Below are 56,204 nucleotides of genomic sequence, written 5' to 3' on the forward strand. Positions count from 1 at the left end.
TCTGCCGCTCGCGCATGAGCTTCTGCGCCCCCTCCGGATCGTTCCAGAGGTTCGGATCCTCGACCCGCGCGTTGAATTCCTCGAGCCGGTGCGGCGCGGTGTCCCAATCCAGCCGCTGGCGCAGCAGATCAAGCGATTTCTCGATCTTGTCGATGGTGTTCTGGGTATCGGCGCGCATGAAAGCTCTCTCGGATCGTGCTGTGATCCGAAGGACATAAACCAGCGCCCCCCCGCCTTCAAGCGGCGCGACCCGCTCCCGCGCCCCGCCCGGGGCTTCTTCGGTTCGGAAAATATCCCGGGGGAGTCGCCGCGCAGGCGGCGACGGGGGCAGCGCCCCCTGTCCTTCGTCGATCATCGCGCCCCGCCCCGGCGTCGGGCTCAGTAGAGCCCGCCCGAGGACAGCGTGCCGAAGCTCGCCTTCGGCCCGACCACGGCCTTGCGCCCGGTCGAGGTGGTGACCTCGCGCGCGCGGCTCGAACCGTCCGGCTGGATCAGTTCGAAATTGCCGGTCATCGCCCAGCCGCCATCAAGCTGGATGCCGAACATCGGCTCCTCGCCGCGGCGGAAACACTCGGCCACCACGTTGGCGCCCGATGCCCCCTCGCCCAGGCGCGCGCCCGAGAAGCGGTCGATGTTGATGAATTCGCAGGCCTCCGGCACGCGGAACTTGCCGCTGCCGTATTTCTTCACCGCCTTGGTCATGAAGCGCTGGAACACCGGCCCGCACATGGACGCGCCATAGGCATGCCGCCCCAGCGGGCGCGGCGTGTCGTAGCCGATGTAGCAGCCGGCGACGATGTTCGAGGTGAAGCCGATGAACCACACGTCCTTGGCGTCGTTGGTCGTGCCGGTCTTGCCCGCGGTGGGCACGGGCAGATCGACCACGCCGGCCGCGGTGCCGCGCTTGACCACGCCTTCCATCATCGAGGTCAGCTGGTAGGCCGTCACCGCATCCATGATCCGGTCGCGGTTGCTGCGGATGGTCGGCCCCTTGCCCGGCGGCAGGTTCGGGTCCGCGCAATCGGAGCAGATCCGCTCGTTGCCCTTCTCGGCCTCGTGGTTGTAGACGGTGCGCCCGTAGCGGTCCTGCACCCGGTCGACCAGCGTCGGCTCGACCCGCTCGCCGCCGTTGGCGAACATCGCATAGGCCGAGATCATCTTGTAGAGCGTCGTCTCGTCAGCCCCGAGCGCATTGGCAAGAACGCGCCCCATATGGTCGTAAACACCGAACTTTTCGGCATAGCGCCCCACCGTGTCCATGCCGATCTCCTGCGCGAGGCGGATCGTCATCAGGTTGCGGGACTGTTCGATGCCGGTGCGCAGCGGAGTCGGTCCGTAGTACTTTTCCGACGAGTTCTTGGGCCGCCACACGCCCTGCGGCGTGTCGATCTCGATCGGGGCGTCGATGATGATGGTCGAGGGTGCATAGCCCGAATCCAGCGCCGCCGCGTAAACGAAGGGCTTGAAGGACGATCCCGGCTGGCGCATCGCCTGCGTCGCCCGGTTGAACACCGAATCCTGGTAGGAAAAGCCGCCCTGCATGGCGATCACCCGCCCGGTATGCACGTCCATCGCCATGAAGGCGCCCTGCACCTTCGGCACCTGGCGCAGCGTCCAGCGCAGGAAGGCGCCGTTGCCGTCGTCGGTCATCTCGCGCACGAAGACCACGTCCCCGCGCTTGAAATTCGCGGCAAAGTCGCCCTTGATCCAGGAAATGTCCTTGCGCGGCACGGAGTTGCCCCGCGGATCGTCGGTCGCGATGCCCTCGATCCCCAGCCGCATCGACTGGTCGCCGATTTCGAGCACGACGGCGGGGAACCATTCGCTTTCGAGCAGGATGTCGCGCGCCACGGGCGCGTCGGCCAGCGCCGCGCGCCAGTCGGCTTCGGAGCCGAGCCTGTCCTCGGAAATCGTCTTGCCGGTGCCGGTCCAGCGGCCGAGTCCGCGGTCGTATTGCTCGAGCGACAGCCGCAGGCTGCGCGCCGCCTCGACCTGCATCTCGGGGTCGATGGTCGCCCGCACCGAGAGGCCGCCGGAAAAGAATTCCTCCTCGCCGAAATTCCGGGTCAGCTGGCGGCGGATCTCGTCAGTGAAATAGTCGCGCGGCGGCAGGCTTTTCTGATAGGGCTCGTAATCGCCGTTCTGGACCGATTTCAGCGGCTGCGCGACCTCGGAGTCAAAGGTCGCCTGGTCGATATAGCCGTTCTCGAGCATCTCGCGCAGCACGAAGTCGCGGCGCTGGGTCAGGCGGTCCTTGCGGCGCACCGGGTGGAAATCCGACGGCGCCTTGGGCAGAGAGGCCAGCATCGCCGCCTCGTGCGGGGCCAGTTCCGACAGCGACTTGTTGAAATAGACCTGCGCCGCGGCGGTCACGCCATAGGCGTTCTGCCCGAGGAAGATCTCGTTCAGATAGAGTTCGAGGATCTTGTCCTTGGACAGCGTCTGTTCGAGCCGGTTGGCGAGGATGATTTCCTTGATCTTGCGTTCGATCTTGCGGTCGCCCGACAGCAGGAAGTTCTTCATCACCTGCTGGGTGATGGTCGAGGCGCCGCGCACGTCGCGCCCGCGGGTGCGCACGGCTTCGACCCCGGCGGCGATGATGCCGCGGATGTCGTAGCCCTGGTGGTGGTAGAAATTCTTGTCCTCGGCCGAGATGAACGCCTCCTTCACCAGGTCGGGGATCTGGTCGGCGGGCGTGAACAGCCGCCGTTCCTGGGCGAATTCGTCGATCACCCGCCCCTCGCGCGAATAGATGCGGCTGATGGTCGGCGGCGTGTACTGGGCCAGGCTCTCGTGGCTGGGCAGATCGCGGCCGTAGATCCAGAAGACGGCACCGATGCTGAGCGCGACCATCATCGCTCCCAGCGTGATGACGCTGAAGATGGCCCCGAAGAAAGAAAGGATGAACCGAGTCACGCGCTATGCCCCATGAGAGTGTGGTCCCCCTTATACCGCGTCCCGCCCACGGTCAAAACACAAGACCGCAAGCGGGCGGGCGCTTGCCGGTGGCGACCGGAGCGGGGCGTCATTGCCGCCGGAGGCGCTCCAGCGCGCCGTCCTCGATTTCCCAGGCCTCGATCCCGTCGCGGATTCCCGCCGCCATGCCCGCCCGCCAGGCCGGGTCCTGAAGGTGGGCGAGATCGGCTTCGGTCGACAGAAATCCGACCTCGATCAGCACCGACGGGATGTCGGCGGCCTTGAGAACCGAAAAGCCCGCGCTGCGCAGCGGATGCTTGTGCACGGTGCCGACGGCATTGCGGATGCCCGCGACAAGGTGCTCGGCCAGGGCGCGGCTGCGGGGGGCGTTGTCGAGCCGGGCAAGATCCAGCAGCACGTCGGCCACGCGGTCGTCGGCACCGCTGAGGTCGAGCCCGGCGAGGATGTCGTCGCGGTCGTGCCGTTCGGCCAGAGCCTCGGAGGCGGCATCCGAGGCGTCCGGCGCCAGGGTGTAGACCGTGGCGCCGTGGGCGATGCCCTCCTCGATGGCATCCGCATGAAGGGAGACGAAAAGATCCGCCCCCGCCTCGTGCGCCAGGGCGACGCGGCCCTCGAGCGAGACGAAATCGTCGCTGTCGCGGGTCAGCACGACGTCGAAGCCCGCGCGGCGCAGCACGTCGCGCAGGTCGCGCGCAAAGGTCAGCATGAGGTCGGCCTCGTCATGGCCGTCACGCTCGGCGCCGGGGTCGATGCCGCCGTGACCGGGATCGAGCACGATGCGCGGGCGCGGGTTGGCGGCGCTCCTCGGCGGCGCGATCAGCTTGGCCGGCGGCGGGTCCCAGCGCGGATCGTGCGGGACGCCGGATTGCGCCGCCATCTCCGCCGCCCCCGCCGGGGCGAGGCGCAGGCCGAGTACGGCGCGCCCGGTGGCATCGTCGACCGTCATCCCGGCGCGGGTTATGGTCATCGGCCCGGCCAGCAGGGCAACGAAGCGCGACCAGCCGCGCCGGTAGCGGCCCATGTTCAGGCGCTCCACGGCCTCGGAGCCGTCCATCGCCGCGGCGTCGGCCCCGGTCCAGTCGACCTCGCGGAAGTCGAGCACGAGGCGGGGCGGATCGACCAGGGTGAAGGCGCGCCAGGGCACCCCCTGGCTGAGGTCGAGCGTCAGGTCCGCCGCGCCGCGCCGTGCGTCGACGATGCCGCCACCCTCGTAACGCGCCCGCCCGCCCAGATCCTGCGCAGCGCCGGCCGTCGCGAGGCACAGCGCCGCAACGCATGGGAAAAACCTGATCATCTGCCTGTCTGCTTGTCTCGTTTTGCCGAAGCCTATCACGGGCGACCCGGATTCGCACCCCGCGCGACGGCCGCGCATTGTCGACGTATGGCCGGGCGCCCTACCCCCGCGTTTCCATGAAGCGCCGGAGACGGTCGAGCCCTTCCTCGATATCCGCTTCCGAGGCGGCATAGGAAAAGCGCAGCGTCCCGCCACCGCGCTCGGGGTCGAAATCCAGGCCCGGGGTCACCGCCACCCCGGCCTTGTCGAGGATCTCGGCCGCGAAGGCGCGGCTGTCCTGCGTCAGCTCCGACACGTCGGCATAGACGTAGAACGCCCCGTCCGGCGGCGCGATGCGGTCGAAGCCGGCGGCGCGAAGCCCGTCGAGCATCCGCGCCCGGTTGCGCGCGTAGGCGGCGCGGTTGGCTTCGAGTTCGTCGCCCGCGTCCATCGCCGCCAGCGCCGCCACCTGCGACGCATGCGGGGCGCAGATGAACATGTTCTGCGCCAGCCGTTCGAACTGGCGGATCTGCGCCTCGGGCACCACCAGCCAGCCGACACGCCAGCCCGTCATCGAGAAATACTTGGAGAAGGAGTTGATCACGACGGCCTCGTCGGTCACCTCGAGCGCGGTCACCGCGCGGCGGTCGTAGTCGATGCCGTGATAGATCTCGTCCGAGAGGAACGCCGCGCCCCGGTCGCGGGCCATCGCGGCAAGCGCGCCGAGTTCCCCGTGGTCGAGCATCGTGCCCGTGGGATTGGCCGGAGAGGCGACCAGCAACCCGTCGAAGGCGTGGCCGGCAAGATCCTCCGGCGTCGGCTGGTAACGGTTCGCGGCGGCGGTGCTCACTTCGAGCGGGACGAGATCGAGCGCCCGCAGGATCTGCCGGTACGACGGATAGCCCGGTGCCCCGAGCGCCACGGTCTGGCCCGCGTCGAACAGCGCCGTGAAGGCGAGGATGAACCCGCCCGAGGACCCGGGCGTCACCACCACGCGGGCGGGATCGACCTCGACCCCGTACCAGTCCTTGTAGAGCCGGGCGATGCGGCGGCGCAGTTCGGGGATGCCGAGCGCCACGGTATAGCCGAGCGATCCGGCCTCCATCGCCTTTGCCAGCGCCTTGCGGGCGGCGGCGGGCGCCGGGGTTCCGGGCTGGCCCACCTCCATGTGGATGATGTGGCGTCCGGCCTCCTCGGCGGCGCGCGCGGCCTCCATCACGTCCATCACAATGAAGGGATCTACCGCACCGCGTCTTGAGTTTCGCATGTCCCTCTCCCAAACTGGCCCGACCCCGAAGTACGAGCGAACCGAGGGAGGGTCAATGTTCGCAACCCGGCTGCTGGCCGCCCTTGCGGTGATCTGCTTCACCGCCGCAGCCCCCGTGCGCGCGGCGACGCTGCTGCGCGATGCGGACATGGAACAGACGCTGAGCGCGCTGGCCGCGCCGGTGCTGCGCGCTGCGGGGCTCAGTCCGAACGGGATCCGTATCCTGGTGATCGACGACGATTCCCTCAATGCCTTCATCGCCGACACCCAGCACATCTTCGTGCATTCCGGGCTGATCCTGAAACTGGGCAGCGCCAAGGAGTTGCAGGCCGTTCTTGCGCATGAGGCCGCGCATATCGCGGGCGGCCACATCTCGCGCAGGCTCGGCAACATGCGGGCGGCGCGCACGGCCTCGGCGCTCGGCCTCGTGCTTGCCGCGGCGGCGGGGGCGGCGACCGGCAGCGGCGATGCCATGGCCGGGATCATGCTCGGCACGCAAAGCTCGATCATGGGGAATTTCTTCGGCCACACCCGTGCCGAGGAAAGCGCCGCCGACATCTCTTCGGTGCGCTACATGGTGCGCGCGGGCATCGACCCGCGCGGCGCGATCCAGGTGCAGGAGATCTTTCGCGGGCAGGAAGCGCTGTCGGCCCGGCGCCAGGACGCCTACATGCAGACCCACCCCGCCTCGCGCGACCGGCTGCGCGCGCTGCAGGGGCTGGTCGCCGCCGCCAAGGTGCCGGAGACCGACGATCCCGCCGCCGACTACCTCTTTGCGCGGCTGAGCGGCAAGCTCTCGGCCTTCAAGCGCGCGCCGTCCTGGACTTTCCGGCGGGCCGACACGAGCTATTCCCGCGACATCGCCAAGATGCGCGAGGCGGTGGCCTGGCACCGCCAGTCAGACCTGAGAAAGGCGCTCGCAGCGATCGACGCGGCCATCGCCCTGCGCCCGAACGATGCGTATTACCACGACCTCAAGGGCGAGATCCTGCTCGAATCCCGGCAGGCCGCCGCCGCGGTCAAGGTCTACGACCAAGCCCGCCGCCTGGCTCCGTCCAACGCGCAGATCCTCGGCGGTCTCGGGCGGGCGCAGATGGCCGCCGGACAGTACAAGGCCGCGCTGGCCACGCTGGAGACGGCGCGCGGGCGCGACTGGGCGGATTCGCGCGTGCTGCGCGATCTTTCCGTCGCCTATGCCAAGACCGGCAATGCCGGCATGGCCTCGGAGGCGACGGCGCAGCGCTATGCGCTCGAAGGACGCTTGAAGGATGCCGGGATTCACGCCAAACGTGCGGTCGACCTTCTGCCCCGCGGGTCCGCCCCCTGGCGGCGCGCGCAGGATGTGCTGGCCGCCTCGGAACGCGCCGCACGCAAACGCTGACCCCCGCCGCGCACCGCCGCGGCTCAGGAAAAGGATACCCCTCCGATGCCGATCCGTCTGCCCCGCCGCATGGCCGCCCTTGCCCTGGCTTCGACCCTGTCTCTCGGGACCGCCGCCGGCGCCGAGGGCGTCGACCTGTCGACCATGACCCCGGAGCAGCGCGAGCTGTTCCGCGCCGAGGTCCGCGCCTACCTTCTCGACAATCCCGAGGTCATCATGGAAGCGGTGAACGCGCTGGAGTCCCGTCAGGCCGAGCAGCAGGCGCAGGGCGACGTCCAGCTTGTTCAGGACCATGCAGAGGCGCTGTTCGATGACGGCTATTCCTACGTCGGCGGCAATCCCGACGGCGATATCACCATCGTCGAGTTCTCGGACTACCGCTGCGGCTACTGCCGCAAGGCCCATCCCGAGATCAGCGAGCTGATCGAGAGCGACGGCAACATCCGCATCATCCTCAAGGAATTCCCGATCCTCGGCGAGGCCTCGACCACCTCGTCGCGCTTTGCCCTCGCCACCCTGCTGGAGGCGGGCCCGGAGGCCTACAAGACCATGCACGATGCGCTCATCACGCTGCAGCAGGACCCGACCGAGCCGGTGCTGCGCCGCCTCGCCACGACCCTCGGGCTCGATGCCGACGCGATCCTCGCCCGCATGGGCGACGAGGAGATCACCCGCCGCATCGACGACACCCGCGCGCTTGCCCGCGACATGCAGATCAACGGCACGCCGAGCTTTGTCTTCGGGGACCAGATGCTGCGGGGCTACGTGCCGCTCGACGCGATGCGGCAGGTGGTGGAGGAACTGCGCTCGGAGGGCTGAGGCCCCGCGCTCAGCGCCGTTCCTGCGCGCCCTCTTCGGCGGCGGCGGCAGGAAGATGAACCTCGATGCGGGTGCCCGCGCCCGCATCGGAATGCAGCAGGATCGTGCCGCCGGACTGTTCGACGATCCCGCGCACCATGGCCAGGCCCAGGCCCGACCCGCCGCCGACCGGGCGCGTGGTGAAATAGGGTTCGAACACCATCGCCTGCACCTCCTTCGGGATTCCGGGCCCTTCGTCGGAGATTTCGAAACAGACCCCCGGCGGGTCGAACAGCAGGCTCCGCCCCGCCCGCATCGAGATCGCCCCGCCCTCGGGCATCGACATCACGGCGTTGCTGACCAGTTCCAGAAGGGCGGCGTCCAGCTTGCTCTCGTCCACGTGGATCACCGGCAGCGAGGCATCGACCTGGAACCACAGCCGGTAGCGGTCGTCGAACATGTAGCCGGCGACATCCTTCAGATTGGCGACCACCGTGGCGGGGCTGACCCGCGCCGGGTTGAGCCGCGCCTTGCTGCTGAGCGCCAGCAAACGCCCGGTCAGCTCCGCCCCGCGCCGCGCCGCCTGTTCGGCCTGGTTCATCAGCGCCTCGCGCTCCGAGGGGGTGTCGGTCAGGCGGGCCAGTTCCACGTTGCCCAGAACCGCCGTCAGCAGGTTGTTGAAATCATGCGCGACGCCCCCGGTGAACCGCGACAGGGCGGTACGCTGCGCCTGTCGCGAGCGCGCCTCGGTCGACGCGTCGAGTTCGGCATGGGTGCGGGTCACCTCGCGCAGAACCAGCAGGTAATAGGCAAAGGAGGCCAGCAGGAGGAAGGTCAGCATCAGCGTGTCGGGGCTCAGCGCATCCTGCCACCATAGCCAGCCGATCCGTCCCGCCAGACCGATGCACAGCAGGATCAGGTCGGTGAACAGGAACAGCTTCAGATGCGCCCGGAAGGCCATGGTGTTGAGCCCGGCGATGATGAGCAGGAGCAGGGAATAGACGTCGAAGATCGGCCTGTCGGCCACCCAGAGCCACATCCCCGCCATCAGGTAGCTGGCACCGGCAAGACTGACGGAGCACAGCGCCGGAACCGCGTCCTTCCAGGTTCCGCGGTCGGGCAGACGCGCCATGGTGCGGCCGTGCAGCGCACCCGCCGCGACCTTCAGCGCGAAGAACGCCAGCAGCTGCCAGTAGCCGTAGAGGAAGAAGAACAGCCCGGCCCCGGTGCCCAGAAGAGCGATCCGCAGCGGCCATCCCCGGATGTACTGCCGTTCGGCCGCCTTGACGCCGGTGAAATCGAGACGAGCATCCGGACCGGCAGGACTGCCGCCGCGGAGGGTCCGCCCGTCTTTCACGGGATCATTCCGCCGCTTGCGGTGTCTGTGAGGCACGCGCTTCGATCTCGGCGGCCTTCTTTTCGACTTCCTCGACGATGTGCTCGATCATCCGCTCGTTGGACATCTTGTGGCTGGCCTTGCCCGCAAGATAGACCATGCCGTGCCCTGCCCCGCCGCCGGTGAAGCCGACATCGGTCATCAGCGCCTCGCCGGGGCCGTTGACCACGCAGCCGATGATGCTGAGGCTCATCGGCGTCTTGATGTGCTCCAGCCGCGTTTCCAGCGCCTCGACCGTCTTGATGACGTCGAAGCCTTGGCGCGCGCAGGACGGGCAGGAGATCACGTTGACGCCGCGATGGCGCAGGCCGAGCGATTTCAGGATTTCGAACCCGACCTTCACCTCCTCGACCGGATCGGCCGAGAGACTCACGCGCAGCGTGTCGCCGATGCCCATCCACAGCAGGTTGCCGAGGCCGATCGCGCTCTTGATCGTGCCGGAGGTCAGCCCCCCCGCCTCGGTGATGCCGAGATGGATCGGCTTGTCCGTGACCTCGGCCAGCCCCTGGTAGGCGGCGGCCGAGAGGAACACGTCGGACGCCTTCACGCTGATCTTGAACTCGTGGAAATCGTTGTCTTCGAGGATGCGGATGTGGTCGAGCGCGCTCTCCACCATCGCCTCGGGGCACGGCTCTCCGTACTTTTCCAGAAGGTGCTTTTCGAGACTGCCGCCGTTGACGCCGATCCGCATGGAACAACCGTGGTCGCGCGCGGCGGCGATCACCTCGCGCACGCGCTCGGGGCTGCCGATGTTGCCGGGATTGATGCGCAGGCAGGCGGCGCCGGCCTCGGCGCTCTCGATGCCGCGCTTGTAGTGGAAGTGGATGTCGGCGACGATCGGGACCGGGCTTTCGCGCACGATCTCCTTCAGCGCCTTGGACGACGCCTCGTCGGGGACCGAAACGCGCACGATGTCGGCCCCGGCATCGGCAGCGCGCTGGATCTGCGCCACGGTGCCGGAAACATCGGTGGTGAGCGTGTTGGTCATGGTCTGGACCGAAATCGGAGCACCGCCGCCCACGGGCACGTTCCCCACCATGATCTGACGCGATTTCCGGCGCTCGATGCTGCGCCACGGCCTGATGGGGTTGTGGCTCATGCGAACAATCCTTTCCTGCGTCTCATCATCATGCTCCCCCGGAAATGTCGCCATTCCGACCGGAGGTAAAGGTCACACTCGAACTTGTGATAATGTGGGGTGCCCGAACGGGTGTGACAACGGGGAATTTTGTGGCCGAAGCTACTCCGAAAGTCCCGTACCGCTGTTCAATTCCGCAACCACCCGTTCCAGATCCGCGTCACGTGCCGCATCCGCGACCTGGTAGCTTTGCGTCAGGTTCGACACCGAGAGCGCCAGGTTCTTGGTGACCGATCCGCGCGGTCCGACCGGGCCGTAGGTCTGGCCGTTCACGGCAAAGTAGATCGCGCCGGATTCGCCCACGCGCAGGGTCGAGGGGTCTTCGGTCGCGGGCACAGTCCAGGTGTCGCCCGCGTTCATGATCGTCTCGTAGATCACCGAGCCGTCGGCGGAGCGGACGCGCACCCAGGCCGGGCGCACGGCGATCATCGTCACGCCGGGCGCGCCGTCTTCGAGCACCTTGGGCATGGCGGGCGTCGCCGCAGAGGCCACCAGCGTGGCACCCGACGCCTGTCCCAGGTCGGCCATGACCCGGCGCAGATCCTCGTCGCGGCCCGCTTCGACCGGCTTGTAGGCGGCGTTCAGCACTTCGGAGACCAGCGGCAGATCCGAGGTCACCTTGCCGCTCGGGCCGACCGGGCCGAAGACCTTGCCGTTCATCGAGAAATAGACCGCGCCGGATTCCCCGACGTTCAGCTTGGGTTCCAGTTCGCCGCGCGGCACGGCCCAGGTGTCGCCGGGGTTCATCACGCGCTCGTAAAGGATGCCGCCATCCGTGCCGCGGATGCGCACCCAGGCGGGGCGGACGGCGATCACGGTCAGGCCCTGCGCGGACAGCCCCGACACGCGGGATTGCCCGGCAAGCGAAGGAAGCCCTGCGACGGCGCCGTCGAGACCGGCGATCACGCTTTCCGAACCGTCCGGCGCGGCGCCGAGCTTCGGCATGCGGGTGTTCTCGGCACGGGCAAAGGCGCCCACCGTGGCCGGGTCCAGCGAGGAGATCGGCGCATCCCGCGCCACCAGCACCGGCACGTCGAGCGCCTGCGGGCGATAGAGACGGTCGAGCGCGTCGCCGGAGGCGGGGGGCGAGAACGGCCCGGCCCCGTTGGCCGAGGCGACGGCCTCTTCGCCCTCGGGCAGAACGGCAGTCCCGGCCCCGTCGAGCGGGTCGAGTTCGCTCAGCACCACCGGGGTCTGATCCACCGGGGCAAGCTGCACGCGCTGCACTTCGCGCAGCACGGCGTAGCCGCCGTAACCGATTCCGCCGATCAGCGTCATCAGCACCAGCAGGGACCCGATGGCCCCCGGCTCGATCCGGGACAGGAAGGATTCGCCCTTGGGGGCGAAGGGCATGCGCGGCTGCTCGAACGGATCGCGTGCGGCCGGGCGCTGCGGCATGTCGTCGAAACTGGGCTTGCGGATGGTCGAGGCCTTGGCCGACATGCCGTGCGCGACGGAAAAGCCGCTTTCCTTGCAGAATTCGGCAAAGCATTCGTCGGGGTCCATGCCGAGATAGCGCGCATAGGACCGCACGTAGCCCGCGATGAATCCGGGTGTGTCGAAGGCGGAAGGATCGCAGTTCTCGATCGCGGCGATATAGCTGGCCTTGATGCGCAACTCGCGTTGCACGTCGAGCAGGGATTTGCCCATCGTCGCGCGCTCGCCGCGCATTACGTCGCCAAGACGCAGCGCGAAGTCGTCGAACCCGCGGGGGCCCTCGTCTTCCACGCCTTCATCCTTGCGAGGGTGCTTCCGCCCGATCATGCGCTATACCCTGTTACCGCTATCCCAAATGGTGCCTGCCCAATCACGCTTCCGCGATTCGCGTTGCGTGCTTTATTGATACAACGTTAGCACATCACAACCGTATTTACAGGGATTCCGCAGGGATAGGCGTGGTATCGCGCAAGCTCCGGGACGGCTTCGCGCGCCGTCATTCCTTAAAGAACGCCCCTGAAACGGTTCAAAGCGTTCACCTATTCGCGATCATCCTCCCGCGCCTGCGACACCGGCGCACGGGGCGCATTGCAACGAAAAACGGCTCCGGACGCCGTGCGCCGGAGCCGTTTTCCCTCACCCTGCCGTGAGGTCAGGCCGAAAGTTCCTGCCGGTTGAGCGCGCAATGCGACCACAGTTCGTCCAGCGCACGGATGAGCGCATCCATCTCGCGCGGGCCGTGGACCGGCGACGGGGTGAAGCGCAGACGCTCCGTCCCGCGGGGCACGGTGGGAAAGTTGATCGGCTGAACGTAAATGCCGTAACCGTCCAGCAGCATGTCCGACAGCTTCTTGGTGTGCTTGGGATCGCCGACGATCAGCGGCACGATGTGCGAGCCGTGGTCGATGATCGGCAGGCCCATCGCCTTGAGGCGGGTCTTGAGGATCTTCGCCTGCGTCTGGTGCCGCTCGCGCAGCGCGCGGTCGGTCTTGAGATGCGCGATGGAGGCCGCCGCCCCCGCCGCCACCGCCGGCGGAATCGAGGTGGTGAAGATGAACCCCGGCGCATAGGACCGCACCGCGTCGCACATCCTGAACGAGGCGGCGATATACCCGCCGAAGACACCGAAGGCCTTGCCCAGCGTGCCGTTGATGATGTCGATGCGGTGCATCAGGCGGTCACGCTCGGCCACGCCGCCGCCGCGGGGGCCGTACATGCCGACGGCGTGCACCTCGTCGAGATAGGTCAGCGCGTTGAATTCGTCCGCAAGATCGCAGATCGCCTCGATCGGGCCGAAATCGCCGTCCATCGAATAGACGGATTCGAAGGCGATCAGCTTGGGCGCGGCGGGATCGTCGGCTTCGAGCAGCTCGCGCAGATGCGCGAGGTCGTTGTGGCGGAAGATCCGCTTGGCGCCGCCGTTGCGCTTGATCCCCTCGATCATCGAGGCGTGGTTCAGCGCGTCGGAATAGATGATGAGGCCGGGGAACAGCTTGGGCAGGGTCGACAGCGTCGCGTCATTGGCGATGTAGGCCGAGGAAAAGACCAGCGCCGATTCCTTGCCGTGAAGATCCGCGATCTCGGCCTCGAGCCGCTTGTGGTAGACCGTGGTGCCGGAGATGTTGCGCGTTCCGCCCGACCCGGCGCCGGTGGCGTCGATGGCTTCGTGCATCGCAGCGAGGACGACCGGATGCTGCCCCATGCCGAGGTAATCGTTGCCGCACCAGACGGTGATCGGCTGTTCGTTGCCGTCGGGCTTGCGCCATGTCGCATGGGGAAACTGGCCGTTCTTGCGTTCGATGTCGATGAACGTGCGGTAGCGGCCTTCCTCGTGGAGGCGGTCAAGGGCCTGGTCGAGCGTCGCGGTGTAGTCCACCGTGGTCTCCTTCTTCGTCTCGGGCCGCGTCGTTGCGCGGCAGGAAGGGGGTGTAACCACCCGCATTCAAGTTCGTGAATGGATAGCGGCCACAAGTCTGCATGTCCACCGTTTAGAAAGAGACTAAGAGTCGCGGCCTTGATTTGCATCAAGCCTTTTGTCGCGGTCGGATCAATTCCGACGAAAGTCCGGTTTCCCATACTGTCCGGACGACGTGCATCGGCGCACTCTGTCCCCGTGACGCGCCGTGCCGTCTCCCCCCCGACCATTCTGTCGGCGGGTGTTTACCCGGATCATTTCACCCATGCCCTTCGCCCTCGCCGCCCTGCCCGCCGCCCCCCTTCTCATCCTTGCCACCGCCTTTGGCTACGCGCTTGCCACCATCGGCATGAAGACCGCGGCGGACGGCCATCACATTCCCGGTATCGTACTGGGAATAATCGGATTTTTCATCGCCGGCCTGTCCGAGATCGTGCTGATGCGGCGGCTGGACCTGTCGCTCATCTACATCCTGATCGTGGCGGCCGAGACCATGCTCGTGCTCGGCTATGCGATGGTCATCGGCGAGGGCTTCGGCCTGCGCCAGATGGCCGGCGCGGCGCTGATGCTGGCAGGCCTGGCGGCGGTCACCTCCTAGGGCGGCCGGCACTGGACAGCGGCGGTCCGGCTGCTACGCTCCGGCACAATTCCCTGTGAAGGAGATCATCACAATGTCGCTGGACCCCGTCCTTTCCCGCATCGACTCGGAGTTGCCGCAGGCCACCGGACGCCTGCTCGAACTGCTGCGAATCCCCTCGATCTCGACCGATCCGGCCTACAAGGGCAAATGCCAGACCGCCGCCGACTGGCTGGTGGCGGACCTCGCCTCGATCGGAATCGAGGCGTCCAAGCGCCAGACCCCCGGTCATCCGATGGTGGTCGGCCACGTGGACGGCCCCGGCCCGCACCTTCTGTTCTACGGCCACTACGACGTGCAGCCGGTCGATCCGCTGGAGCTTTGGGACAACGACCCCTTCGATCCGCAGATCGAGGAGACGCCCGCGGGAAAGGTGATCCGCGGCCGCGGGTCCTCGGACGACAAGGGGCAGCTGATGACCTTCGTCGAAGCCTGCCGCGCCTGGAAGGCGGTGCACGGCGCCCTGCCCTGCAGGATCACCTTCTTCTTCGAGGGCGAGGAGGAATCCGGCTCCCCCTCGCTCGTGCCCTTCATGAAGGAGAACGCGGAGGAGCTCAAAGCCGACATCGCGCTGATCTGCGACACCGGGCTGTTCCAGTCGCGCACCCCCGCGATCATCACCATGCTGCGCGGGTTGCTGGGCGAGCAGATCACCATCACCGGCCCCGACAAGGATCTGCACTCGGGCATGTACGGCGGCGTCGCGCGCAACCCGGTGCGGGTGCTGACCAGGATCCTCGGCGGGCTGCATGACGATAGCGGCGTGGTGCAGGTGCCCGGCTTCTACGACGGCGTTCCCGACCTGCCGGCCGACATCGCGGAGCAGTGGAGCGCGCTCGATTTCGACTGGCAGCGCTTTCTCGGCGACGTCGGCCTCTCGGTCCCCGCGGGCGAGGCCGGGCGCACCCCGCTCGAGATGATCTGGTCCCGCCCCACCGCCGAGATCAACGGCATCTGGGGCGGCTATACCGGCGACGGCTTCAAGACCGTGCTGCCCTCCAGGGCCTCGGCCAAGGTCAGCTTCCGCCTCGTCGGCCAGCAGGACCCGCATGCGCTGCGCGACAGCTTCCGCGCCTGGGTCACCGCGCAGTTGCCCGAAGATTGCACCGTCGACTTCCACGCCCACGGCGCCTCGCCCGCGAGCGAGATGTCGACCACCCACCCCGCCTTCGAAGCCGCCCGCGTCGCGCTGTCCGAGGAATGGGACACCGACGCCGCTTATGCGGGCTGCGGCGGCTCGATCCCGATCGCAGGCTACTTCAAGACCTATCTCGACATGGATGCGATGCTGGTGGGCTGGGCCAAGGACGACGACCAGATCCATTCCCCGAACGAGAAGTACGACCTCGAGAGCTTCCACAAGGGCATCCGCAGCTGGGCCCGCATCCTCGACGCCGTCACGAAGTGACGCCGGCGGCGACCGGAGGGGGCCCCTGCGGGGCGGCCCTTCCGGTCCCGCGGGGCCTCGGCGCGAGGGCCGGGGAAAGGTTTACGCTGGGTAAGATTTCAGGCGAAGATGCGGCGCGCGAACCGCTGACGCAGAGGCAAGTGGCGGGGATTTAAGTAAAAATATAGCCCTCTGACACCATGAAAACGTTTGTATGCCCCATTGGCCGCCACAATCTGCCACAATCCTCCCCTACACGTTAACCCGAGCACAAGAACCGTAAACGAGCAGGAGAGGAGAGGGACCATGAGGAAATACGCTTTCCGCAAGATGACCCAGGACGATTTTGCAGCACGGGTGAGGCGCCTGGATTCCGGTTACGGACGGACCGTGATCGGGCGGACCGAAGCCCCGGTGAACGAGCGTCCCTTCCTGTCCATCCTCGGCGGCTTCGTGCTGGCCTACGTGGTGATCTCGGTCGCGCGGAACCGCGAATTCCTCGAAGACAGCCTGCACCAGGGCAACCTGCCGGCGCAGTATCACCAGGTGATCTTCGGCGTGCTGGCCGCGCTGCTGGCGATTTCCGCGGTGATGGTGCTCTATCACCTGTTCCGCTGGACGACCAAGCGCGGCGCGAAAAAGCGCAACTCGGGCAGCCTGCTGGCCGGTGCCATGGCGGCGGGCGTGCTGATCTACACCCCCGCCAGCGTCTTCGAGGCCGGGTTCAACATGCTCGACCCGAACTCCCGCCAGATCATCCTCGCCGCGACCTCCTCGGTGCAGGAGACGCTGCCCGGCGTTGACTTCGGTTCGGTCGCCTTCGTATCCTCCCAGGGGAACTAGGCCGGGAGGGGCACCGTGGCAATTGCAGAGGTCAACGGACAGCAGATCGCGTATGAAGCGGCAGGCGACGGCCCGCCGCTTTTGTTGTTGCACGGCTACCCGCAATGCCGCGCCATGTGGCGGCCCATCGCACCGCGCCTCGCGCCGCATTTCACCGTGATCACCGCCGACCTTCGCGGCTACGGCGACAGTTCCAAGCCGGACGGCGTGGAGGCGATGAGCTTTCGCAACATGGCCGACGACATGGTCGCGCTGATGGCCGATCTCGGGTTCGACCGCTTCCGCGTCGTCGGTCACGACCGGGGCGCCCGCACGGCGCACCGCATGGCGCTGGATCACCCCGACCGGGTCGAGGCGCTGTCGCTGCTCGACATCGTGCCGACCCACCACCTCTTTGCCGACCTGACCAAGGAGGTGGCAAAGGCCTATTACCACTGGTTCTTCCTCGCCCAGCCCGCGCCCTTTCCGGAAACCATGATCGGCCACGATCCCGAGACGTATTTCATGCGCTGCCTCGTGGGTTTCGGCAAAGCCGAGCTGTCCGATTTCGACCCCGAGCTTCTGGACATCTACCGCGCCTCCTGGGCGATGCCGGGGGCCATCGCGGCGGGCTGCAACGACTACCGCGCCGCGATCGAGGTCGATTTCCACCACGATGCCGCCGATCTGGGACGCCGGGTTTCCTGCCCGGCGCAGGTGCTCTACGGCGCCGACGGCGCGATGGCGCAGTTGATGGACGTTCCGGCGACCTGGGCCGACCGGCTGGCGGACATGACCGCCGCGGCCATCCCCGGCGGGCACTTCTTTCCCGACCAGTCGCCCGCCGAAACCGCCGAGGCGCTGCTCGCCTTCCACGCGGGCCGCGCCTAGAACAGCCCGTCGAAGCGTTCCGGCAGTCGGTAGAGGTGGTCGTACTCCGGGCGCTCGAACTGCCAGTAGCCGGTTTCTCCGCGCCTCTGCCAACTGCGCTGCATCCGCTTGCGCAGCCAGGACAGATCGAAGCCCTCCTGCATCTGCATCGCGGCGAAAGCCTCGAACACGGCGCGGTCCTCGCCCCGCGCCCCGGCGAACCAGTGCCGCCCGATGGCGGCCTCGCGGACATCGGCGCCGACCTCTTCGGCGACGCGGTTGCGCTGGTTCATGGTGGCGACGTAGTTGGGGAAATCGCAGAACTTCAGGTGGAAGAGGTAGAGCGGATCCGGGGTGAACAGCTTGCTCGCCTGGGTGAAATGCCCGCCCCGCGCGATCTTGGTCCCGAGCGATATCACGCAGGGCTTGGAATAATGCGGCGCAAGGCGCACGTGGCGGCGCGGGCCGAGGATGACCCCGTCCGCCGGTTCGGTTTCGAGGTCGATGCGGTGCACCACCTCGAGGCCCACCGGCGTCAGCACGCGGCGCAGCGGCTGGTCGCGCAGCCAGTCGAGCAGGCTGCCCCCCTCGGCCGGATCGAGCGCGACCAGCTCGTCCACGTCGCCGACGATGACGTGGGAATAATAGCTGCGCAGCCCGTTCACGATGCCGTTCAGCAGCCGCCAGCGCTTCATGTCGAAGTTGGGATGCGGATCGCCCGGAATGCCGATGACGTTGCAGCCCTCTGCCTGCGCCGCCACCGCCGCGCCGCGCCCGTGATTGACCACGTAGCAGTTCTCGCGCCCCAGCAGGGTGCCGTAATGGCGCAGCCAGGCGGCCAGGAAAAACGCGTCGTCCCGCACCATGGTGACGGCGGCTGCCACGCTCTGCATCTGTCGGCCCCTTCGTTTTTTGCCAGCATAACGCCCGGACCGCGCGATGAGAATCGCCAATCTCGGCGCGCGCGGCTAACGTGGCAGGCAAAACACGAGGTGGCGGGCGGATGGTCGCACAGGAGTTCCAGGAAACCGGCTGGCAGTTCGCGCTGACCGGCCACGGCATCACCCGCTACCAGGTGATGGGAGAGCGGTCGTCGGGGACGAATTTCGTCAAACGCCTGATCGGCAAGAACACCGCGCTCGCCCCGACCGAGGAACTGGGCTGGAAGCACGGCTTCCCGATGATGACCGCCATCCCCGCCGACACCGCCATCGTCTGCATCGTGCGCCATGCCGGGGACTGGGCCCGCTCCATGCACATGAAGCCATGGCACTGCCCTCCCGAGATGCAGCGCCTCGGCTTTTCCGACTTCCTGCGCGCCGAGTGGGAGACCGTCGCCGACCGCCCGCGCTACTTTCCGCAGGTCGCGGCGCTCGGGGGGCAGGGTCGCCCGCTCCAGCACGACCGCGACCCGATCACGGGACGGCCCTTTGCCAATATCTTCGCGCTGCGGCGGGCCAAGCTGCAGGGGCTGCTCGGCTATTTCGACCGCGGATGCTCGCTGATCCTGGTGCGGCTGGAGGCGGTACAGGGCGCGCCGCAACTCTTTCTCGACGACCTCGCCGCGCGACTCTCGCTCGAACGCCCCGGCCCCTTCGAGCCGGTGCACAAGCGGCTCGGCGCGCGGTTCCTCGCCTCGGTCGAGCATCGCCCCCCCACCCCGCCGAGGCTGACCGAGGACGACCGGCTGTTCCTTCAAAGCCAGCTCGACCTCGGGACCGAGGCCGCACTCGGCTATCGCTACTGACCCGGGCGGACGGCGCCATGCGGAACCCGCGTCGCCGCCCCGGGTCTGTCCCGCGACACCGGGGCGATCCGCGCCCTACCCGGCCTGCTCGCGGTTGCCGCCGCGCCGGGCACCGTCGTCCCTGGCATCCTGCTGTGCGGGCCGGGGCGACAGGATGGCGGACACCCGTTCCCGGGCCCGCTCCCGATCCTCCCGGCGGACCCCGCCGCCCACGCCGGGACCATGATCGCCAAGGTCCGGCAGGCACGCCGGCGCGCTCAGCCCACCTGACGCCCGTGCGACCACACGCCCCGGATCGCGGGCACGCCCTCGACCAGCCGGACCCGCACGAGATCGCCGTGCAGCCCTGCGGCGATGCGGCCGCGGTCGGTCAGCCCCGAGGCGCGGGCCGGTGCCGAGGTCACGGTCGCGACCGCGCGCGGCAGGTCGTCCCAGATCTCGGCCAGCCGGAAGGCCGACGACATCAGCGCCGAAGGCACGTAGTCCGACGACACGATGTCGAGCAGACCGCGCCGGGCCAGGTCCTCGGCCGCGACATTGCCGGAATGCGACCCGCCCCGGATCAGGTTGGGCGCCCCCATCATCACCGCGATGCCCCGGTCGTGGCAGGCCTGCGCCGCCTCGACCGTGGTCGGGAACTCCGCCAGCCGGATGCCGTGCGCCGCGCTCACCGCCACATGCGCCGCGGTTGTGTCGTCATGGCTTGCCAGCACCGCGCCGAAACGCTGCGCGGCGGCCACCGCCCCGGCCTCGTGCGCGGCACCGAGCCGGGCGTGGATCGCGGTGAGGTTGGCGACATGATCGCCGAACTCCGACTCCGACAGCCCGTGCTTGCCGCAGACGTAGTCCTTCAGCTTGGACAGGTCTCGGAATTGCCGCTGCCCCGGCGTGTGATCCATGATCGACACCAGCCCGACCCGGTCCGGGGCGCCGAACTCGGCCAATTCGTCGAGCAGCGTCTCGGAACAGACCTCGGCCCGCAGGTGCAGGAAATGGCTGATCCGCAGCATCCCCCGGCGCCGCGCCGCCAGCAGTTCGTCGGCCAGCGCCCGGGCATACTTGCCGTAGCGCGCCTTGGTTTCCGACACGACCGAGCCGACCCGCATCGCGTCGAACACCGTGGTGATCCCGACCGAGGCCAGCTCTCCGTCATGCGCCATGATCGCCGAGGCATGGGGCCAGTCGACCTTGGGGCGCGGCTGGATATGGCGTTCGAGGTTGTCCGTATGCAGCTCGATCAGGCCGGGGATCAGCAGGTCGCCCTCGCAATCGACCCCGAAGGCGCTGCCCCCGGTGTCCACCGCCTCGATCCGCCCGTCCACCAGCCGGACGGAGCCGCGCACGACCTCCCCCTCCAGCACGAGGCGCGCATTGCGCAGCACCATCTCGCCGCTGGCCGTCACATGGCCAAAGCCCATCTCGCCCATCATCTGCCCTTTCCGCCGTCATTTGCCTGTGACATGACCGCCGTATGCCGACCGCCATGACCGAATATTCCCGTTTCGCCGTGTACTACGCCCCGGAACCCGGACCGCTCGCCGATTTCGCCGCCGCCTGGCTCGGCTGGGACCCGGTCGCCGCGGCACCCGTGGCGCATCCCGACCTGCCCGGCCTGCCGATCCCGGTGGAGGCGATCACCGCCACCCCGCGCAAATACGGCTTCCACGGCACGCTGAAGCCGCCGTTCCGTCTCTCCGGGTCCCGTGCCGCGCTGGAAGCCGACCTCGCCGCGCTCGCCGCCCGCACCGCCCCGGCAGAGATGCCCGGCCTGGAACCGGGCCGCATCGGCACCTTCCTCGCCCTGACCCCCACGGGCGACACGGCGCCGCTGGCCGCCCTCGCCGCCGCCTGCGTGCGCGATCTCGATCCGCACCGCGCGCCGCTGACCGAGGCGGACCTCGCCCGCCGCCGCAAGGCGCGCCTCACCCCCCGGCAGGAGGAACACCTCACCCGCTGGGGCTATCCCTACGTGATGGAGGATTTCCGCTTCCACCTCACCCTGTCGGGCAAACTTTCCCCCGAGGCGGCCGGGGCGACCATCGACGCGCTCCGCCCGGTGCTGGCACCGCTGCTGCCGGTTCCCTTCCGCATCGACGCTCTCTGCCTCTTCGGAGAGGCGGAGGACGGGCGCTTCCACCTGCTCCACCGCTACGCCCTCACCGGCTGAAGCAGCGTCACGAGGCGCGCGACGGCCTCCTCCAGCGGCCCGGAATTGTCGATCTCGCAGACCGTCAGGCCCTGCGGCAACGGCAGCGCCGCGCGCTCCAGCCGCAGGGCGATCTCCTCCGCGCTCTCCCGGCCGCGCGCCCTCAGACGCTGCGCGAGGATCTCCGGGCGCGCGGTCACGTACAGGATGCGCAGCGCCGGAAACATCGCGACCGCCTCGCCCAGCATGGCGCGCGATGCATTGAACAGCGCGGGCCGCCCCGCCGCGATCACCTCGCGGACCGATGCCGGAATGCCGTAGCGCAGCCCGTGCGCCCGCCAGTGCAGCACGAAGGCCCCGGCCGCCGCGCGCCGTTCGAACTCCGCCGCGTCGACCCCTTCGAAATCCTCGCCACCCGCCGCCTCGGGCCGGGTGATGACCCGGCGCACGAGGGACAGCTCCGGCAGATGCGCCGCCGCCGCCGCCATCAGCGTGTCCTTGCCGGCACCCGAGGGGCCGACGATGGCGAAGAGCCCCCCGGTCACGCCGCCCGCTCCGGCACGAAGGCCGAGACATCCACCTCCCGGTCGCAGACCCGCTCCCGCGCGCCGACGTCGTGAAAGATCCCGACGATCGCCGCGCCGCGCGCCTTGGCCTCGCCGATCAGCGCCAGCACCACCTCCCGGTTGGCCGCATCGAGGCTCGCCGTCGGCTCGTCCAGCAGCAAGGCCGGGAAATCATGGGCGAAGCCGCGCGCGATGTTGACGCGCTGCTGCTCGCCGCCGGAAAAGGTCGTGGGCGACAGCGACCAGAGCGCCTCGGGAATGTTGAGCCGCGCCAGCAGGGCGCGCGCCCGCGCCAGCCCCGCCTCCCGCGTTCCGCCCGCCGCCAGCACCGGCTCGGCCACCACCTCCAGCGTCGGCACCCGGGGCACGACCCGCAGGAACTGGCTGACATGGCCCAGCACCTCGCGGCGCAGCGCCAGCACCTCGCGCGGCGCCGCCCGCGCCACGTCGGTTCCCCCCACGACGATCGACCCGCCGTTCACCAGGTAGTTGCCGTAGATCATCCGCATGAGCGTGGATTTCCCCGCCCCCGAATTGCCGGTCAGCGCCACGCATTCCCCCGGCGCCACGCTCAGCGACGCCCCGCCCATCACCGGGATCACCGCCCCGCCCTGGTTGTGCAGAACGAAACTCTTGGAAACATCCGCCACCCGGATCATCGCATCCATCCGCCCTGTCCTTCTCTGGTTCAAAAATATCCTCGGGGGTCCGGGGGCAGACAGCCCCCGGTCCGGCGTGTCAGACCTGCAGCACGCTGGAAACCAGCAACTGCGTGTAGCCGTGCTGCGGATCGTCCAGCACCTGATCGGTGAGGCCGGTTTCCACGACCCGGCCCGATTTCATCACCATCAGCCGGTCCGCCAGCAGCCGCACCACGGCCAGATCGTGCGTCACGATCACAGCCGACAACCCCATCTCGCGCACCAGCCCCCGCAACAGGTCGAGCAAGCGCGCCTGAACCGAAACATCCAGCCCCCCGGTGGGTTCGTCCATGAACACCAACCGCGGCCCGGTGACGAGGTTGCGGGCGATCTGCAGCCGCTGCTGCATCCCCCCGGAAAACGCGCGCGGCCGGTCGTCCACGCGATCGGCCGCGATCTCGACCCGGCCCAGCCAGTCCACCGCCTGCTCCCGGATCTGCCCGTAGTGGCGCGCACCGACCGCCATCAGCCGCTCGCCGACGTTGCCGCCCGCAGAGACGCCCATCCGCAGCCCGTCCCGCGGGTTCTGGTGGACGAAGGCCCAGTCGGTGCGCCCGAGCATCCGCCGCTCCGGCTCGGACATCGACAGCACGTCGCGCGGTCCTTCGGCCCGGGTGTCGAAGATCACCTCGCCCGCGTCCGGCACCAGGTGCCCCGCGAGGCAGGAGAGCAGCGTCGACTTGCCCGACCCGCTCTCGCCCACGATTCCCATGACCTCGCCGGGATGAAGATCGAAGCCGACCCCGCCGCAGCCAAGTCGAGCGCCGTAGGTCTTCGTCAGGTTGCGCACGGACAACAGCGGTGTCATGCCAGTTCCTCCCCTGCCAGCGCGCCGCGGTGACCGTCGGCCCGGCGCCCGGCGCAGAAATCGGTGTCCGAGCAGACGAACATCCGCCCGCCCGCATCGTCCGTGATGACCTCGTCGAGATAGCTGGTCCCGCAGCCGCAGAGGTCGCAATCGTGCGCCGCCTTGCTGGCCTCGAAGGGGTGGTCCTCGAAATCGAGGCTGACGACCTTCGTATGCGGCGGGATCGCGTAGATCCGCTGCTCCCGCCCTGCGCCGAACAGCTGGATCGCGGCGCTCTCAAGCTTGGGATTGTCGAACTTCGGGATCGGGCTCGGGTCCATGACATACCGCCCCTCGACCTTGACCGGATAGGCATAGGCGGTCGAGATCGCACCGTTGTGGGCGATGTCTTCGTAGAGCTTCACATGCATCAGCCCGTAATCCTCCAGCGCATGCATCTTCCGCGTCTCGGTCTCGCGCGGTTCCAGAAACCGCAGCGGCTCCGGGATCGGCACCTGGTAGACAAGGATCTGGTCCTCGGTCAGCGGCTCTTCGGGGATGCGGTGGCGGGTCTGGATGAGGCTGGCCTCGCGGGTGCGCTCGGTCGTCTCCACCCCCGCCGTCCGCTGAAAGAACTTGCGGATCGACACCGCGTTGGTGGTGTCGTCCGCGCCCTGGTCGATGACCTTGAGCCGGTCCTCCGGGGTCAGGCAGGCCGCCGTCACCTGCACGCCGCCGGTGCCCCAGCCGTAGGGCATCGGCATCTCGCGGCTGGCAAAGGGCACCTGGTAGCCGGGGATCGCCAGCGCCTTGAGCAGCGCGCGGCGGATCATCCGCTTGGTCTGCTCGTCGAGATAGGCAAAATTGTACTGGTCGCTCACCGCCCGTCCTCCGTGAAGAGATAGACCTCGCCCCAGACGATCTCGTCGCCGAGGTCGGGATCGCGGAACGCCTCCAGCAGCGCCGCATCCGGCGCACCGTCGGAATCCACCGGCAGGTCGGCGGCCGAGGCGATGCGGGTCACGTGCTCGATATTGCCGGCAAAGGCACCGCATTCGGCGAGGTGTTCGGAAAGCTGGACCTCCGCCTCGGCGGGCGAGGCCGCCGAGAGGCAGATCCACAGCACCGCGAGGGCGCTGTCGCGGTCTTCCTCCTCGAAAAAGGGCGACTCCTCGCCCGGCATCCGGATCGCCTCGACCAGCGCGCAGTACCAGCCTTGCCCGCCGGACAGCGGCGGGATCCTCACCCCCTGGTAAACCGTCGTCATTCCGCCGCCTCCTTCATGGCCGGGCGCGTGAGGGCCTCGGCCCGCATCTTGCGCACAAGTTCAAGTTCGGACTGGAAGTCCACGTAATGCGGGAGTTTTATGTGTTCGAGGAACCCCGTCCCCTGGATGTTGTCCGAATGCGCCAGCACGAATTCCTCGTCCTGCGCCGGGGCGCCGATGTTCTCTTCGCCCAGTTCCTCCCAGCGCAGCGCCCGGTCGACCAGCGCCATGGAGATCGCCTTGCGTTCGGTCTGCCCGAAGACCAGCCCGTAGCCCCGCGTGAACTGGGGAGGTTCCGTCCTGGACCCGGCAAACTGGTTGATCGTCTCGCATTCGGTGAGGGTCAGCTCGCCGATGCAGACGGAAAAGCCCAGCTCGGGGATTTCCATCTCGACCTCCACCGCGCCGATGCGCAGCTCGCCCACGAAGGGATGGTTGCGCCCGTAGCCGCGCTGGGTGGAATAGGCCATGCCGAGCACGAAGCCCTCGTCGCCCCGGGTCAACGCCTGCAGGCGCAGCGCCCGGTCGGCGGGGTATTCCATCGGCTGCCGGGTCATGTCGGCGGGCTCATCCTCGGTGCGAACTTCGCCCTGTATCAGCCCGTCACGGTTCAGAAATTCCGTGATACGCGGCTTCGGCGCCGCGTCGGGGTCGGCGGTCCGCGCCCTTGGCAGCCCGCCCTCGGCGGCGAGTTTGAAATCCAGCAGCCGGTGGGTGTAGTCGAAGGTCGGCCCCAGCACCTGCCCGCCCGGCGCGTCCTTGAAGGTCGCGCTGATGCGGCGATCGCAGCGCATCGCCCCGGTGTCGACCGGCAGCGACGCGCCCAAGCGCGGCAGCGTGGTGCGATAGGCGCGGATGAGAAAGATCGCCTCGATCAGGTCGCCGCGCGCCTGCTTGATCGCCAGCGCCGCGAGGTCGGGATCGTGGAGCGAGCCTTCGGCCATCACCCGGTTCACCGCCAGCGTCATCTGCTCGCGGATCTGCGCGACCGACAGCTCCGGCACCGCGGGATCGCCGCGGCGTTCCTCGGCCAGCCAGTCGTGCGCCGCGTCGATCGCCCGTTCGCCGCCCTTGACTGCAACGTACATCAGAGGTCCTCCACGATGGTGGTGCGGGGCAGCGCCGCGAGCGTATCGCCGCAGGTGAAGATCATGTCGCGGCCCAGCGGGAACAATGCGCGGTTGCGGCGGAATTCGACGCTCCGGGGCAGCGACAGCCGCGCCTCGGTGCGGATGCCCGGCCCGGTGAGGCGGGCGCCCTCCTCGGAAAGGCTGTCCAGTTCCGCGATCAGCGTGACCGAGCGGTCGGGGTAGTCGGGCGTTCCGATGCGATAGCCCTCGAAGGGGGCCAGCGCCTCCCAGCGGCCGAGGGCAAAGACCGCCTCCTCCCGGCCCGCCAGCGGCGCCCCGGTGTGGAAGGCCACCCAGTCCCGCACCTCCGGGCCGTCATGGCCGGGGGCGAGGTAGAGCGGCGTCTCGCGGTCGCAGAGGGTCAGCAGCAGCACCGCCGCCGCGACCGAGACCGGCGCGGGCGCTTCGGCGCCCTCGACCCGGTGCAGGCGCCCCGGGCGGGCCATCGCATCCAGCGCCGCGCGGAAGGCGCGCGCCGCCATCACCGGCGCGTCGGCAAAGCCGCCTGTCAATCCGTCGGGCATCAGTCCTCTCCCCGTACCATGGTGAAAAACGCGACCTTGGTCGCCTCCGCGCGCGCCGCGCGGGCCAGCCGTGCCGCCTGCTCGGCCCCGGCCAGCGGGTCGAGCACCGCCGCCCGCACCGCCGACGCGTCCGGCCCGGTCATCATAGCATCGACCAGCGCCGCCGCTTCGGCATGGGTCTTGTCGCGCCCCTGCACATGGGCGTGGCCGACCTCGCCGGTGTCGAGCCGAAGCGCACAGCGGGTCACGGTCATCTCGCCGAGATTGAAGGGCGCGCCGGTGCCCCCGGTGCGCCCGCGCACCATCACCCCGCCGACCTCGGGACGGCGCAGCCAGGTGAACCCGGGCCGCGCGACGGCGCGCATCAACCCCGCGAGGCGGGGCGCGGGGGCGCGGGCCAGGAGGCCCATCCAGGCCTGCCGCTCCGCGGTGTCGATCTTCGTGGCGGTCTTCGTGGCGTTCATCTGGACAACCTTGCGAATTTGTCTAGGACACTATACAACTAGACAAATCATAGCCCCAAACCGGGCTGGATCACAAGTGCCGGATGCGTGAACTTTCCATGACAACAAGCCCCCCTCCCGCCCGCAGGACCCCGGTCTGGCAGGCCATTGCCGCCACGATCGAAGGCGAAATCGCCCGCGGGCACTATTCCGCCGGGGACAAGCTGCCGACCGAGGCGCAGCTTTCCGCGCGATTCGGCGTCAACCGGCACACCGTCCGGCGCGCGCTGCAGGACCTTGGCGAACGCGCGCTGGTGCACAGCCGCCGCGGCGCGGGTGTCTTCGTCACCGCCGCCCCGATGGACTACCCCATCGGCGGGCGGGTGCGCTTTCACCGCAATGTGCGGGCCTCCGGTCGGCTGCCGGAAAAGCGCGTGCTGCGGATCGAGACCCGACCCGCCGACGCCACCGAGGCCGAGGCGCTGGCCCTGGCGCCGGGGACGCCGCTGGTGGTCTACGAGGGGCTGTCGCTGGCCGGGGGCGCGCCCATCGCGCATTTCGTCTCGGCCTTTCCCGCCGACCGCCTTCCCGCCCTTGCCGCGACGCTCGAGGAGGTCTCCTCCGTCACCGAGGCGCTGCGCCGCAACGGGGTTCACGACTACACGCGCGCCCACACGCGCCTGACCGCCGAGGCCGCGACCGCCACCCAGGCGCTGCACCTCAACCTGCGCGAGGGCGCGCCGCTGCTGCGGTCGGTCGGGGTCAACATCGACCCGGAGGGCGTGCCTCTGGAATACGGCGTCACCTGGTTCGCCGGGGATCGCGTCGCGCTGACCGTCGCGGCCGAGAGCGAAGTGACACAACGTCATGCGGGTGACACAGACACCCGCTAGAGCTGTGGAAAACTCCGGGCAGGCTTTGAAAATGACCATGATGCTCCCTCCCCTGCGCTTTGTCGGCGCAACGATCCTCCGCGACGGCGAGATGCAGAAGCGCTCGCTGGTGATCGAGGACGGCCGCATCACCAAGGGCCCCCTGCCCGAGGTCGACCTGGCCGGCTACCTGATCCTGCCGGGGATCATCGACCTGCACGGCGACGCCTTCGAACGCCACATCGCGCCGCGCCCCTCGGCGCCGTTTCCGATCCTGTCGGGGCTGCGCTCCACCGATCGCGAGGCGGCCTCGCACGGGGTCACGACCGCCTGGCTCGCCCAGTGCTGGAGCTGGGAAGGCGGGATGCGCGGGCCCGACTATGCCGAGCAGGTGATGGCCGCGCTCGACGGCTACCGCCCGCGCGCGCTGACCGACCTGCGGCTGCAGATCCGCTGCGAGACGCACATGCCGGAAACCCGCGCCCGGCTGATCGCGGCGGTCCTGCGGCACGGGATCGACTATGTCATCTTCAACAACCACCTGCCCGAGACGCTGGCGATGACCGAAACCGCGCCCGCCCGCATCGCGCAGTTCGCCGAGCGGCAGGGGCTGGCGCTCGAGGTTTATACGGCGGCGCTGCAGGCGGCCAGGGACCGGGCGCGGGACGTGCCGCGCCATCTCTGCGCCATGGCCGAAGCCTTCGACGCGATGGATGTGCGCTACGGCAGCCATGACGACCCCGATGCGGAGACCCGCGAATACTACCGGATCCTCGGGGCGCGGATCGCTGAATTTCCCACCACGGCGGGGGCGGCCAAGGTCGCCCGCGCCTGCGGCGACCCGGTTCTGATGGGCGCGCCCAACGTGGTGCGGGGCCGGTCGCAGGCGGGCAATGTCTCGGCCCTGACGCTGGTCGCCAACGGGCTCTGCGACGCGCTGGTTTCGGACTACCATTATCCCTGCCTCGCGCAAGCGGCCTGGGTGCTGGTCGACCGCGGGCTGTGCACCCTCCCCGAGGCCTGGGCGATGATCTCGACCAACCCCGCCGAGATCATGGGGCTGGGCGACCGCGGCACGCTGGCACGCGGGATGCGCGCCGACCTGGTGGTGGTCAACGAAACCACCCGCGAGGTCGAGGCAACGGTGAGCGGCGGCCGCCTGACCTATCTCGCCGGGGAGGCCGGATCGCGCCTCGTCGGCGCCATGCAGACGGTGCGCCTCGCGGCGGAATGACTCCGCCCCGGCGCGCCGGGCTGCCCGACATGCCGCATCCGGGGGCGCGGCGGCGCAATGCGCGCGCGACATGTCGCAAGCGGGATTGACGGCCGGTCGCGGGGCGTGATGCTCTCGACCGCATGGCCAAGGATGCCGCCCTCCCCGCGCGCGGGTTTTCCGACGACGAATTCCGCGCCCGCACCGCGCTGGCGCAGGAGCGGATGCGTGCCGCCGGGATCGACGCGCTGCTGCTCACCACCGAACCCGAGGTGCGCTATTTCACCGGCTTCCTGACCCGCTTCTGGGAAAGCCCGACCCGGCCCTGGTTCCTCGTGGTGCCGGCCCGGGGCGATCCGGTCGCCGTCATCCCGAGCATCGGCGCGGCGCTCATGCGGCAGAGCCGGCTGTCCGACATCCGCTGCTGGCGGTCGCCGGATTACGCCGATGACGGCGTGTCGCTGCTGGCCGCCGCCCTGGCAGAGCGGGTGCCCGCCAGCGGAACCATCGGCGTTCCCGACGGGGCCGAGACCCACCTGCGGATGCCGCTGTCGTCCTGGGCCGCGCTGAAGGACCGCCTGCCGGACCGCCGCTTTGCCGGCGACGCGGGCATCCTGCGGCAGTTGCGCATGGTCAAGAGCCCGGCGGAAATCGCCAGGATCGCCGCCGCCTGCGCCGTCGCGGGCCGCGCCTTTGCCCGGGTGAGGGAGATCGCCCGCCCCGGCGTGCCCCTGTCCGAGGTCTTCCGGCGGTTCCAGATGCTCTGCCTCGACGAGGGGGCGGACTGGGTGCCCTACCTTGCCGGGGGTGCCGCGCCCGGCGGCTACGGCGACGTCATTTCCCCCGCCACCGACCGCCCGCTGGCGCGGGGCGATGTGCTGATGCTCGACACCGGGCTCGTCCTCGACGGATATTTCTGCGATTTCGACCGGAATTTCTCGATCGGTGCGCCCGCGCCCGAGGTCGCGCAGGCCCATGATCGCCTGCTCGACGCGACCCGTGCCGCCTTCGATGCCGCCCGGCCCGGCGCCACGGCGGCCGAGCTGTTTCACGTCATGGACCGCATCTGCACCGGGGGCGCCGGGGGATCGGACGCGGGGCGGTTGGGCCACGGGCTGGGGATGCAGCTGACCGAGCCGCCCTCGCTCATTCCCGCCGATGCGACGGAGCTGCGCCCCGGCATGGTGCTGACCCTCGAACCGGGGATCTCGCTGTCCTCAGGTCGCATCCTCGTCCACGAGGAGGACATCGTGATCCGCGACGGCGGCGCCGACTGGCTGTCGCCGCCCGCCACCGCGCTGGAGGTGCTGACATGACCCGTCCCTTTCCCCACAGCCTGACCGCCGCGCCGCCGGTTCAGATCGGGCTGGTCGTGCTGCAATCGGACGAGACGCTGGAGCTGGATTTCCGCCGCCTGATCCCGACCGGGGTCGAGCTGTTCGCGACCCGCGTGCCGTCGGGGGACGAGGTGACGCCGGAAACCCTCGCCGCGATGGAGGCGCATCTTTCCGGCGCCGCCGCGCTGTTCCCGCGCGCGGCGCGCTTTGCTGCGGTCGGCTACGGCTGCACCTCGGGCACCGCGCAGATCGGCGCGGCCGAGGTCGCGCGGCAGATCCGCGCGGGCTGCCGGACCCGCGCCGTGACCGAGCCGGTATCGGCGCTGGTGGCGGCCTGCCGGGCGCTCGGGGTGACACGGCTGGCGCTGCTGTCGCCCTATGTCGAGACGGTGTCGCGACGGTTGCAGCAGGTGCTGGCCGCGCAGGGGATCGCCACGCCGGTCTTCGGCAGTTTCGAGGTGGCCGAAGAGGCGCGGGTCGCCCGGATCGACGGCGCCTCGATCATGACCGCCGCCGAGTCGCTGTTGCGCACGGAGGAGGTGGACGCGCTGTTCCTGTCCTGCACCAACCTGCGCACGCTCGACATCATCCCGGCGCTGGAAGCGCGGCTGGGCCTGCCGGTGCTGTCGAGCAATCAGGTGCTGGCCTGGCACCTGATGGAGATCGCGGCCGTTGCCGCCCCCGCCCCGGCGCCGGGGCAACTGTTCGCGCGGTCCGCGGCGCGGCGCGAGGCCTGAGCCACCGCCGCAGACGGCGGGTTCAGGAATATCGGTCGAGAAAGGCCTCGATCGGCATGTGCCGGAAATCCGGCAGCCTGTCGCGCAGCGTCTCGTGATCCCAGTCCCACCACGCGAGGTCGAGCAGCCGCGCCACCACCTCCGGCGGAAAGCGCATCCGCATGGGCCGGGCCGGAATGCCGGTGACGATCTCGTAGGGGGCCACATCCCGCGTCACCACCGCCGAAGAGGCGATCACCGCGCCGTGGCCCACGGTGACCTCCGGGCGCACGACCGCGCCGTGACCGATCCAGGTGTCATGGCCGATCACCGCCCGGCGCGCTCGGCGCCGGTCGAAAAAGGCCTCGTCCCGCTCCGCATCGTCCCAGTAATCGTCCGAGCGATAGAGGAAATGGTGCAGCGACGCCTGCTGCATCGGGTGATCCGTCGGCCCGATCCGGGTGAAGCTGGCGATATTGGCGAACTTGCCCACGGTTGCGTTGGCGATGTCGGCATAGCGGTCGCAATAGGAATAATCGCCCATCTCCACATGCGCGAGCCGCGAGCCGCGCCCGATCTCGACGAAGCGCCCGAAGCTGCAGGCGACCGTCTCGCAATCGGGGTGAAAGAAGGGCTCCAGGCCCAGCCGCGCCATCATGCGCCCCGGATCAGCCTGCGCCGCAGCCAGCCCGACAGGCTGTCCATGGCCATGACCATCAGCACGATCAGAACGATGTAGTAGCTCACTTCTTCCCAATCCTTCTGGGTGATCATCGCCTGCGTCAGCAGCAGGCCGATGCCGCCCCCGGTGATCGCGCCGATGATGGTGGCCGAACGGGTGTTGGATTCCAAGTAGTAGAGGATCTGCGAGATCAGCACCGGCGTGATCTGCGGGATCACCCCGAAGCGGTAGCGCTGCAGCGGCTTCGCCCCGGTCGAGGCGACGCCCTCGGTCTGCTTGGCGTCGACGTTCTCCAGCGCCTCGGAGAACAGCTTGCCGAAGGTGCCCGTGTCGGTCAGCAGCATCGCCAGCGCCCCGGTCATCGGCCCCGGTCCGAAGGCGCGAGACAGCACGATGGTCCAGATCAGCCCGTCGACGCCGCGCAGGAAATCGAACACCCGCCGGGTGGCAAAGCGCAGCGCCATCAGCGGCGCGAAGTTCCGGGCCGACAGGAACGCCAGCGGCAGCGCGATGATCGCCGCGCCGAAGGTGCCGAGGAAGGCCATCAGGATCGTTTCGAACAGTGCCCAGGCCACGTCGGCGTGGCGCCACATGGCGTTCTGCCAGAAATCGTGCCAGGCCCCGGAGAGGTTCGACCGCGCCGGGTCGATGCGGTCTCCGAACAGGATCTCGCCCGCGCCGTGGCCGTGATAGGGGCTGTCGAGCGTGAAGAAGAACAGTTCCCAGCCGGGAAAGTAGCGGAAGACCTCGGTCTTGGTGCGGGTCAGCGCGAGGCGGCCGTGATCCGTGGTGATCTGCAGCCGCGTGCCCGAGGCCGAGATCCAGTCCGGCAGCTCGCCCGAAAGGTCCGAGACCACCGCGCGCCCGTCGATCCGCGCCTCGACCGTCCGGAAGCCGGGAATGTCGAAGCGGACCGCGTTCTCCGGCAGGAAGGTGACCCGGTAGCCGTCGCCGAGGTCGATCACCGTCCGCGCCCCGTCCACCGCGACCCATTCGGGCGGGCGGCCGTCGGGATAGGCGCCCTTGCGCTCGCCCTCGATGGCGACGGACAGCGCGCCGGAGCGGTTGTCTCGGGTGACGTGGGTCTTGTAGCTCCAGGTGTCGCGGACCAGCGCGTGGGCGTTGTCGATGCGCACGCGGTCGGCAAGGCCGGGGATGTCGAAGGCGAAGAAGATGTAGACCAGGTAGGCCAGCACCACGGCGGGCAGACCGAAGGACAGGAGGCGCTTGTGGGCGAACAGCCGGTCGGCGCGGGCCTGAAGGACGAGAGGTTCCATCAGCGGGCCTTCTTCTCTGCGATCATCGCGTTGCGGACATGGGAGGAGAGCTGGTCGAAGATCACGATGGCGAGGAACAGCAGCAGGAAGATCGCCGCCGCCTCGTCGAACTTGCCCTGCCCCCAGGACATGGCGTTCTTGAGCTCGTAGCCGATGCCCCCCGCCCCGACGAAGCCGAGGATGGCGGAGGCGCGGATGTTGATCTCGAAGCGCAGCAGCGCGTAGCTGAAATAGTTGGGCGAGACCTGCGGCACGATGCCGAACCACATGCGCTGCAGCCAGCCCGCCCCGACCGAGGCGAGGCCCTCGACCGGCTTGAGGTCGGCGTTCTCGTTGACCTCCGAGAACAGCTTGCCCAGCGCACCGGCGGTGTGAAAGGCGATGGCGATCATCGCGGGCACCGGCCCGCCGCCGAGAACGAAGATCAGCACCAGCGCGATGACGATTTCCGGCACCGCGCGCAGGATGTCCATGAGCCGGCGGAACACCGGGATCAGGCGCGGCCAGCGCGCCAGTCCGCGCGTCGAGAGCAGCGACAGCACCATCGCCAGCCCGGCGCCGGTCAGGGTCGACACGGCGGCGATGTTGATGGTCTCGATCAGGGCCGGCAGATAGGTCACGAGGTGGCCGGGAAGCAGCGCGAGCTTGGGCGCGGTGTCGCGCAGCACGTCGGCCGGGAAATCGAAGACATGCGGCAGGCCGGACCAGAACCCGCCGGCGTTGCGGTCGTCCGCCAGCATGAAGCCCGCGACCATGAGCGCCACGAAGATGCCCAGCGTCAGGCTGCCGTAGAGACGCTTGCGCGCCATCAGCGCCATGTAGTGTTCGCGGGTGTCGAAGGGGGTGTCTGTCGGGGTCATCTCGGGCTTTCGGTTGCGGCCGCGCGGCACGTGCAAAGGCCCCGCGCGTCGCGCGGGGCCTTCGGGAGAGTCCGGTCAGTTCGACTGCGACTGGCGCGCGGCGATGATCGACAGGTAGTTGTCGTGGCCGATCGGCCGGAAGCCCAGCGATTCACCGGCGGAGATGTTGTAGGTGCACTCGGGGTCGGCTTCGTACATGCCGTCGACCAGCGCGGTCATCTTGTCCTTGACGTCCTGCGGCAGCGACTTGCGCACGACCACGGGGCCTTCGGGGATTTCCTTGGAGCGCCAGATCTCGGTCAGCTCGTTCATGTCGACGAGGCCGGCATCCACCGCCTTGCGCAGCGCGCCCGAGTTGTAGCCGTCTTCCCATGCGCCCTGGCCGTCGGCCCAGGTCACGCCGGCGTCGACGTCGCCGTTGTTGACCGCGACGATGGTCTGCTCGTGGCCGCCGGTGAACTTGACCTCACCGAAATAGGCGCCGCTCTCCATGGTGATCCCGTCCTTGTACTGGGGGATCTCGATGGAGGGGATCAGGTAGCCCGAGGTGGAGTTCGGATCGCCGAAGCCGAAGGACTTGCCCGCCATGTCGTCGAGCGAGGTGATGCCGCTGTCCTTGCGGGCAAAGCCGATGGAATAGTAGCCGATGGAGCCGTCCATGTTGACCTTGACCAGAACCGGCTCGACCGCTTCGGGGTCCGAGAGATAGGTGGCGGCATAGCCCGAGGCACCCAGCCACGCCATGTCCAGCGTGCCGCCCAGCAGGCCCTGGATCACGCCGTTGTAGTCGGCCGGGGCAAACAGCTTGACCGGAACGCCCAGCGCCTCTTCGGCATAGCCCTTGAGGCATTCGTGATTGTTCAGGCGGTCCTGGGCGTTTTCGCCGCCGAGGATGCCGATGTTGAACTCGGTGATCTCCTGCGCCTGTGCGGCACCGACAAGCGCGGTGGTGGCGAGCGCGGCTGCGATCAGATGTTTCATGGTGTCTTCCCTCTCTGTGGTCATTAGGCCCGTCCCCCGGGCCGGAAGCTGCTCAGACCGAGACCTCGGCCTGACGGATTTCCGTCAGCGCCACGGGATCGCGGAGTTCGGTGGAGGTGGCGCTTTCGGAAAATTCCGCCCCCGCGCCGTAGATGTCGCGGGCGACGCCGGTGGTGAGTTGCGCGGGCGTGCCGTCGAAGACGATGCGCCCGGCGCGCATGCCGATCACCCGGTCGCAATAGCGCCGCGCGGTGTCGAGCGTGTGCAGGTTGGCGATGACCATGCGGCCGTCCTCGTCATGGATGCGGCGCAGCGCCTCCATCACGATCTGGGCGTTCATCGGGTCGAGGCTGGCAATGGGTTCGTCGGCAAGGATCACCTTCGGGTCCTGCATCAGGGCGCGGGCGATGGCGACGCGCTGCTGCTGTCCGCCCGACAGCGCCTCGGCCCGTTTCGCCGCGTGTTCGGCAATGCCGAGCCGGGCGAGGATGTCGATGGCGCGGTGGATGTCCTCGCGCGGGTAGAGGTTGAACATGCTGGCCAGGGTCGAGCGCCGCGCCAGCGTGCCGTGCAGCACGTTCGACACTACATCCATGCGCGGCACCAGGTTGAACTGCTGGAAGATCATCGCGCAGTCGCTCTGCCACATGCGCTTGTCGTTGCCCCGCAGGGCCAGCACATTGCGCCCCTCGAAGCGGATCTCGCCCTCGGAGGCATCGGTGAGGCGGTTCATCATCCGCAGCAGCGTCGACTTGCCCGCCCCCGAGGCCCCGATGATGCCGATCATCATCGGCCGCTCGACGGCAAAGCTCGCGTTGTCCACGGCGATATTGGCGCCGAAGCGCCTGGTCAGGTGGTCTACGACAAGCATCTTTCCCCCGAATGCGGTTTGGAGGCTCTATGAGGGTGCAGCATCACGGGCGGGTGACACGGGGGAGTCGGAATCGTGACGGATTCCTGAAGCTTTCGTGACGGCGCCCGCCCGGCCGCGCCGGGGGCGGCAGGCATTGCAGCCGCGGCGGAATGGTGGTCAAGTCCCCGTGCCGGAAGAGCGAACGGGGATCACCGCAACCATGAACACCACGCTGTCCGACCGCCTGATCGGCGGGCTCCTGGTCCTTGTGGCGCTCATGGTCATCCTCGGGGAATGGCACCTGGTCGGGAATTTCGGCCCCCTGCTGCCGGTGCTGATGACCGCGCTCACCCTCCTCATGGCGCTGCGCGTCGCGCCGGGGCGGCTTGCCTTCGTCGCGGTGGCGGTGCTGCTGACGGTCGCGCTGATCCTGCTGGTCGACGACTGGCGGACCCACGCCATCAACGGCCTGCGCACCGCGTCCTTCATTGCCGCCTTCTACTGCGCCCTCGCCACCCTGCGCAGCGCCGCCGAGCGCGACGGCAGCATGCGCGCGGCGGGACGGTTCCTGGCGCAGCAGCCGCCGGGGCGGCGCTACCTCGCGCTGACCGCCGGGGGACAGATGTTCGCGCTGGTGCTGAACTACGGCTCCATCGCCCTGCTCGGCGCGCTGGCCACCGCCTCGGCCCGCGAGGAACCCGATGTCGAGATCCGCAACCACCGCACCCGGCGGATGCTGCTCGCGATCCAGCGGGCCTTTGTCTCGACCCTTCCGTGGTCGCCACTGTCCTTTGCCGTGGCAATCACCACCAGCGTCGTGCCCGGCACGAGCTGGGGCACCGTGCTGATCCCGGGGCTCGGCACCTCGGTGCTGCTGGCGGGCACCGGCTGGGCGCTGGACACGCTGTTCAAGCCGCGCCTGTCCCACCCCGCCCCGCCGCGCAGGACGCCCGAGGGCACCTGGGCGCTGATGCTTCCGCTCCTGGTGCTGCTGCTGGTGCTCGGCCTCGGCATCACCGTGCTGGAACTGCTCACCGGCTTCCGGATCGTCGGCATCGTTCTGGTGGTCGTGCCGGCGATGGCGGTGGCCTGGACCGCGCGGCAGGCCCGGCAGGGCGGAGAGCCGCTTGCCGCCCGCCTCGCCGATTTCGCCTTTCGCGAACTGCCCGGCTACCGGAGCGAGGTCATCCTGCTGATGATGGCGGGCTACATCGGCACGGTCGGGGCGCCGCTGCTGGTGCCGGTCATGCAATCCTCGGGCTTTCACCCCGAAACCCTGCCGACCTGGCTGGTGCTGGTCAGCTTCGTCTGGCTGATCCCGGCGGCGGGCCAGATCGGAATGAACCCGATCCTTGCCATCTCGCTCATCGCGCCGCTGATCCCGCCCGCCTCGGCGCTCGGCGTGACGCCCTCGGCCATCGTCGGGGCGATCACGGCGGGCTGGGCGCTGAGCGGCGCCTCCTCGCCCTTCACCGCCACGACTCTGCTGATCGGATCGTTCGGCAATGTCTCGGCCCGCCACGTCGGGCTGCGCTGGAACGGGCTCTACATGATCGTGTCACTGGTGCTGCTGTCGGCATGGGTGCTGGTCTACGCCCGGCTCACCGCCTGATCGCGCACCGCCCGCTCCCGACCCGCCGCCGAACGCACGAAAGAAGCGGCCGCGCGGGATGTTCCCCGCGCGGCCGCTTGCATCCGTCTGCCGGTCGTCGCCTCAGGCGACCTTCTGCAACTCGGCGGAGGCTTCGGCCGCCGGGGCCGAGATGAAGGCATCGTGCAGCACCTTGATCACCGGCTTCAGGTCGTCGCGTTCGAGGATGAACTGCACATCCACGTTGCGCAGCCCCTGGGTCGCGCCCAGCGTCGCCATCCCGGCCTCGGCAATCGCCGCATGGCCGCGCGTGAGCACCGACAGCCCCGAGAGATCGCGCCCGATGACCGACGCCATCGCCAGCGTCCGGGTCGAGATCCGCGCCGAGGGATAGAGCTTCTGCAGATCCTTTTCGACCCGCCGCATGATCTTGAGCGAGGTGTCGAGGTAATGCGTGATCGTGTTCGCGTTCGACTGCTTGGAGACGATGCGCACGTCATGCCGCGTCAGCACGTCGAGGATCGCGGAATCGTACCCCTTCACGCCCAGCATGTCCTGTTCGAACAGCTCCAGCGCGAGGATGTCGAGCCCGGTGACGATCTCGACCGCCGGGACCTCGGCGGGCTTGTCGTCGATCAGTGTGCCCGGATCGTGCGGCTCGAAGGCGTTGGTCACCCGCAGCGGCACATCGGCCTGACGCAGCGTCTTGGCGGCCTTGGGGTGGATCGCCTCCATCCCCATGTTCGAGAGCTGGTCGGCCACGTCGTAGTTGGTGTGCCCGAGCTTGCGCACGTTTTCCTGCCCGACATGGTTGGGATCGGCCGAGGACAGGTGGAATTCCTTGTGGATGATCGCCTCCCGCGCGCCGGTGAGGGCGGCCATCTTGGAAAACGTCACTTCGGAATAGCCGCGGTCGAACTCGCGCATCAGCCCCTCGACGCATTGCGCATAGCCGGTGACGATGGGCAGCTCGGTCTCGGGATCGACGCCGCTCATGGCGCTGGTGATGCGCGCGTCGAGCGACACCTCGTCCTTGTCGCGCCAGCCGGACAGGTCCACCAGCCGCGCGTTCAGCCCGTGACGCTGCAGCAGCAGCGTGGTGACGAAGGCGGAATGCGCCTCGCCGAGGCCGGAGAGCAGTTCGCGGATCTGCAGCATGTGCTCTGACAGGCGGAAGTGCCCGTAGGAACACAGGCGCTGCAGGTCGATCAGGCAGTTGCGCGCGCCCTCGATCCGTTCGCGCACGAACTCGCGCGCCATGTCGCGGTCGGCGCCGTGGTCGAGCACCGCTTCATGCGCCTCGATCATCGCGTCGGCGACGGTATCGAGCGCATCCTGCCAGCCGCGGTTGTTGTCGGCGTTGGCGAATTCCGCATAGACGCCGGGCTTGCCGGTCTTCTTGTGTTCGAGCAGCAGGTTGGTGATCCCGCCGAAGGCCGAGACCACGAAGACGCGGCCATAGGGCTCGTCCCGCCGGAACAGCGAATCCACCAGTTCATCGAGGCGGGACATGGACGTCCCGCCGATCTTTTCAACGGTATGGGTCATGTGGGACCTCTCAGTCTGCCAGCGCCTCGGCCGGCGCATAGGATCCGTCCTCGCGGTGCACCTCGGTGCCGGTCACGGGCGGATTGAAGCAGCACGCCATGACGAGTTGCTCTTCGGCGCGCAGGATGTGGCGGTCGTGCTTGTCGAGCGCATACATCACGCCGGGCTTGATCTCGTGCGTCTCGCCGGTGGCGATATCGGTGATCGAGCCCTTGCCTTCCATGCAATAGACGCTCTCGAAGTGGTTCTTGTACTCGAACGTGTGTTCGGACCCGGCTTCGAGAAAGGTGATGTGGAAGGAAAAGCCCATGCCGTCCTGGGCCAGCAGCATCCGCACGCTGGTCCATTGTTCGTTGGACACCACGCGGTCGCGGTCTTCCTTGGTGATCTTGTTGAAATCTCTGACGATCATGTCGGGTTACTCCGCTGCAATCTTGTTCGTTTCGGTGACCTCGCGGGCCGCCTCGAGGACGATGTTCAGGCCCTTGCGGAAGGTGGCTTCCGGCGTGGTCAGGGGGGCGAGCACCTTCACGACCTCGTCGTTCGGGCCGGAGGTCTCGATGATGAGGCCCTTCTCGAAGGCACGGCCGCAGATGGCCGAGGCCAGTTCGCCCGAGCCGACGTCGACGCCCTGCATCAGGCCGCGGCCCTTGAGCCGCGCGCCCGGCACCAGCTCCGCCAGTTCCTGCAGCGCGGTGGTGAGGATCATGGACTTGGCCGCCAGTTCTTTCTGAAAGGCGTCATCCGCCCAGAACTTCTCGATCGCCACGCGGGCGGTCACGAAGGCATGGGTGTTGCCCCGGAAGGTGCCGTTGTGCTCGGCCGGGCCGAAGATGTCGTATTCCGGGCGCACCAGGACCATCGCCATCGGCAGGCCGAAGCCCGAAACCGATTTGGCCTGGGTGATGATGTCGGGCTGGATGTCCATCTCCTCGAAGGAGAAGAACGTGCCCGTGCGTCCGCAGCCCGCCTGGATGTCGTCGACGATCAGCAGCGCGCCGTGCGCATGCGCGAGGTCGGCGATCCGCTTGACCCATTCGGGACGCGCGGCGTTGAGGCCGCCCTCGCCCTGCACGGTCTCGAGGATGATCGCCGCCGGGGCGTCCGCGCCCGAGGAGGCATCGGTCAGCATCGCTTCGAGCAGGTCGGCGGTGTCCATCGCCTCGCCCATGTAGCCGTCGAAGGGCAGACGGGTCACGCCGTTCAGCGGCACGCCCGCGCCGCCGCGGTGATAGCTGTTGCCGGTCGCGGCCAGCGCACCGAGGGTCACGCCGTGGAAACCGTTGGTGAAGGCGATGATGTTGCTGCGGCCGGTGACCTTGCGGGCCAGCTTCATCGCGGCCTCGACGGCGTTGGCGCCGGTCGGGCCGGTGAACATGACCTTGTGATCCATGCCGCGCGGTTCGAGGATGTGCTTCTCGAAGGCGGTGAGGAAGGCCGACTTGGTGTCGGTGTGCAGGTCGAGCCCGTGCGCGATGCCGTCGTTCGAGACATGCTCGATCAGCGCGGCCTTCATGTCGGGGTCGTTGTGACCGTAGTTCAGCGAGGAACAGCCGGCCAGGAAGTCGATGTAGGTGTTGCCCTCGCTGTCCTTCAGCTCGGACCCGGAGGCCGAGACGAAGGTGGCGGGGATGCCGCGGCAGTAGGAGCGGGCCTCGCTCTCGCGGCGGGTGAAGATATCGGTGACATTGGATGCGTTCGTCATGGAACGTCCTTTCGGTTCATACGAATTGTTCGGAGGAGGGGAGCGCGCGATCCTTCGACGAAAGATCGCGGCGCCGGTCAGGCGGCCTCGGCGAGGTCCGCGTCCTGCGGCAGCGAGATCGTCACCATGTGTTCGGTGGCATGCTGCCCGTCGAAATGCTCGTCACGGGTGAAGTGGGGTTCGTCGCTCAGCTCTCCGCCGATGGTGCGGGCAAAGCTGCGGAACAGGCCCCAGGAGGCCGCGTTGTCGCGGGTGATGGTGGTCTTGAGGGCCCCGGCGCCGTCGGTCTCCTCGCGGTTGACGAGTTCCAGCAGCATCTTCTTGCCGAGACCCATGCCGCGGGCCTTTTCGCCCACCGCGACCTGCCAGACGAAGAAGCTGTGATCGTTGGGAACCATGTGCCCCGAGATCCAGCCGACGATCTCGCCGTCGATTTCGGCCACGACGCAGGTGTCGCGGAAGTGGTCCGCCTGGATCAGGTTGCAGTACATCGAATTCTCGTCGAGCGGCGCGCAGGCGCGCACAAGCTCCCAGATCGCTGCCCCGTCCGTCGAATCCGGCTTGCGCAGAGTCAGCGATGTGACGCGCGGGGTTTCGGCGTGGGTCAGTGTGTCCTTCGGCATGTGTACAGCTTTCCTCGTTTCGTTCAGAAAACTAACTATATCAGCGCCGGATTTGTTTCAAGGCTTTTGCTATTTTTCTTCGGAAAGCCGCTTATAGCGCGTTTTCCTCAATAAAATAACGGATTTCCTCTTCACAAAGATACTTCGCCAGGCTAAGGAACCTGAAAGATACTTAGGATGTTGAAGCTTTATGTCCATACATGCCATATTGCGGCCGACGGGAGACAGCCCATTGGATCGCACCGACGAAAGCCTCATCGCGCTGCGCCGCATCCTGCGCGCGACCGAGCAGTACGAACGCACCCTCGCGCAGGCCGCGGGGCTCACGCCCGCCCAGTTGCGGGTGCTGCAGATCGTTGCCGGCCAGCGCGCCGGCACCGCCACGCCCTCTGCCCTCGCCAACCAGATGGGGGTGAGCCAGGCGACCGTGACCGCGCTTCTCGACAAGCTCGAAAAGCGGTCGATGATCGTGCGGGTGCGCTCGGAGACCGACCGACGCCAGATGAACCTGCTGCTGACCGAGGCCGGCCATGCCTCCGTCGACGAGGCGCCGGACGCGCTTCAGCAGCGCTACGTCAAGCAGTTCGAATCCCTGTCTGACTGGGAACAGGCGATGCTGGTCGCCTCGCTCGAACGGGTGGCCAACATGCTGAATGCCGAAAGCCTCGACGCCTCGCCCGTGCTGTCCATCGGCGACCTCAAGAGTTCGGAGAAGTAGGCGGGCGAAAATTTCTGGGCAGATGCGCCCGGCCGCCCTACCCTTTCCTGCGACACGCATCGAGGGAGGCCGACATGTCCGAAATCCGAAAGCTCCAGACCCAGGGCGTCCATCACATCACGCTGGTCGGGGCCGACCGCCAGACCTCCATAGATTTCTGGGAAGGCGTGCTGGGCATGCCCTTCGTCTTCGACCAGCCGAACCTCGACGACCCGGAAGAAGGCCATCTCTACTTCGATCCCGGGGACGGCCGCCTCATCACCATCTTCACCAACGAAAGCCGCACCCCCGATCCCGGCCGCACCCCGACCGAACCGGGCTGCGTGCATCACCTTGCCTTCAACGTCTCGCAGGCGACCTTTTCGCAGGCGGTGAAACGGCTCGATGCGCGCGGCATCCGCCATTCCGGGCCCAAGGATCGCGGCTTCATGGATTCGATCTACTTCAACGACCCGATGGGCCTGCTGATCGAACTGGCCTCCTACCGCTTCGAACCGCCCGAGGGCTGCCGCCACGCCGACGTGATGATCGAGGCCCACCGCATCCGCGTGGAACGGGGCGACAGCCACATCGACCGCGAACACCTGGCAGATGCCATCGAACTGCTGGTGGAACGGCGGCAATCCTCGCTCTCCGAGGATCGCGGCGCCCGCAATCCGTATTAAGCCTGGCTACAACCTTCATTAAGTTTTCGATGTTGTGGCAGCGGTGCGCGATCCGTAAAAGCGGCTCCCAACACCGGGAGTGGATGTGGAGGAAACCCAGATGTCCGTCGATACGCTGACCAGAGCCGATGCCGACCTGCGCAGCATGGCCAATGCCATCCGCTTCCTGTCGATGGATGCCATCGTTCGGGCAGAGGACGGCCATCCCGGCACGCCGCTGGGCGGGGCCGACATCGCGACGGGCCTGTTCACCCGGGCGCTGAAGTTCGACGCCTCGGCGCCGGAATGGCCCGACCGGGACCGCTTCGTGCACTCCGCCGGGCACGGTTCGATGCTGCTCTATTCGCTGCTGCATCTGTCGGGCTACGAAAGGATCGACATCGAGCAGATCAAGTCGTTCCGCGTCCTCGGGTCGCACACCGCGGGCCACCCGGAATACGACCCGGCGGCGGGGATCGAGACCACGACCGGCCCGCTCGGTCAGGGGATCGCAAATGCCGTGGGCATGGCCGTGGCCGAACGCATCCTGAACCACCGCTTCGGCGACGACATCGTGGATCACCACACCTATGCCTTCACCGGCGACGGCTGCTTGATGGAGGGCATCGCTGCCGAGGTGATCGCGCTTGCCGGACACCTGCAACTGGGCAAGCTGGTGTTCCTCTGGGACGACAACCGGATGACGGATGACGGTCCGACCGACCAGGCGGTGTCCGAGGATCAGTGCGTGCGCTTCGAGAACAACGGCTGGCACGTCCAGTCCGTCGACGGCCAGGATGCCGAGGCGGTGGCCGCCGCCATCGCCATCGCCAAGACCGACCCGCGCCCCTCGATGATCGCCTGCCGCACGCTGATCGGCTTCGGCATTCCGCGCATCCAGAACGACCGCGCCGCCCATGGCGGCAAGATCACCACCGAAGACACCGATGCCGCGCGCAAGGCCCTGAACTGGCCCCACGCGCCGTTCGAACTGCCCGAAGGCGTCGCCGCCGCATGGCGCGACGCCGGCGTGCGCGGCCGCTCCGAGCGCGAGGCCTGGCAGGCACGGTTCGATGCCCTGCCCGCCTCCGAACGGGCCGAATTCAACCGCATCATGGCCGGCGATCTTCCGCAGGGCTGGGAGAACGCCATCCTCGACGCCAAGACCCGCTTCGTCGAAAGCGGCGCACCGCTTCCCGGCATCAAGGCCTCGGGCGAGATGGTGTCGGCGCTGGCCGAGGCCATTCCCGAGCTGATCTCGGGTGCGCCGGACCTCGAGGCCGCGACCGGCCACAAGCGCCAACTTGCCCCCTTCACCCGCGACGATCGCGGCGGGCGCTACATCCACTACGGCGTGCGCGAACACGCGATGGGCGCGATGATGAACGGCATGACCGTGCACGGCGGCATCCGCTCGGTCGGCACGACGTTCCTCGTCTTCTCGGATTACATGCGCCACACCCTGCGCATGGCGGCGCTGATGCGGGTGCCCGGCGTCTTCGTCTTCAGCCACGACAGCATCGGCATCGGCAAGAACGGCCCGACCCACCAGCCGGTGGAATATCTCGCCAGCCTGCGCGCCTATCCCAACATGTGCGTGCTGCGTCCCGCCGACGCGGTCGAGATGGCCGAAGCCTGGCAGATCGCGCTCAAGCGGCGCACCGGGCCGACCTCGATCATCTGCTCGCGGCAGCCGCTCGGGCTGGTGCGCACCGATGACAACCCGTGCAACCTGTCCTCGCGCGGGGCCTATGTCCTGGCCGAGGCCGACGGCCCCCGGCTTGCCACGCTGCTCGCGACCGGCTCCGAGGTTGCCATCGCCCTCGCCGCCCGCGACCAGTTGCAGGTGCAGGGCGTGCCCACCGCCGTCGTCTCGATGCCGAGCTTCGACCTGTTCGAGGAACAGGGCCGGAGCTACCGGGACCTGGTGCTCGGCCGGGGCACCGTCCGCGTCGCCGTCGAAGCCGCGGTGCGCTTCGGCTGGGACCGCTACATCGGCGAGAACGGCGGCTTTGTCGGGATGACCGGCTTCGGCGCCTCCGGCGAGACCCGCGACGTCTACCGCCATTTCGGCATCACCCCGGAGGCGGTCGCCGCCGAGGTCATGCGCCGGCTCTGAGCCGCGCGCCCTGCCCGGCGGGCGCGGCCGCCCTCCGGGACCGGCTCAGAACAGGAAGTCGTCCTCGGACAGATCCATGATGCCGGTCAGTTCGATTTCGAAATCGGCCAGGCCGTCGCCGTCGAGGTCGGCCTGCACGATGGTGTTGCCGGCCTCGTGACGGTAACCCAGTTCGCCCGCCGTGCCGCCGAACCCCGCGTCCCCCACGTAGGCAAAGCCCTGCTTGCCCCCGGTGGTGATGTCGGCATCGAGGCGACCGATCTCGATCCGGTCCTCGCCCGGGGCGAAATCGGTGATGATGTCGCGATTGCCCGCCCCGGCGAAGGATTCGTCGCTGTGGAAGTAGATGTAGCGGTCCGTCACCCCCGCGCCCGGCCCGCCGGTCATCACGTCCGCCCCGAGATTGCCGTAGAGCGCATCCGCCCCCGCCTCGCCCATCAGGGTATCGGCGCCCTTGCGGCCGTAGATCCTGTCCGAGGCGCCGCCGCCCAACAGCAGGTTGTCGCCGTCGCCGCCGCGGATGTTGTCGGCATGGGCGCTGCCGATGACATTCTCGATGTCGAGATAAGTGTCGCCCTCGGCCGCGCCGGAGGTGAAGAAGCGCGCACCCTCCAGCGTGCCCGCATCCATGCCGAGGTCGACCAGCACCCGGCCCTCCGCCAGCGAATAATCCACCGTGTCGTTGCCCGCGCCGCCATCGAAGGCCTGCGCCCCGGCGCGGTCGGCCAGCAGGTCGTCGAGGCTGACGTCCGCGTCGACCGTCACGCTGACCGTGCCTTCGGTGCTGTCCGTGCCGTCGCTCACCACGTAGGTGAAGGCGTCCGGACCGGAGTAGCCCGGCATCGCGGTATAGACCACCTCGCCGTTCTCGATCCGCACCGACCCGTGCGCCGCCGTGCCGACCGAGACGAGGCTCAACGCATCGCCCTCGGCATCGCGGTCGTTGGCCAGCACCGGCACGATGACATCCACGCCCGCCGTGGCGGTCGCGCTGTCGGCGACGGCCAGCGGCGCGTCGTTGCTGCCGGTGACGGTGAGCGTCACCGTGGCCGTGTCGGCGCCGGTGCCGTCCGAGATGGTGTAGCGGATGCGGATCTCTTCGGTCTCGCCCTCGCCCAGCGCGTTGAAGGCCGCCCCCGGCGCGAAGGCCAGCGCGCCGTTCTGCACCGTGACGGTGCCGCGCCCGATGGTCTCGACCGCGACGATCTGCAGCGGGTCGCCGTCGGGATCGCTGTCGTTGGCCAGCACGTCGATCAGGGTGCCGCCGTTCTCCGGCGCGGTGGCGGTGTCGTCGACCGCGTCGGGCGCCCCGGCGGGGGAGGCGACCTCGACCGTCAGCTCTCCGGTCCCCACGACCCCGCCGTCATCCACGGTGTAGGCGATGACCGCGCTGCCGGAGAATCCCGGCGCGGGGGTGAAGGTGATCTCGCCCCCGGTCAGCGTCAGGGTGCCGACATCCTCCGCATCGCCCGAGACCGCCAGCACCTCGGCCGAGACCAGCGTCAGGGCGGCGCCGTTGGCGGGGGTGTCGTTGGCCAGCACGTCGACCGTCACCGCCTGCCCTGAAAGTGCCGCGGCGATGTCGTCGACCACGGCGGGGGTGCCCGCCTCTCCGGTCACGGTGACCGAGACGAAGGAGGTGTCCGTGGTGATGCCGTCGCTCACCGTGATGGCAAAGGTCTCGACCGTCGTCTCTCCGGCGGCGAGATGGGCGAAATCCTCGCCCGGATCGAAGCGGACGCCGTCCTCCTCGATGCTGACCGACCCGCGCGCGGGCTGGCTCACGCCGACCACCGACAGCGCCGGGCTGTCCACGTCGGTGTCGTTCGCCAGCACGTCGACGGTGACCGGCGCCGATTCCGTGGTGGTGGCGCGGTCGCCCGCGGCGACGGGCGCATCGTTGACCCCGGTCACCGTGACCGAGACCATGCCCGTCTCGCTGCCCTGCGTGTAGAAGAAGCTGTCCGCCCCGGCGAAATCCGCGCCGGGCGTATAGGTAAAACTGCCGTCCGAAGCGAGCGTGACCGCGCCCGAGGCGGGCATCCCGCTCAGCACGTAGCCGCTGCCCGAGCCGAGATCCCCGGCAAGGGCGGTGTCTTCGGCCGTGACCAGGTGCAGCACCGGCGCGCTCAGCACCGCCGGGGCGGCGCCCACGGTGATCGCGACATCGGCGCTCGCCGTCGGAACGGCGGCGCCGCCGCCGGTGTCCGCGGAGCGCCCGAAGATCACCGTCGCGCTGCCCCCGCTGGAGGGCGTGGCCGAGAAATCGGCCGAGCCGATCACCAGGTCCGACACCCCGTCCGCGTCGAGATCGCCGTCGAGCGCGAGCCCGTCGCGGAAATAGAGCCCGCCCGCGATGCCGCGCACCACGAAACCGTCGGCGCCGCTGCCGCCCGACAGGGTCGACAGGTCATAGACCCCGCCCGTCGTGTCGAAGCCCGAGGCGGAGCCGTAGATCACCGCCACCTCGACATGGAAGTCGGAGCCGACGTAGTAGCTGCTGGAAATCGCGATATCCGCCAGCCCGTCGCCGTTGAGGTCTCCGCCCCCGGCCACGGTTTCGGCGGTCACCGACAGTCTGTCGTTGCCGAAGAACACCCCGATCGCGCCGTTGCTGGCAAGAATGTCGTCGGTGGTGATCCGCCCCTCGGTATGGGCATAGCCGCTGTCCGAGCCGAAGAAGAGCAGCGCGCGATCCTCGCCGCTGTCCGAGATCAGGATGTCGTTCAGCCCGTCGCCGTTCACGTCCCCCGCCGCGCTGATCGAGCTGCCGATGCCCTGAAAGACCTCGACCCCGTCGATGGTAAAGCCGCGCTGGCCGTAGACCGGCGTGCCGCCGATGCCCTCGGTGCCCGCATCGCCCACCGCGTTGCGGATGTTGAGCAGGCCGTCGCTGCCGGTGTCGGCAAAGCGGTTGTCATTGCCGTAAAGCACGTAGACCCGGCCCTGCGCATAGGTGTCCCAGTTGCCGCCGGTGCTGCCGACGGCGAAATCGTCCACGCCGTCGCCGTTCATGTCGCCGAGGATGGCGACGGCGGCGCCGACCGCCTCGCTCGAGAACTGGCCGCGCAGCTCGTACCCCATGGAGCCGTCGCCGCCGCTGCCGATCTGCGTCGTCGTGACGATCCCCGCCGGGCCTGTTTCCGACCCGAAGAGCACGTAGACCGATCCGCTCGCGCTGCGGCTGAAGGGGGTGCCGATCAGCAGGTCGTCGATGCCGTCGCCGTTCACGTCGCCCCCCGTGGCGAGCGAGCCGACGCTGTCCGTTCCGGTGTCGAAGGCATAGCCGGCCGAGCCGTCTCCGGCTGCGATCACCGCGAGGTTCACCGTGCCGCCGAAACTGGCCGAACCGTAGATCACGTAGGTCCGGTAGGTGTTGGATTCGTCGAGGAAGGCCGAAACGACCATGTCGTCCAGCCCGTCGTTGTTGAGATCGCCGCCGCCGGTGACTTCGAGCACCTGGTGGTCGAGCTCGTCGATCCCGCCGAGCAGGACGCCGTCCGTCCCGTCTCCGAAATCGAGCGCGCCGATGTCCAGCACCCCGCCGGTCATCGGGAAGCCCTCGTCGGAGCCGTAGACGAGATAGGCCCGGCCGTTCTCGACGCCGTTGCCGCCGAAAGTGCCGACCAGCAGGTCGTCGAGGCCGTCGCCGTTCACGTCGCCCGCGTAGGAGAGCGAATAGCCGACGCGGTCGAAGGCGTCCCCGCCCTCGACCGAGAGGCCGAGAATGCCGCTGCCCGACGCGATGGCGCCCAGGTCCACCACAGGCTCGAACGCCGGCGGGCGGGCCATGCTGTCGCGGTCCGCCACGGTGTAGCCGAAGCTTTCGACACCCTCGCCCCCGGCGAACGCGCCGCTCGGGTCGTAGGTGAAATCGCCGTTCGCGAGGACCGTCAGCGTGGCGCCGGACGGCAGCACCGTCGCGCGGCCGAGCGGCACCGCCGTGCCCCCCGCATCGACAGAAACCACCCGCAGCGTGCCGCCGGCCGTGGCCTGATCGGCGCCGTTGCCGTTGTCCACGAACAGGTTGCCCGTCACCACCGTGTCGAGCGTGGCAAAGGTGTCCGGCGCCGCGGAGAGGTCGTCGCCGCCCTCCTCGACCGGCAGCGCGGGCAGCGAGACGACGTCGAACAGCGCCTCGGTGATGAGCGCGGCGCTGGTGTCGAGCAGCAGGATCGACCGCCCGCCGGGATTGTCCGTCGGGGTGATGAGCACATCGTCCCCCTGCTGGACGATGGTCAGGTCGGCAAAGGCCACATCGGTCTCGATCCGGTCGCTGGCGGGGTCGAAATCCTCGACCGTGTCGCCGTCCCAGGCATCGACGAAGCTGAGCGTGTCCGCCCCCGCGCCGCCGATGATCGTGTCGTCCCCCGCGCCGCCCCGGATGAAATCGTCATCCGCGCCGCCGTCCAGCCGGTCGGCCTTGTCGGACCCGAAGATCCGGTCGTCCCCGCCGAGCCCCTCGACATCGCTCTGCGCGAACTGCGTGTCCGCCGAGTCCGACCCGACGGTCAGGGCGGGCCGCTCTCCGGCATCGCCGATCAGCACCGACGCCGTGGTCGAAAAGCCCAGCCCGCCGCTCGTCCCCGAGGAAAGCAGCGTCAGCGTCAGCCGCTCGGTCGTCTCGTCCAGCCCGTCCGACACCAGCGCCGGAAGGCTGATGACCTGCGTGGTCTGACCCGAGGCAAAGCTGACCGTGCCGGAGAGCGCGAGCGCGCCGTCGAAATCCGCCGGTGTCAGCCCGTCGCCTAGGGTGATCTGGTAGGCGGCCGTCATCACCGTGAAGGGATCGCCGGTGCGGGTGACGAGAAAGCGGATCCTCTCGCCCTCGACCGCGCCCGAGGACATCGCCTCGACAAAGACCGCGTTGGTGACGGCTGCCACCCCGCCGCCGAATTCCGCCGTGGTCCCCGCCGTTCCGTTGGTGCCGTCGCTGCCGCGCCGGCCCACCGTGCCGGTGACGTATCCTCCGGTGTAGCGGGCATCGTTCCAGAGATACGGCAGGTTGTCGGACAGCGCCCATTCCACCTCGATGTCGCGGTAGTGCAGCAGGCGGTTGTCGTGCCACGACCCTTCGACGCCCGGCGACAGCGATGCGCCGCCGAAGCCGCCCTCGCCCGCGTCCAGCCGGGCATTGCCGATCCGGCCCTGGGCGCCCTCGACCACCACGGCGCCGATGTTGCGCAGCGCGCCGTAGGCATTGCCGCCGTTGCCGCCATTGCCGCCGTCACCGGAATCGCCGCCGTCGCCCATCGTGCCGACCGTCCCGGCCGCGACCCCCAGACCATAGAACCCGCCCCGGTTCTGCACGACCCCGGTGCGGATCAGGATTCCGGGCAGGAAGCCGTTGTCGAGGAAAAAGGGAAGCGACTCGTAGGCCGCGAGCGACGGTGTCACCCCGGCGAGATCGGCCGCGCTGCCGCGCGGGTCGACCACGTAGACCGCCCAACCCGGGTCGATCATGGCGCTTTCCTCGCCACCGTCACCGCCGCGTCCGCCGTTGCCGCCATTGCCGCCGCGCCCGGCCACGGCCTCGACATTCTCGAAAGCGACGTCGCGCATCACCAGCGTGCCGGTGTTCAGGATGGCGCCCACCGCGTCGCCGCCGCGCCCGCCGTTGCTGCCGTCGCCGCCGTCGCCACCGTCACCGCCGTCGCCCATGCGCTCGGACGGCACGACGACCGGGTTCCAGTTGTCGTGGCCGTAGCCGTTGGGGTCGGTGATGTTGACCATCTCGCCGGTGGCCCGCGACAGCACCAGATCGCCGTTGCCGCCGTCGCCGCCGTCGCCGCCATGTCCGCCGTATCCGCCGTTGCCGGCGGTCGCGCTCACCCCGTTGAAGACCACCCGTTCGAGGGTGAGGTTGCCCGCGTTCTCGATGCCGCCGACGGCGGTGTCGCCCGCCGCCCCGCTCAGCCGGGAATCGCGCCCGGCGCCGCCATCCTCGCCGTCGTTGTTTTCCAGCGTGCCGCCTGAGGGCGAGGCGACCTCGTAATAGCCCCAGCCGCCGCCGGTCCCCAGCGCCGCGCCGCCGTGAAAGGCGATGTCGCGCAGGGTCACGGTCGCCCCGGCCTCGATGTCGAAGAACCTGTCGCCGCCGATCAGAAGCGCGATGTCGATGCCGTTGGCGAGGCTGCCGTCGATGACGATCTCGGCCCCCTCCGGGATCACGAACCGGGCGTTGAGCACGACCTCGTTCGCCAGGCGCACGCCACCCGCCGTGGCAAAGGCGCCGAACACGGACGGATCGAAGGTGATGAGGGCGGGCCGCCCGAGGGCGATCGCCGCATTGATCGCTTCCCTGAGGCTGGTCAGCCCGTCGGTTGCACTGATGACGTCATCGGGGGTGTTTACGACAAATTGCATGGCTATCTGCACATTTGCTGAGGAAAAGGGGACATCAATACCCGAGACTGCGCACCTGTCCGGCCGAGGAGTCAATAATTTTCGTCAAAAGCCCGCCAGAATCCCGGCGGGGGACGGGCGCAGGCCCGGTGCGGCGCACTGCGGTCGCCGCGCCGGCCGTCCCCGCGATTCGCGCCCCCTGCCGCGCGATCTCCGGCCTCAGCGCAGGTAGAGCGCCGCGTTGCGTCTCAGGCAGCCCGAGAATTCCACCGCCGCATCGCTCAGCGCCTCGCGCTTGCGGGTGATGAGCCCGAAGCGGTCGAGCGTGATCTTCGGGCGCACCGGCAGCACCGTGAAAACCCCCGCGCGCAGATGCACGTCGACGACCGAGGCAGGCAGCAGCGCGATGGCGTCCGACACCTCCACCAGCGTCATCATCGCGAGGATGGACGAACATTCGATCTTGTCGACCGGCGCGCGCAGCCCGGCCTCGCCGAAGGCCGCGTCCAGCGCCCGCCGCGACGGCGTCGCGCGGGGTTGCAGCACCCAGGGGCAGTCCGCCAGTTCGGCGAGGCCGGCGGGCCGCTGCCCGGCCAGCGGATGCCCCGCACGGGCGACGATGACCAGTTCCTCCTCCGCGATGGGTTCGAAGTCGAACAGGTGGCGGTGCCGGTCGGTGCTGAACCGCCCCACCGCCAGGTCCAGGCGGCCGTTTTCGAGCATGTCGAGGATGGTGTCGCTGGTTTCCCCGTGCACGACCACCATGAGCAGCGGGCGCATCCGCTTGATCTCGGCCAGCGCATGGGCGACGAGGCCGGGCGCCGCGCCCGAGATGACACCGATGGTCAGCGTGCCGTAGCCACCCGTGCGCCGCGCGTGGAATTCGTCGGAAAAGTGAAGCAGGCGCGACAGTTGCCCGCGGGCGTTGTCGATCACGAACTGGCCCAGCGGCGTCGGCTTCATGCCGCGCGGTTCGCGTTCGAACAGGGTCGCCTGGAACAGCTCCTCGACGTCGCGCAGCATCTTGGACGCGGTCGACTGCGTCATGTTCAGAACGCCCGCGGCGCGATGGGTCGTGCCGTGGTCGGCCAGCGCGACGATCAGCGACAGGTGCCGGACCTTGAGGTTGCTGGTGATGTCCTTGTCCACGCCGGCCCCTCGCCCCCCTGCCAAGCGATCGCGTTTCGCGATTGCAAAACCCGAATTATTCATTGGCACGTTATCACTGCGCTGGTTAGCGTCAACGCCGAGGAGACTGACGGGGGAGGTCACGTCGCATTGGCCAGTCGCATGAGCGGACCTGACGCACAAAGGATGCCGTCGGGCCGGCTGTGGAGCCTGACCGTACCGGATCGCGCGCACCGCGCGTCCCCGGTCGCGATGCACGGGGCCGGATTGCGGCCCCGGACCACACCGAATTCGGCAGTCCCGACTGTCCGGCCTGCACGCGGGACCACGCCGCGCGTCGGCCGGAACACCGAAATCCAAGGAGGAGGATAACGATGCAATTCACCAAATACGCCGTCGCGCTGAGCGGACTGATGACCCTTGCCGGAGCCGCCCATGCCGAGGGCTACCCCGAACGCCCGATCCAGTTGATCGTGCCGTGGGGCGCCGGCGGCGGCACCGATGCCGTCGGCCGCCTGCTGGGCGCCGAGATCCAGAAGGAACTGGGCGTGCCCGTCAACGTGGTGAACCGCACCGGCGGTTCGGGCGTGGTAGGCCACAGCGCCATCGCCAATGCCGACCCCGACGGCTACACCATCGGCATCATGACGATCGAGATCGACATGATGCACTGGCAGGGCCTGACGGAGCTGACCTACGAGGATTACGACATCCTGGCCATCGTCAACGCCGATCCCGGCGGCGTCATGGTGTCGGCCGATGCCGGCTATGACAGCGTCGCCGCCCTGCTCGACAAGATCAAGTCCGAGCCCAAGGGCACGCTCAAGGCCTCCGGCACCGGCCAGGGCGGGATCTGGCACGTCGGCCTCGCGGGCTGGCTGCTCTCCGAAGGGCTCGACCCCGACCAGGTCACCTTCGTGCCCAGCCAGGGCGCGGCGCCGGGCCTGACCGACATGGTCGCGGGCGGGGTCGACATCGTTCCCTCCTCGCTGGCCGAGGGCCGGTCGATGATCGACGCGGGCCGCGTGGTTCCGCTGGCCAGCATGTCCGCCGAACGCCAGGGCGCCTTCCCCGACGTGCCGACCCTCGCCGAGGGCACCGGGTCCGACTGGACCATCGCGGTGTGGCGCTCGGTCGTGGCGCCGGACGGGCTGCCGGACGACGTCAAGGCCAAGCTGATGGCGGCGGTCGAAGCCGCCTACAACTCCGATGAGTACCAGACCTTCATGAAGGACCGCGGCTTCGGTCTTCGCTGGGCCGCCGGTGACGATGCGAAGGCCATCGTGGCCGCCGACGACGCCTCCTTCGGCGAGGTGATGAAGAAGGCGGGACTCGCCAAGTAAGGCGGACCCGATCGACGGGCGGGGCGCGGCACGGGCCGGGCCCCGCCCTTTCCGACCGGGACGTGCCGTGGCCCGGCCCGGCCCCGCGTTCCGCTCCAATGTCCGGAAGGATGCTTCGATGCGTGTCACCGATCTGACTCTCGGGGTGCTGACCCTGCTTGGCGGGATCGCGATATATCTCTCGGCAATGAATTTCCAGGCCATCCCCGGCCAGAGCTACGGCGCCGGAACCATGCCGCGCGCGGTGGCGCTGGTCACGGTGCTGGTGGGCTTGTTCATGATCGTCAAGGCGATCCGCTCCGGCGACGGCCGCTTCGGGCTGCAACTGGCCGAGTGGACCCGCAGCGGGGCCGCGCTCGGACGCGCGGCCATCGTGATCGTGCTGATCGTGGGGTATATCCTGGTCTCGCCGCTCATCGGCTTCGTGCCGACCGCCGTCGTCGTGATGGTCGCCGCGATGCTGACCCTCGGCGCCCGCCTTCCGGTCGCGCTGGTCGTGTCGGTGGTGGCCGCCCTCGTCATCCAGCAGAGCTTCGGCAAGCTCCTGCTCGTCCCGCTGCCGCGCAGCGCGATCCTCTCATTCCTGTGGTGATCTGCTGATGTCCACCGTGCTGGAGGCCGCAGGCCTCGTCTTTCAACCCTATGTCCTGGCCGTGATCTTCTGCTCGGCCGCCTTCGGCATGTTCGTCGGCGCCATTCCGGGACTGACCGCCACCATGGCCACCGCGCTGCTGGTGCCCGTCACCTTCTTCATGGAGCCGGTGCCCGCCATCGCCACCATCGTGACCGCCACCGCCATGGCGATCTTTGCCGGGGACATCCCCGGCACCCTGCTGAGGATGCCCGGCACCCCCGCCAGCGCCGCCTACGTGCAGGACGCCTACGCCATGACGCGGCAGGGACGCTCCGAAGAGGCGCTCGGCGCGTCGCTGGTGTTTTCCTCGCTCGGCGGGATCTTCGGCACCATCGTGCTCATCACCTGCTCGCCGGTGCTGGCGGAAATCGCGCTCAAGTTCTCGTCCTTCGAATACTTCTGGCTGGTGGTGCTGGGCCTTTCCTGCGCAGTCTTCATCTCGCCGGGGGCACCGTCGCGGGGGCTGATCTCGTTGTTCATCGGCCTCTTCGCCGCGACCATCGGACTCGAGAATCCGGCGGGCGTGCCGCGCTACACCTTCGGCTCGGTCGAGCTGATGGCCGGGGTCCAGTTCATCCCGGCGATGATCGGCCTCTTCGCCGTCTCCGAGGTGATCCGCGGCTTCATCCACCGCACCAGCGCCGAGGCGCCGCCCGCCCCGAGCGGCAAGGGCATCTTCCGCCAGCAGGCGACGAACCTGCGGAAATACCCGCTCCAGGCCCTGCGCGGCAGCGCGCTCGGCACCGCCATCGGCGCGCTTCCCGGCGCGGGGGCGGACATCGCCGCCTGGATCTCCTACGCGGTGTCCAAGAAGTTCTCGAAGACCCCGAAGAAATTCGGCACCGGCCACGTGGAAGGCCTGGTCGAGGCCGGGGCCTCGAACAACGGCGCGATGAGCGGCGCGTGGATTCCGGCGCTGGTCTTCGGCATTCCGGGGGATTCCATCACCGCCATCGTCATCGGCGTGCTCTACATCAAGGGCCTGAACCCCGGGCCGATGATCTTCATCACCCAGCCGCAGATGATCTACGCGGTGTTCATGGTCTTTCTGCTGGCCAATATCATGATGCTGCCGCTCGGCTGGCTCGCGATCAAGAGCGCCCGGCAGGTGCTGTCGATCCCGACGCGGATCCTCATGCCGATCATCCTGATGTTCTGCATCGTCGGGTCCTTCGCGATCAACAACTCGGTGTTCGGGATCATGCTGATGCTGGTCTTCGGCGTCATCGGCTTCCTGATGGAGGAGAACGACATCCCCATCGCCCCCGCGATCCTCGGGCTGGTGCTGGGGCCGATGCTGGAACAGAACTTCGTCACCTCGATGATCAAGGCCGACGGCAGCTTCCTCGCCTTCTTCGAGCGCCCCATCGCGGGCGGGCTGGGCCTGTTCACCATCGCGATCTGGATGCTGCCGCTGCTGCTGATCTTCCTGCGGCGCGGCAAGCGGCCGGTCCCCGCGGACATGCCCGAGAGCTGACCCGACACCGGGCGTCGGTCCCGCAGCGCGTGCCCGCCCTGCGGCGACGCGCGCCTTGACGGCGGCGGGGGCGATCCGCAAGGCTCGCCCCGTCGGATGACGGGGGAGTGGCCGGTGCGCAAGGCGATCGTTCTGGGCGGCTACGGGCTGATCGGCTCGGCCTGCATGCGGGCGCTGGCGGCCGAGGGCTTTGCCGTCACCGGCGTCGGCCGCTCGCCCCGCGCCGCGCGGGCCGCCGATCCCGACGCGGACTGGCGGTTTCACGACCTTGCGACGCTGGACCCGACCGGGTGGCGGACCCTGCTGCAGGGCGCCGATGTCGTGGTGAACGCAGCGGGTGCGCTTCAGGACGGCGCGCGGGATTCGCTGGAGGCGATCCATGTCACCGCCGTCGCCCGGCTGGTCGAGGCCGCCGCCGGAACCCCGCTGCGGATCGTGCAGATCTCGGCGGCGGGCGTGTCGCCGGAGGCACCGACCGCCTTTTTCCGCACCAAGGCCCGGGGCGATGCCCTGCTGGCCGCCGGGGCCGGTCCTCACGTGATCCTGCGCCCCACGCTGGTACTGGCCCCGGATGCCTACGGCGGCACGGCGCTGCTGCGCGGCGTGTCGGCGCTCCCCCGGGTCCTGCCGCGCGTCCTGCCCGGGGCGCAGGTGATGACCGTACATCTCGACGATCTCGCCGCCGCGGTGGTACGCGCCGCCCGCGGCGACGTGCCCTCCGGCACGATTGCGGACATCACCGGGCGCGGCAGCCGCAGCTTTCCCGACCTCGTTGACGCGATCCGGCGCTGGCAGGGCTTTGCGCCGCCGCGCTTCCGCCCCGCCCTGCCCCGGGTCCTGCTGACGGCGGCGGGACGGGGGGCCGATGCGCTGGGGCATCTCGGATGGCGGTCGCCCCTGCGCACGACCGCCCTGACCAGCCTCGAAAGCGGCGTGACCGGCGATCCCGCCCGCTGGGAAGCGCTGACC

At 68.8% G+C, this 56,204-nt stretch carries 49 protein-coding genes (2 of these 49 running past the window's edge); 20 read left to right on the forward strand and 29 right to left on the reverse strand.

What is annotated here, in order from left to right:
- The 4 genes from prfB to ACN0RJ_RS17635 all read right to left on the reverse strand — a co-directional run.
- Nucleotides 1–178, reverse strand: the 5' portion of a protein-coding gene (prfB, locus tag ACN0RJ_RS17620) for a peptide chain release factor 2 (protein ID WP_417721468.1). 947 nt of this gene lie to the left of the window's left edge; only the first 178 of its 1,125 coding nucleotides appear in the window; its start codon is at nucleotides 176–178; its stop codon lies off the left edge, out of view.
- Nucleotides 179–378: 200 nt separating this feature from the next.
- Nucleotides 379–2,916, reverse strand: a complete 2,538-nt coding sequence (locus tag ACN0RJ_RS17625) for a penicillin-binding protein 1A (RefSeq protein ID WP_417721467.1) — start codon at nucleotides 2,914–2,916, stop codon at nucleotides 379–381.
- A gap of 109 nt (nucleotides 2,917–3,025) precedes the next feature.
- On the reverse strand, nucleotides 3,026–4,231 hold the full coding sequence (locus tag ACN0RJ_RS17630; protein ID WP_417721466.1) for an N-acetylmuramoyl-L-alanine amidase: 1,206 nt from the start codon (nucleotides 4,229–4,231) through the stop codon (nucleotides 3,026–3,028).
- 100 nt (nucleotides 4,232–4,331) lie between these two features.
- Nucleotides 4,332–5,477, reverse strand: a complete 1,146-nt coding sequence (locus tag ACN0RJ_RS17635; protein ID WP_417725065.1) for a pyridoxal phosphate-dependent aminotransferase — start codon at nucleotides 5,475–5,477, stop codon at nucleotides 4,332–4,334.
- Between the two features lie 55 nt (nucleotides 5,478–5,532).
- On the opposite strand from ACN0RJ_RS17635, the gene ACN0RJ_RS17640 reads away from it, so the two are divergent.
- Entirely contained in the window at nucleotides 5,533–6,858 is a 1,326-nt protein-coding gene (locus tag ACN0RJ_RS17640) for a M48 family metalloprotease (protein ID WP_417721464.1), read from the forward strand.
- 45 nt (nucleotides 6,859–6,903) lie between these two features.
- Nucleotides 6,904–7,677, forward strand: a complete 774-nt coding sequence (locus ACN0RJ_RS17645) for a DsbA family protein (protein ID WP_417725066.1) — start codon at nucleotides 6,904–6,906, stop codon at nucleotides 7,675–7,677.
- Nucleotides 7,678–7,687: 10 nt separating this feature from the next.
- On the opposite strand, the gene ACN0RJ_RS17650 is transcribed toward ACN0RJ_RS17645, so the two are convergent.
- From ACN0RJ_RS17650 to hemA, 4 genes are all read right to left on the reverse strand, one after another.
- Nucleotides 7,688–9,013, reverse strand: a complete 1,326-nt coding sequence (locus ACN0RJ_RS17650) for a sensor histidine kinase (RefSeq protein ID WP_417725067.1) — start codon at nucleotides 9,011–9,013, stop codon at nucleotides 7,688–7,690.
- Nucleotides 9,014–9,017: 4 nt separating this feature from the next.
- Nucleotides 9,018–10,151 carry a flavodoxin-dependent (E)-4-hydroxy-3-methylbut-2-enyl-diphosphate synthase gene (ispG, locus tag ACN0RJ_RS17655; protein WP_417721461.1) on the reverse strand — a complete coding sequence of 378 codons (1,134 nt, stop codon included), beginning with the start codon at nucleotides 10,149–10,151 and terminating at the stop codon, nucleotides 9,018–9,020.
- Nucleotides 10,152–10,292: 141 nt separating this feature from the next.
- Nucleotides 10,293–11,954 carry a helix-turn-helix domain-containing protein gene (locus ACN0RJ_RS17660; protein WP_417721460.1) on the reverse strand — a complete coding sequence of 554 codons (1,662 nt, stop codon included), beginning with the start codon at nucleotides 11,952–11,954 and terminating at the stop codon, nucleotides 10,293–10,295.
- 325 nt (nucleotides 11,955–12,279) lie between these two features.
- Nucleotides 12,280–13,503 (reverse strand): 5-aminolevulinate synthase, encoded by a 1,224-nt coding sequence (hemA, locus tag ACN0RJ_RS17665; protein WP_417721459.1) that lies wholly within the window; start codon nucleotides 13,501–13,503, stop codon nucleotides 12,280–12,282.
- A gap of 304 nt (nucleotides 13,504–13,807) precedes the next feature.
- On the opposite strand from hemA, the gene ACN0RJ_RS17670 reads away from it, so the two are divergent.
- From ACN0RJ_RS17670 to ACN0RJ_RS17685, 4 genes are all read left to right on the forward strand, one after another.
- A complete protein-coding gene (locus tag ACN0RJ_RS17670; RefSeq protein ID WP_417721458.1) occupies nucleotides 13,808–14,140 on the forward strand; it encodes a 5-aminolevulinate synthase in 333 nt (110 codons plus the stop codon).
- A 73-nt stretch (nucleotides 14,141–14,213) separates the two neighbouring features.
- Entirely contained in the window at nucleotides 14,214–15,587 is a 1,374-nt protein-coding gene (locus tag ACN0RJ_RS17675; RefSeq protein ID WP_417725068.1) for a M20/M25/M40 family metallo-hydrolase, read from the forward strand.
- A gap of 285 nt (nucleotides 15,588–15,872) precedes the next feature.
- A complete protein-coding gene (locus ACN0RJ_RS17680; protein WP_417721456.1) occupies nucleotides 15,873–16,409 on the forward strand; it encodes a hypothetical protein in 537 nt (178 codons plus the stop codon).
- A 15-nt stretch (nucleotides 16,410–16,424) separates the two neighbouring features.
- Nucleotides 16,425–17,279, forward strand: coding sequence for an alpha/beta fold hydrolase (locus ACN0RJ_RS17685; RefSeq protein ID WP_417725069.1), 855 nt, complete (start codon nucleotides 16,425–16,427; stop codon nucleotides 17,277–17,279).
- On the opposite strand, the gene ACN0RJ_RS17690 is transcribed toward ACN0RJ_RS17685, so the two are convergent.
- Nucleotides 17,276–18,151, reverse strand: coding sequence for a glycosyltransferase family 2 protein (locus tag ACN0RJ_RS17690; RefSeq protein WP_417721454.1), 876 nt, complete (start codon nucleotides 18,149–18,151; stop codon nucleotides 17,276–17,278). The two genes, ACN0RJ_RS17685 and ACN0RJ_RS17690, sit on opposite strands and share 4 nt — an antisense overlap.
- 110 nt (nucleotides 18,152–18,261) lie before the next feature.
- On the opposite strand from ACN0RJ_RS17690, the gene ACN0RJ_RS17695 reads away from it, so the two are divergent.
- Nucleotides 18,262–19,005, forward strand: coding sequence for a hypothetical protein (locus tag ACN0RJ_RS17695; RefSeq protein WP_417725070.1), 744 nt, complete (start codon nucleotides 18,262–18,264; stop codon nucleotides 19,003–19,005).
- A gap of 257 nt (nucleotides 19,006–19,262) precedes the next feature.
- On the opposite strand, the gene ACN0RJ_RS17700 is transcribed toward ACN0RJ_RS17695, so the two are convergent.
- A complete protein-coding gene (locus ACN0RJ_RS17700; protein WP_417725101.1) occupies nucleotides 19,263–20,432 on the reverse strand; it encodes an alpha-D-ribose 1-methylphosphonate 5-triphosphate diphosphatase in 1,170 nt (389 codons plus the stop codon).
- Between the two features lie 56 nt (nucleotides 20,433–20,488).
- Here ACN0RJ_RS17700 and ACN0RJ_RS17705 point away from each other — a divergent pair, with 56 nt between their 5' ends.
- Nucleotides 20,489–21,172: a DUF1045 domain-containing protein gene (locus ACN0RJ_RS17705; protein ID WP_417725071.1), complete on the forward strand. Its 684-nt coding sequence runs from the start codon at nucleotides 20,489–20,491 to the stop codon at nucleotides 21,170–21,172.
- On the opposite strand, the gene phnN is transcribed toward ACN0RJ_RS17705, so the two are convergent.
- From phnN to phnG, 8 genes are all read right to left on the reverse strand, one after another.
- Complete coding sequence (gene phnN, locus ACN0RJ_RS17710; protein WP_417725072.1) at nucleotides 21,154–21,696, reverse strand: phosphonate metabolism protein/1,5-bisphosphokinase (PRPP-forming) PhnN; 543 nt, start codon at nucleotides 21,694–21,696, stop codon at nucleotides 21,154–21,156. The two genes, ACN0RJ_RS17705 and phnN, sit on opposite strands and share 19 nt — an antisense overlap.
- The gene (phnL, locus tag ACN0RJ_RS17715) at nucleotides 21,693–22,376 is read right to left on the reverse strand and encodes a phosphonate C-P lyase system protein PhnL (protein WP_417721517.1); all 684 of its coding nucleotides are present in this window, start codon (nucleotides 22,374–22,376) and stop codon (nucleotides 21,693–21,695) included. Before phnL ends, phnN begins: the two co-directional genes overlap by 4 nt.
- 79 nt (nucleotides 22,377–22,455) lie before the next feature.
- A complete protein-coding gene (phnK, locus tag ACN0RJ_RS17720; RefSeq protein ID WP_417721450.1) occupies nucleotides 22,456–23,226 on the reverse strand; it encodes a phosphonate C-P lyase system protein PhnK in 771 nt (256 codons plus the stop codon).
- Nucleotides 23,223–24,086 carry an alpha-D-ribose 1-methylphosphonate 5-phosphate C-P-lyase PhnJ gene (locus ACN0RJ_RS17725; RefSeq protein ID WP_417725073.1) on the reverse strand — a complete coding sequence of 288 codons (864 nt, stop codon included), beginning with the start codon at nucleotides 24,084–24,086 and terminating at the stop codon, nucleotides 23,223–23,225. The genes phnK and ACN0RJ_RS17725 overlap by 4 nt, the downstream gene beginning before the upstream one ends.
- Nucleotides 24,083–24,472 (reverse strand): hypothetical protein, encoded by a 390-nt coding sequence (locus ACN0RJ_RS17730; protein WP_417721448.1) that lies wholly within the window; start codon nucleotides 24,470–24,472, stop codon nucleotides 24,083–24,085. Before ACN0RJ_RS17730 ends, ACN0RJ_RS17725 begins: the two co-directional genes overlap by 4 nt.
- Entirely contained in the window at nucleotides 24,469–25,560 is a 1,092-nt protein-coding gene (locus ACN0RJ_RS17735) for a carbon-phosphorus lyase complex subunit PhnI (RefSeq protein WP_417725074.1), read from the reverse strand. Before ACN0RJ_RS17735 ends, ACN0RJ_RS17730 begins: the two co-directional genes overlap by 4 nt.
- The gene (gene phnH, locus ACN0RJ_RS17740; RefSeq protein ID WP_417725075.1) at nucleotides 25,560–26,126 is read right to left on the reverse strand and encodes a phosphonate C-P lyase system protein PhnH; all 567 of its coding nucleotides are present in this window, start codon (nucleotides 26,124–26,126) and stop codon (nucleotides 25,560–25,562) included. The genes ACN0RJ_RS17735 and phnH overlap by 1 nt, the downstream gene beginning before the upstream one ends.
- The gene (gene phnG / locus ACN0RJ_RS17745) at nucleotides 26,126–26,590 is read right to left on the reverse strand and encodes a phosphonate C-P lyase system protein PhnG (protein ID WP_417725076.1); all 465 of its coding nucleotides are present in this window, start codon (nucleotides 26,588–26,590) and stop codon (nucleotides 26,126–26,128) included. Before phnG ends, phnH begins: the two co-directional genes overlap by 1 nt.
- Before the next feature lie 98 nt (nucleotides 26,591–26,688).
- Between phnG and phnF the strand changes: the two genes are divergently transcribed.
- From phnF to ACN0RJ_RS17765, 4 genes are all read left to right on the forward strand, one after another.
- Nucleotides 26,689–27,462 carry a phosphonate metabolism transcriptional regulator PhnF gene (gene phnF / locus ACN0RJ_RS17750; RefSeq protein WP_417725077.1) on the forward strand — a complete coding sequence of 258 codons (774 nt, stop codon included), beginning with the start codon at nucleotides 26,689–26,691 and terminating at the stop codon, nucleotides 27,460–27,462.
- A gap of 31 nt (nucleotides 27,463–27,493) precedes the next feature.
- A complete protein-coding gene (locus ACN0RJ_RS17755) occupies nucleotides 27,494–28,675 on the forward strand; it encodes an alpha-D-ribose 1-methylphosphonate 5-triphosphate diphosphatase (RefSeq protein WP_417725078.1) in 1,182 nt (393 codons plus the stop codon).
- Between the two features lie 122 nt (nucleotides 28,676–28,797).
- The gene (locus ACN0RJ_RS17760) at nucleotides 28,798–29,970 is read left to right on the forward strand and encodes a M24 family metallopeptidase (RefSeq protein WP_417725079.1); all 1,173 of its coding nucleotides are present in this window, start codon (nucleotides 28,798–28,800) and stop codon (nucleotides 29,968–29,970) included.
- Complete coding sequence (locus ACN0RJ_RS17765; RefSeq protein WP_417725080.1) at nucleotides 29,967–30,728, forward strand: Asp/Glu racemase; 762 nt, start codon at nucleotides 29,967–29,969, stop codon at nucleotides 30,726–30,728. Before ACN0RJ_RS17760 ends, ACN0RJ_RS17765 begins: the two co-directional genes overlap by 4 nt.
- A 22-nt stretch (nucleotides 30,729–30,750) precedes the next feature.
- Here ACN0RJ_RS17765 and ACN0RJ_RS17770 read toward each other — a convergent pair whose 3' ends face one another.
- The 5 genes from ACN0RJ_RS17770 to phnC all read right to left on the reverse strand — a co-directional run bounded on the left by ACN0RJ_RS17770 (nucleotide 30,751) and on the right by phnC (nucleotide 35,378).
- On the reverse strand, nucleotides 30,751–31,362 hold the full coding sequence (locus ACN0RJ_RS17770) for a chloramphenicol acetyltransferase (protein ID WP_417725081.1): 612 nt from the start codon (nucleotides 31,360–31,362) through the stop codon (nucleotides 30,751–30,753).
- Nucleotides 31,362–32,666 (reverse strand): phosphonate ABC transporter, permease protein PhnE, encoded by a 1,305-nt coding sequence (phnE, locus tag ACN0RJ_RS17775; protein ID WP_417721440.1) that lies wholly within the window; start codon nucleotides 32,664–32,666, stop codon nucleotides 31,362–31,364. Before phnE (ACN0RJ_RS17775) ends, ACN0RJ_RS17770 begins: the two co-directional genes overlap by 1 nt.
- Entirely contained in the window at nucleotides 32,666–33,526 is an 861-nt protein-coding gene (phnE, locus tag ACN0RJ_RS17780; protein WP_417721439.1) for a phosphonate ABC transporter, permease protein PhnE, read from the reverse strand. The genes phnE (ACN0RJ_RS17775) and phnE (ACN0RJ_RS17780) overlap by 1 nt, the downstream gene beginning before the upstream one ends.
- 75 nt (nucleotides 33,527–33,601) lie before the next feature.
- The gene (phnD, locus tag ACN0RJ_RS17785; protein WP_417721438.1) at nucleotides 33,602–34,507 is read right to left on the reverse strand and encodes a phosphonate ABC transporter substrate-binding protein; all 906 of its coding nucleotides are present in this window, start codon (nucleotides 34,505–34,507) and stop codon (nucleotides 33,602–33,604) included.
- 52 nt (nucleotides 34,508–34,559) lie between these two features.
- Entirely contained in the window at nucleotides 34,560–35,378 is an 819-nt protein-coding gene (phnC, locus tag ACN0RJ_RS17790) for a phosphonate ABC transporter ATP-binding protein (RefSeq protein WP_417725082.1), read from the reverse strand.
- A 202-nt stretch (nucleotides 35,379–35,580) separates the two neighbouring features.
- Here phnC and ACN0RJ_RS17795 point away from each other — a divergent pair, with 202 nt between their 5' ends.
- A complete protein-coding gene (locus tag ACN0RJ_RS17795) occupies nucleotides 35,581–36,972 on the forward strand; it encodes a hypothetical protein (RefSeq protein ID WP_417725083.1) in 1,392 nt (463 codons plus the stop codon).
- A 102-nt stretch (nucleotides 36,973–37,074) separates the two neighbouring features.
- On the opposite strand, the gene ACN0RJ_RS17800 is transcribed toward ACN0RJ_RS17795, so the two are convergent.
- The 4 genes from ACN0RJ_RS17800 to ectA form a co-directional block, all read right to left on the reverse strand.
- Entirely contained in the window at nucleotides 37,075–38,499 is a 1,425-nt protein-coding gene (locus tag ACN0RJ_RS17800; RefSeq protein WP_417725084.1) for an aspartate kinase, read from the reverse strand.
- A 10-nt stretch (nucleotides 38,500–38,509) separates the two neighbouring features.
- Entirely contained in the window at nucleotides 38,510–38,911 is a 402-nt protein-coding gene (locus ACN0RJ_RS17805) for an ectoine synthase (RefSeq protein ID WP_417721434.1), read from the reverse strand.
- 6 nt (nucleotides 38,912–38,917) lie between these two features.
- Nucleotides 38,918–40,204, reverse strand: a complete 1,287-nt coding sequence (ectB, locus tag ACN0RJ_RS17810) for a diaminobutyrate--2-oxoglutarate transaminase (protein ID WP_417721433.1) — start codon at nucleotides 40,202–40,204, stop codon at nucleotides 38,918–38,920.
- Nucleotides 40,205–40,281: 77 nt separating this feature from the next.
- On the reverse strand, nucleotides 40,282–40,827 hold the full coding sequence (gene ectA / locus ACN0RJ_RS17815) for a diaminobutyrate acetyltransferase (RefSeq protein WP_417721432.1): 546 nt from the start codon (nucleotides 40,825–40,827) through the stop codon (nucleotides 40,282–40,284).
- A 190-nt stretch (nucleotides 40,828–41,017) separates the two neighbouring features.
- On the opposite strand from ectA, the gene ACN0RJ_RS17820 reads away from it, so the two are divergent.
- The 3 genes from ACN0RJ_RS17820 (at nucleotide 41,018) to tkt (ending at nucleotide 44,308) form a co-directional block, all read left to right on the forward strand.
- Nucleotides 41,018–41,545 (forward strand): MarR family winged helix-turn-helix transcriptional regulator, encoded by a 528-nt coding sequence (locus ACN0RJ_RS17820; RefSeq protein ID WP_417721431.1) that lies wholly within the window; start codon nucleotides 41,018–41,020, stop codon nucleotides 41,543–41,545.
- An 83-nt stretch (nucleotides 41,546–41,628) separates the two neighbouring features.
- Entirely contained in the window at nucleotides 41,629–42,210 is a 582-nt protein-coding gene (locus ACN0RJ_RS17825) for a VOC family protein (RefSeq protein ID WP_417721515.1), read from the forward strand.
- A 100-nt stretch (nucleotides 42,211–42,310) separates the two neighbouring features.
- Nucleotides 42,311–44,308 carry a transketolase gene (gene tkt, locus ACN0RJ_RS17830; RefSeq protein ID WP_417725085.1) on the forward strand — a complete coding sequence of 666 codons (1,998 nt, stop codon included), beginning with the start codon at nucleotides 42,311–42,313 and terminating at the stop codon, nucleotides 44,306–44,308.
- Nucleotides 44,309–44,353: 45 nt separating this feature from the next.
- Here tkt and ACN0RJ_RS17835 read toward each other — a convergent pair whose 3' ends face one another.
- Together ACN0RJ_RS17835 and ACN0RJ_RS17840 are read right to left on the reverse strand one after the other, a co-directional pair.
- Nucleotides 44,354–50,674: an Ig-like domain-containing protein gene (locus ACN0RJ_RS17835; protein ID WP_417725086.1), complete on the reverse strand. Its 6,321-nt coding sequence runs from the start codon at nucleotides 50,672–50,674 to the stop codon at nucleotides 44,354–44,356.
- Nucleotides 50,675–50,872: 198 nt separating this feature from the next.
- Nucleotides 50,873–51,802: a LysR family transcriptional regulator gene (locus tag ACN0RJ_RS17840; RefSeq protein WP_417725087.1), complete on the reverse strand. Its 930-nt coding sequence runs from the start codon at nucleotides 51,800–51,802 to the stop codon at nucleotides 50,873–50,875.
- A 353-nt stretch (nucleotides 51,803–52,155) separates the two neighbouring features.
- Here ACN0RJ_RS17840 and ACN0RJ_RS17845 point away from each other — a divergent pair, with 353 nt between their 5' ends.
- From ACN0RJ_RS17845 to ACN0RJ_RS17860, 4 genes are all read left to right on the forward strand, one after another.
- Complete coding sequence (locus ACN0RJ_RS17845) at nucleotides 52,156–53,124, forward strand: tripartite tricarboxylate transporter substrate binding protein (protein WP_417721427.1); 969 nt, start codon at nucleotides 52,156–52,158, stop codon at nucleotides 53,122–53,124.
- 118 nt (nucleotides 53,125–53,242) lie between these two features.
- Nucleotides 53,243–53,716, forward strand: coding sequence for a tripartite tricarboxylate transporter TctB family protein (locus tag ACN0RJ_RS17850; protein ID WP_417721426.1), 474 nt, complete (start codon nucleotides 53,243–53,245; stop codon nucleotides 53,714–53,716).
- Between the two features lie 7 nt (nucleotides 53,717–53,723).
- A complete protein-coding gene (locus ACN0RJ_RS17855; RefSeq protein WP_417725088.1) occupies nucleotides 53,724–55,235 on the forward strand; it encodes a tripartite tricarboxylate transporter permease in 1,512 nt (503 codons plus the stop codon).
- Nucleotides 55,236–55,349: 114 nt separating this feature from the next.
- Nucleotides 55,350–56,204, forward strand: partial view of an SDR family oxidoreductase gene (locus tag ACN0RJ_RS17860; protein WP_417725089.1) — the 5' portion only. The gene runs 441 nt beyond the window's last position; only the first 855 of its 1,296 coding nucleotides appear in the window; its start codon is at nucleotides 55,350–55,352; its stop codon lies beyond the right edge, outside the window.

This window comes from Salipiger sp., assembly GCF_048261495.1.
In the GTDB taxonomy this organism is placed as follows: domain Bacteria; phylum Pseudomonadota; class Alphaproteobacteria; order Rhodobacterales; family Rhodobacteraceae; genus Salipiger.

What these genes read in the sequence shown, in the direction of transcription:
- ACN0RJ_RS17735 (WP_417725074.1), bottom strand. Translation starts at nt 25,560, where the DNA reads ATGTACGTTGCAGTCAAGGGCGGCGAACGGGCGATCGACGCGGCGCAC.
- phnK (WP_417721450.1), bottom strand. Translation starts at nt 23,226, where the DNA reads ATGACACCGCTGTTGTCCGTGCGCAACCTGACGAAGACCTACGGCGCT.
- phnE (WP_417721440.1), bottom strand. Translation starts at nt 32,666, where the DNA reads ATGGAACCTCTCGTCCTTCAGGCCCGCGCCGACCGGCTGTTCGCCCAC.
- ACN0RJ_RS17630 (WP_417721466.1), bottom strand. Translation starts at nt 4,231, where the DNA reads ATGATCAGGTTTTTCCCATGCGTTGCGGCGCTGTGCCTCGCGACGGCC.
- ACN0RJ_RS17635 (WP_417725065.1), bottom strand. Translation starts at nt 5,477, where the DNA reads ATGCGAAACTCAAGACGCGGTGCGGTAGATCCCTTCATTGTGATGGAC.
- ACN0RJ_RS17690 (WP_417721454.1), bottom strand. Translation starts at nt 18,151, where the DNA reads ATGCAGAGCGTGGCAGCCGCCGTCACCATGGTGCGGGACGACGCGTTT.
- ACN0RJ_RS17835 (WP_417725086.1), bottom strand. Translation starts at nt 50,674, where the DNA reads ATGCAATTTGTCGTAAACACCCCCGATGACGTCATCAGTGCAACCGAC.
- tkt (WP_417725085.1), top strand. Translation starts at nt 42,311, where the DNA reads ATGTCCGTCGATACGCTGACCAGAGCCGATGCCGACCTGCGCAGCATG.
- phnH (WP_417725075.1), bottom strand. Translation starts at nt 26,126, where the DNA reads ATGCCCGACGGATTGACAGGCGGCTTTGCCGACGCGCCGGTGATGGCG.
- ACN0RJ_RS17800 (WP_417725084.1), bottom strand. Translation starts at nt 38,499, where the DNA reads ATGACCCATACCGTTGAAAAGATCGGCGGGACGTCCATGTCCCGCCTC.
- phnL (WP_417721517.1), bottom strand. Translation starts at nt 22,376, where the DNA reads ATGATCCGGGTGGCGGATGTTTCCAAGAGTTTCGTTCTGCACAACCAG.
- ACN0RJ_RS17755 (WP_417725078.1), top strand. Translation starts at nt 27,494, where the DNA reads ATGACCATGATGCTCCCTCCCCTGCGCTTTGTCGGCGCAACGATCCTC.
- ACN0RJ_RS17680 (WP_417721456.1), top strand. Translation starts at nt 15,873, where the DNA reads ATGAGGAAATACGCTTTCCGCAAGATGACCCAGGACGATTTTGCAGCA.
- phnC (WP_417725082.1), bottom strand. Translation starts at nt 35,378, where the DNA reads ATGCTTGTCGTAGACCACCTGACCAGGCGCTTCGGCGCCAATATCGCC.
- ACN0RJ_RS17700 (WP_417725101.1), bottom strand. Translation starts at nt 20,432, where the DNA reads ATGGGCGAGATGGGCTTTGGCCATGTGACGGCCAGCGGCGAGATGGTG.
- ACN0RJ_RS17850 (WP_417721426.1), top strand. Translation starts at nt 53,243, where the DNA reads ATGCGTGTCACCGATCTGACTCTCGGGGTGCTGACCCTGCTTGGCGGG.
- ACN0RJ_RS17675 (WP_417725068.1), top strand. Translation starts at nt 14,214, where the DNA reads ATGTCGCTGGACCCCGTCCTTTCCCGCATCGACTCGGAGTTGCCGCAG.
- ACN0RJ_RS17820 (WP_417721431.1), top strand. Translation starts at nt 41,018, where the DNA reads ATGTCCATACATGCCATATTGCGGCCGACGGGAGACAGCCCATTGGAT.
- ACN0RJ_RS17765 (WP_417725080.1), top strand. Translation starts at nt 29,967, where the DNA reads ATGACCCGTCCCTTTCCCCACAGCCTGACCGCCGCGCCGCCGGTTCAG.
- ACN0RJ_RS17770 (WP_417725081.1), bottom strand. Translation starts at nt 31,362, where the DNA reads ATGGCGCGGCTGGGCCTGGAGCCCTTCTTTCACCCCGATTGCGAGACG.
- ACN0RJ_RS17795 (WP_417725083.1), top strand. Translation starts at nt 35,581, where the DNA reads ATGAACACCACGCTGTCCGACCGCCTGATCGGCGGGCTCCTGGTCCTT.
- ACN0RJ_RS17695 (WP_417725070.1), top strand. Translation starts at nt 18,262, where the DNA reads ATGGTCGCACAGGAGTTCCAGGAAACCGGCTGGCAGTTCGCGCTGACC.
- ACN0RJ_RS17645 (WP_417725066.1), top strand. Translation starts at nt 6,904, where the DNA reads ATGCCGATCCGTCTGCCCCGCCGCATGGCCGCCCTTGCCCTGGCTTCG.
- ACN0RJ_RS17660 (WP_417721460.1), bottom strand. Translation starts at nt 11,954, where the DNA reads ATGATCGGGCGGAAGCACCCTCGCAAGGATGAAGGCGTGGAAGACGAG.
- phnE (WP_417721439.1), bottom strand. Translation starts at nt 33,526, where the DNA reads ATGACCCCGACAGACACCCCCTTCGACACCCGCGAACACTACATGGCG.
- ACN0RJ_RS17730 (WP_417721448.1), bottom strand. Translation starts at nt 24,472, where the DNA reads ATGACGACGGTTTACCAGGGGGTGAGGATCCCGCCGCTGTCCGGCGGG.
- ACN0RJ_RS17640 (WP_417721464.1), top strand. Translation starts at nt 5,533, where the DNA reads ATGTTCGCAACCCGGCTGCTGGCCGCCCTTGCGGTGATCTGCTTCACC.
- ectB (WP_417721433.1), bottom strand. Translation starts at nt 40,204, where the DNA reads ATGACGAACGCATCCAATGTCACCGATATCTTCACCCGCCGCGAGAGC.
- ispG (WP_417721461.1), bottom strand. Translation starts at nt 10,151, where the DNA reads ATGAGCCACAACCCCATCAGGCCGTGGCGCAGCATCGAGCGCCGGAAA.
- ectA (WP_417721432.1), bottom strand. Translation starts at nt 40,827, where the DNA reads ATGCCGAAGGACACACTGACCCACGCCGAAACCCCGCGCGTCACATCG.
- ACN0RJ_RS17845 (WP_417721427.1), top strand. Translation starts at nt 52,156, where the DNA reads ATGCAATTCACCAAATACGCCGTCGCGCTGAGCGGACTGATGACCCTT.
- ACN0RJ_RS17705 (WP_417725071.1), top strand. Translation starts at nt 20,489, where the DNA reads ATGACCGAATATTCCCGTTTCGCCGTGTACTACGCCCCGGAACCCGGA.
- phnG (WP_417725076.1), bottom strand. Translation starts at nt 26,590, where the DNA reads ATGAACGCCACGAAGACCGCCACGAAGATCGACACCGCGGAGCGGCAG.
- ACN0RJ_RS17760 (WP_417725079.1), top strand. Translation starts at nt 28,798, where the DNA reads ATGGCCAAGGATGCCGCCCTCCCCGCGCGCGGGTTTTCCGACGACGAA.
- phnD (WP_417721438.1), bottom strand. Translation starts at nt 34,507, where the DNA reads ATGAAACATCTGATCGCAGCCGCGCTCGCCACCACCGCGCTTGTCGGT.
- ACN0RJ_RS17855 (WP_417725088.1), top strand. Translation starts at nt 53,724, where the DNA reads ATGTCCACCGTGCTGGAGGCCGCAGGCCTCGTCTTTCAACCCTATGTC.
- ACN0RJ_RS17670 (WP_417721458.1), top strand. Translation starts at nt 13,808, where the DNA reads ATGCCCTTCGCCCTCGCCGCCCTGCCCGCCGCCCCCCTTCTCATCCTT.
- ACN0RJ_RS17805 (WP_417721434.1), bottom strand. Translation starts at nt 38,911, where the DNA reads ATGATCGTCAGAGATTTCAACAAGATCACCAAGGAAGACCGCGACCGC.
- phnF (WP_417725077.1), top strand. Translation starts at nt 26,689, where the DNA reads ATGACAACAAGCCCCCCTCCCGCCCGCAGGACCCCGGTCTGGCAGGCC.